Origin of the sequence: Lysinibacillus sp. OL1 (assembly GCF_004332175.1) — a bacterium.
Lineage (GTDB): Bacteria > Bacillota > Bacilli > Bacillales_A > Planococcaceae > Lysinibacillus > Lysinibacillus capsici.
In genome coordinates, this window is sequence record NZ_SJDS01000003.1 from 230,687 (window position 1) to 288,357 (window position 57,671).

56 protein-coding genes and 1 riboswitch (2 of these 57 running past the window's edge) are annotated in these 57,671 nt (G+C 37.5%); of the genes, 41 read left to right on the top strand and 15 right to left on the bottom strand.

The window, feature by feature from the left end; translation table 11 throughout:
• From EW028_RS08325 to EW028_RS08335, 3 genes are all read left to right on the top strand, one after another.
• Positions 1–486, top strand: the 3' portion of a protein-coding gene (locus EW028_RS08325; protein ID WP_131520548.1) for a CsxC family protein. Its footprint begins 315 nt before the window's first position; the window shows 486 of its 801 coding nt (coding positions 316–801); the start codon falls outside the window, past its left edge; its stop codon occupies positions 484–486.
• A 320-nt stretch (positions 487–806) separates the two neighbouring features.
• Complete coding sequence (locus EW028_RS08330) at positions 807–2,288, top strand: BC_2427 family protein (protein ID WP_227744901.1); 1,482 nt, start codon at positions 807–809, stop codon at positions 2,286–2,288.
• Between the two features lie 124 nt (positions 2,289–2,412).
• Positions 2,413–3,180 carry a CsxC family protein gene (locus EW028_RS08335; RefSeq protein WP_131520549.1) on the top strand — a complete coding sequence of 256 codons (768 nt, stop codon included), beginning with the start codon at positions 2,413–2,415 and terminating at the stop codon, positions 3,178–3,180.
• A gap of 216 nt (positions 3,181–3,396) precedes the next feature.
• Here EW028_RS08335 and mtaB read toward each other — a convergent pair whose 3' ends face one another.
• Positions 3,397–4,746: a tRNA (N(6)-L-threonylcarbamoyladenosine(37)-C(2))-methylthiotransferase MtaB gene (gene mtaB / locus EW028_RS08340; protein WP_048392185.1), complete on the bottom strand. Its 1,350-nt coding sequence runs from the start codon at positions 4,744–4,746 to the stop codon at positions 3,397–3,399.
• Positions 4,747–5,059: 313 nt separating this feature from the next.
• Between mtaB and deoC the strand changes: the two genes are divergently transcribed.
• The 4 genes from deoC to EW028_RS08360 all read left to right on the top strand — a co-directional run bounded on the left by deoC (position 5,060) and on the right by EW028_RS08360 (position 6,944).
• Positions 5,060–5,731 carry a deoxyribose-phosphate aldolase gene (deoC, locus tag EW028_RS08345; RefSeq protein ID WP_131520550.1) on the top strand — a complete coding sequence of 224 codons (672 nt, stop codon included), beginning with the start codon at positions 5,060–5,062 and terminating at the stop codon, positions 5,729–5,731.
• 135 nt (positions 5,732–5,866) lie between these two features.
• A complete protein-coding gene (locus EW028_RS08350) occupies positions 5,867–6,094 on the top strand; it encodes a spore coat associated protein CotJA (RefSeq protein WP_004227061.1) in 228 nt (75 codons plus the stop codon).
• On the top strand, positions 6,087–6,350 hold the full coding sequence (locus EW028_RS08355) for a spore coat protein CotJB (RefSeq protein ID WP_131520551.1): 264 nt from the start codon (positions 6,087–6,089) through the stop codon (positions 6,348–6,350). The genes EW028_RS08350 and EW028_RS08355 overlap by 8 nt, the downstream gene beginning before the upstream one ends.
• Before the next feature lie 24 nt (positions 6,351–6,374).
• Positions 6,375–6,944, top strand: a complete 570-nt coding sequence (locus tag EW028_RS08360) for a manganese catalase family protein (protein ID WP_004227065.1) — start codon at positions 6,375–6,377, stop codon at positions 6,942–6,944.
• Between the two features lie 46 nt (positions 6,945–6,990).
• Here the strand turns inward: EW028_RS08360 and EW028_RS08365 are convergent, their stop codons facing one another.
• A complete protein-coding gene (locus tag EW028_RS08365; protein WP_004227067.1) occupies positions 6,991–7,647 on the bottom strand; it encodes a potassium channel family protein in 657 nt (218 codons plus the stop codon).
• A gap of 25 nt (positions 7,648–7,672) precedes the next feature.
• Positions 7,673–9,010, bottom strand: coding sequence for a TrkH family potassium uptake protein (locus EW028_RS08370; RefSeq protein ID WP_131520552.1), 1,338 nt, complete (start codon positions 9,008–9,010; stop codon positions 7,673–7,675).
• Between the two features lie 116 nt (positions 9,011–9,126).
• A riboswitch (cyclic di-AMP (ydaO/yuaA leader) is annotated at positions 9,127–9,268 on the bottom strand.
• 253 nt (positions 9,269–9,521) lie between these two features.
• Between EW028_RS08370 and rpsU the strand changes: the two genes are divergently transcribed.
• From rpsU to recO, 13 genes are all read left to right on the top strand, one after another.
• Complete coding sequence (gene rpsU / locus EW028_RS08375) at positions 9,522–9,695, top strand: 30S ribosomal protein S21 (RefSeq protein WP_004227078.1); 174 nt, start codon at positions 9,522–9,524, stop codon at positions 9,693–9,695.
• 312 nt (positions 9,696–10,007) lie between these two features.
• Complete coding sequence (locus EW028_RS08380) at positions 10,008–11,336, top strand: NfeD family protein (protein ID WP_131520553.1); 1,329 nt, start codon at positions 10,008–10,010, stop codon at positions 11,334–11,336.
• Between the two features lie 3 nt (positions 11,337–11,339).
• The gene (gene floA, locus EW028_RS08385) at positions 11,340–12,344 is read left to right on the top strand and encodes a flotillin-like protein FloA (protein WP_004227087.1); all 1,005 of its coding nucleotides are present in this window, start codon (positions 11,340–11,342) and stop codon (positions 12,342–12,344) included.
• 26 nt (positions 12,345–12,370) lie between these two features.
• Complete coding sequence (locus tag EW028_RS08390) at positions 12,371–12,847, top strand: hypothetical protein (RefSeq protein WP_131520554.1); 477 nt, start codon at positions 12,371–12,373, stop codon at positions 12,845–12,847.
• A gap of 55 nt (positions 12,848–12,902) precedes the next feature.
• Positions 12,903–13,163: a hypothetical protein gene (locus tag EW028_RS08395; RefSeq protein WP_048392190.1), complete on the top strand. Its 261-nt coding sequence runs from the start codon at positions 12,903–12,905 to the stop codon at positions 13,161–13,163.
• Positions 13,153–14,265 carry a sporulation protein YqfD gene (locus tag EW028_RS08400; RefSeq protein ID WP_131520555.1) on the top strand — a complete coding sequence of 371 codons (1,113 nt, stop codon included), beginning with the start codon at positions 13,153–13,155 and terminating at the stop codon, positions 14,263–14,265. The genes EW028_RS08395 and EW028_RS08400 overlap by 11 nt, the downstream gene beginning before the upstream one ends.
• Positions 14,266–14,267: 2 nt before the next feature.
• Entirely contained in the window at positions 14,268–15,224 is a 957-nt protein-coding gene (locus EW028_RS08405) for a PhoH family protein (RefSeq protein ID WP_016994096.1), read from the top strand.
• Positions 15,225–15,656: 432 nt separating this feature from the next.
• Complete coding sequence (locus EW028_RS08410; protein WP_131520556.1) at positions 15,657–17,777, top strand: HD family phosphohydrolase; 2,121 nt, start codon at positions 15,657–15,659, stop codon at positions 17,775–17,777.
• An 8-nt stretch (positions 17,778–17,785) separates the two neighbouring features.
• On the top strand, positions 17,786–18,259 hold the full coding sequence (gene ybeY / locus EW028_RS08415; protein WP_048392192.1) for an rRNA maturation RNase YbeY: 474 nt from the start codon (positions 17,786–17,788) through the stop codon (positions 18,257–18,259).
• Positions 18,260–18,610 (top strand): diacylglycerol kinase family protein, encoded by a 351-nt coding sequence (locus EW028_RS08420; RefSeq protein WP_131520557.1) that lies wholly within the window; start codon positions 18,260–18,262, stop codon positions 18,608–18,610.
• 59 nt (positions 18,611–18,669) lie between these two features.
• Positions 18,670–19,083 carry a cytidine deaminase gene (locus tag EW028_RS08425; protein WP_131520558.1) on the top strand — a complete coding sequence of 138 codons (414 nt, stop codon included), beginning with the start codon at positions 18,670–18,672 and terminating at the stop codon, positions 19,081–19,083.
• Positions 19,070–19,987, top strand: a complete 918-nt coding sequence (gene era / locus EW028_RS08430; protein WP_131520559.1) for a GTPase Era — start codon at positions 19,070–19,072, stop codon at positions 19,985–19,987. Before EW028_RS08425 ends, era begins: the two co-directional genes overlap by 14 nt.
• A 271-nt stretch (positions 19,988–20,258) precedes the next feature.
• Positions 20,259–21,044 (top strand): DNA repair protein RecO, encoded by a 786-nt coding sequence (gene recO / locus EW028_RS08435; RefSeq protein ID WP_048392194.1) that lies wholly within the window; start codon positions 20,259–20,261, stop codon positions 21,042–21,044.
• A gap of 24 nt (positions 21,045–21,068) precedes the next feature.
• Here recO and EW028_RS08440 read toward each other — a convergent pair whose 3' ends face one another.
• Positions 21,069–22,469, bottom strand: coding sequence for an S-layer homology domain-containing protein (locus EW028_RS08440; protein WP_131520560.1), 1,401 nt, complete (start codon positions 22,467–22,469; stop codon positions 21,069–21,071).
• Positions 22,470–23,294: 825 nt separating this feature from the next.
• Between EW028_RS08440 and EW028_RS08445 the strand changes: the two genes are divergently transcribed.
• Positions 23,295–25,025, top strand: coding sequence for an HD-GYP domain-containing protein (locus EW028_RS08445; RefSeq protein ID WP_227744902.1), 1,731 nt, complete (start codon positions 23,295–23,297; stop codon positions 25,023–25,025).
• A 52-nt stretch (positions 25,026–25,077) separates the two neighbouring features.
• On the opposite strand, the gene EW028_RS08450 is transcribed toward EW028_RS08445, so the two are convergent.
• A complete protein-coding gene (locus EW028_RS08450) occupies positions 25,078–26,463 on the bottom strand; it encodes a glycine--tRNA ligase (protein ID WP_004227145.1) in 1,386 nt (461 codons plus the stop codon).
• Between the two features lie 427 nt (positions 26,464–26,890).
• Between EW028_RS08450 and ccpN the strand changes: the two genes are divergently transcribed.
• From ccpN to EW028_RS08505, 11 genes are all read left to right on the top strand, one after another.
• Positions 26,891–27,523, top strand: a complete 633-nt coding sequence (gene ccpN / locus EW028_RS08455; RefSeq protein ID WP_004227151.1) for a transcriptional regulator CcpN — start codon at positions 26,891–26,893, stop codon at positions 27,521–27,523.
• Positions 27,524–27,538: 15 nt separating this feature from the next.
• A complete protein-coding gene (locus EW028_RS08460) occupies positions 27,539–28,351 on the top strand; it encodes a pyruvate, water dikinase regulatory protein (RefSeq protein WP_004227157.1) in 813 nt (270 codons plus the stop codon).
• Positions 28,352–28,557: 206 nt separating this feature from the next.
• Positions 28,558–30,390, top strand: a complete 1,833-nt coding sequence (gene dnaG / locus EW028_RS08465; protein ID WP_081011013.1) for a DNA primase — start codon at positions 28,558–28,560, stop codon at positions 30,388–30,390.
• Positions 30,391–30,422: 32 nt separating this feature from the next.
• Positions 30,423–31,550 (top strand): RNA polymerase sigma factor RpoD, encoded by a 1,128-nt coding sequence (rpoD, locus tag EW028_RS08470; protein WP_004227165.1) that lies wholly within the window; start codon positions 30,423–30,425, stop codon positions 31,548–31,550.
• Positions 31,551–31,795: 245 nt separating this feature from the next.
• The gene (locus EW028_RS08475; protein ID WP_131520562.1) at positions 31,796–32,362 is read left to right on the top strand and encodes a hypothetical protein; all 567 of its coding nucleotides are present in this window, start codon (positions 31,796–31,798) and stop codon (positions 32,360–32,362) included.
• A 462-nt stretch (positions 32,363–32,824) separates the two neighbouring features.
• On the top strand, positions 32,825–33,187 hold the full coding sequence (gene cccA / locus EW028_RS08480) for a cytochrome c550 (RefSeq protein ID WP_016993532.1): 363 nt from the start codon (positions 32,825–32,827) through the stop codon (positions 33,185–33,187).
• 164 nt (positions 33,188–33,351) lie between these two features.
• On the top strand, positions 33,352–34,044 hold the full coding sequence (locus EW028_RS08485) for a tRNA (adenine(22)-N(1))-methyltransferase (protein WP_131520563.1): 693 nt from the start codon (positions 33,352–33,354) through the stop codon (positions 34,042–34,044).
• A 1-nt stretch (position 34,045) separates the two neighbouring features.
• Positions 34,046–35,167 carry a Nif3-like dinuclear metal center hexameric protein gene (locus EW028_RS08490; protein WP_131520564.1) on the top strand — a complete coding sequence of 374 codons (1,122 nt, stop codon included), beginning with the start codon at positions 34,046–34,048 and terminating at the stop codon, positions 35,165–35,167.
• A 14-nt stretch (positions 35,168–35,181) separates the two neighbouring features.
• Positions 35,182–35,406 (top strand): hypothetical protein, encoded by a 225-nt coding sequence (locus EW028_RS08495; protein WP_048392200.1) that lies wholly within the window; start codon positions 35,182–35,184, stop codon positions 35,404–35,406.
• A 111-nt stretch (positions 35,407–35,517) separates the two neighbouring features.
• A complete protein-coding gene (locus tag EW028_RS08500; RefSeq protein ID WP_048392201.1) occupies positions 35,518–35,766 on the top strand; it encodes a DUF2164 domain-containing protein in 249 nt (82 codons plus the stop codon).
• Between the two features lie 214 nt (positions 35,767–35,980).
• On the top strand, positions 35,981–36,520 hold the full coding sequence (locus EW028_RS08505) for an NADPH-dependent FMN reductase (protein ID WP_048392202.1): 540 nt from the start codon (positions 35,981–35,983) through the stop codon (positions 36,518–36,520).
• Between the two features lie 65 nt (positions 36,521–36,585).
• Here the strand turns inward: EW028_RS08505 and EW028_RS08510 are convergent, their stop codons facing one another.
• Positions 36,586–36,765, bottom strand: a complete 180-nt coding sequence (locus EW028_RS08510) for a hypothetical protein (protein WP_054550103.1) — start codon at positions 36,763–36,765, stop codon at positions 36,586–36,588.
• Between the two features lie 261 nt (positions 36,766–37,026).
• On the opposite strand from EW028_RS08510, the gene EW028_RS08515 reads away from it, so the two are divergent.
• Positions 37,027–37,653: a hypothetical protein gene (locus EW028_RS08515; protein ID WP_131520565.1), complete on the top strand. Its 627-nt coding sequence runs from the start codon at positions 37,027–37,029 to the stop codon at positions 37,651–37,653.
• 73 nt (positions 37,654–37,726) lie between these two features.
• On the opposite strand, the gene EW028_RS08520 is transcribed toward EW028_RS08515, so the two are convergent.
• From EW028_RS08520 to EW028_RS08530, 3 genes are all read right to left on the bottom strand, one after another.
• Entirely contained in the window at positions 37,727–38,263 is a 537-nt protein-coding gene (locus EW028_RS08520; RefSeq protein ID WP_131520566.1) for a tubby C-terminal domain-like protein, read from the bottom strand.
• A gap of 153 nt (positions 38,264–38,416) precedes the next feature.
• Positions 38,417–39,676, bottom strand: coding sequence for a dicarboxylate/amino acid:cation symporter (locus EW028_RS08525; RefSeq protein ID WP_131520567.1), 1,260 nt, complete (start codon positions 39,674–39,676; stop codon positions 38,417–38,419).
• Positions 39,677–39,939: 263 nt separating this feature from the next.
• On the bottom strand, positions 39,940–40,989 hold the full coding sequence (locus tag EW028_RS08530) for a TRAP transporter substrate-binding protein (RefSeq protein ID WP_131520568.1): 1,050 nt from the start codon (positions 40,987–40,989) through the stop codon (positions 39,940–39,942).
• 111 nt (positions 40,990–41,100) lie between these two features.
• Between EW028_RS08530 and EW028_RS08535 the strand changes: the two genes are divergently transcribed.
• Both EW028_RS08535 and EW028_RS08540 read left to right on the top strand, forming a co-directional pair.
• A complete protein-coding gene (locus EW028_RS08535) occupies positions 41,101–42,681 on the top strand; it encodes an ATP-binding protein (protein ID WP_481817329.1) in 1,581 nt (526 codons plus the stop codon).
• Between the two features lie 18 nt (positions 42,682–42,699).
• Complete coding sequence (locus EW028_RS08540; protein ID WP_016993520.1) at positions 42,700–43,401, top strand: response regulator; 702 nt, start codon at positions 42,700–42,702, stop codon at positions 43,399–43,401.
• Between the two features lie 47 nt (positions 43,402–43,448).
• Here the strand turns inward: EW028_RS08540 and EW028_RS08545 are convergent, their stop codons facing one another.
• From EW028_RS08545 to EW028_RS08560, 4 genes are all read right to left on the bottom strand, one after another.
• Positions 43,449–44,417, bottom strand: coding sequence for a 4-hydroxy-3-methylbut-2-enyl diphosphate reductase (locus EW028_RS08545; RefSeq protein ID WP_048392210.1), 969 nt, complete (start codon positions 44,415–44,417; stop codon positions 43,449–43,451).
• A gap of 76 nt (positions 44,418–44,493) precedes the next feature.
• Positions 44,494–44,988, bottom strand: a complete 495-nt coding sequence (vrrA, locus tag EW028_RS08550; protein ID WP_004227219.1) for a VrrA/YqfQ family protein — start codon at positions 44,986–44,988, stop codon at positions 44,494–44,496.
• A 161-nt stretch (positions 44,989–45,149) separates the two neighbouring features.
• Complete coding sequence (locus EW028_RS08555) at positions 45,150–45,857, bottom strand: response regulator transcription factor (protein ID WP_004227221.1); 708 nt, start codon at positions 45,855–45,857, stop codon at positions 45,150–45,152.
• A complete protein-coding gene (locus EW028_RS08560) occupies positions 45,850–48,555 on the bottom strand; it encodes a sensor histidine kinase (protein WP_131520570.1) in 2,706 nt (901 codons plus the stop codon). Before EW028_RS08560 ends, EW028_RS08555 begins: the two co-directional genes overlap by 8 nt.
• A gap of 373 nt (positions 48,556–48,928) precedes the next feature.
• Between EW028_RS08560 and kdpA the strand changes: the two genes are divergently transcribed.
• Genes kdpA through kdpC form a run of 3 tightly spaced genes read left to right on the top strand, consistent with a single transcriptional unit; the run spans position 48,929 to position 53,358 of the window.
• The gene (gene kdpA / locus EW028_RS08565; protein WP_131520571.1) at positions 48,929–50,623 is read left to right on the top strand and encodes a potassium-transporting ATPase subunit KdpA; all 1,695 of its coding nucleotides are present in this window, start codon (positions 48,929–48,931) and stop codon (positions 50,621–50,623) included.
• Between the two features lie 15 nt (positions 50,624–50,638).
• Complete coding sequence (gene kdpB, locus EW028_RS08570) at positions 50,639–52,702, top strand: potassium-transporting ATPase subunit KdpB (RefSeq protein ID WP_131520572.1); 2,064 nt, start codon at positions 50,639–50,641, stop codon at positions 52,700–52,702.
• 11 nt (positions 52,703–52,713) lie between these two features.
• Positions 52,714–53,358, top strand: coding sequence for a potassium-transporting ATPase subunit KdpC (gene kdpC, locus EW028_RS08575; protein WP_115674097.1), 645 nt, complete (start codon positions 52,714–52,716; stop codon positions 53,356–53,358).
• 50 nt (positions 53,359–53,408) lie between these two features.
• Here kdpC and EW028_RS08580 read toward each other — a convergent pair whose 3' ends face one another.
• Entirely contained in the window at positions 53,409–54,464 is a 1,056-nt protein-coding gene (locus EW028_RS08580; protein ID WP_131520573.1) for a 2,3-butanediol dehydrogenase, read from the bottom strand.
• A gap of 293 nt (positions 54,465–54,757) precedes the next feature.
• Between EW028_RS08580 and EW028_RS08585 the strand changes: the two genes are divergently transcribed.
• Together EW028_RS08585 and EW028_RS08590 are read left to right on the top strand one after the other, a co-directional pair.
• On the top strand, positions 54,758–56,059 hold the full coding sequence (locus EW028_RS08585; RefSeq protein ID WP_048392216.1) for a DEAD/DEAH box helicase: 1,302 nt from the start codon (positions 54,758–54,760) through the stop codon (positions 56,057–56,059).
• Positions 56,060–56,071: 12 nt separating this feature from the next.
• Entirely contained in the window at positions 56,072–56,965 is an 894-nt protein-coding gene (locus EW028_RS08590; protein ID WP_131520574.1) for a deoxyribonuclease IV, read from the top strand.
• Positions 56,966–57,009: 44 nt separating this feature from the next.
• On the opposite strand, the gene EW028_RS08595 is transcribed toward EW028_RS08590, so the two are convergent.
• Positions 57,010–57,246 carry a Nif11 family protein gene (locus tag EW028_RS08595; protein WP_004227236.1) on the bottom strand — a complete coding sequence of 79 codons (237 nt, stop codon included), beginning with the start codon at positions 57,244–57,246 and terminating at the stop codon, positions 57,010–57,012.
• 165 nt (positions 57,247–57,411) lie between these two features.
• On the opposite strand from EW028_RS08595, the gene EW028_RS08600 reads away from it, so the two are divergent.
• Positions 57,412–57,671, top strand: the beginning of a protein-coding gene (locus EW028_RS08600) for a metal ABC transporter ATP-binding protein (RefSeq protein ID WP_131520575.1). 487 nt of this gene lie beyond the right edge of the window; only the first 260 of its 747 coding nucleotides appear in the window; the start codon lies at positions 57,412–57,414; its stop codon lies off the right edge, out of view.

Sequence of the window (57,671 nt, forward strand, 5' to 3'; positions counted from 1 at the left end):
CATATTCGGAAAAATATCGAATATGCTTCATCATCATGTAATGGGGCACTTCAGGATAGAATTGCTGATGTTCCGTTTTCTGGTTTTACAGATCTTATTTTCCCACAAACACCTGGAGGCGCAACACCAATCTTAGGCATTTCCGAGTTTGCTGAAGCGAACTTCCTTAACGAAAGAACACAAATGGATGCTCGATTAGATAAGGCTTTTTTCCAAAATCTCGTTAAATACAATGAACAACCATTTGGTGAATTAGTAGCAGCCAATTTCTTTGAACTTGATTTTTCACCGATTATGGCAGCTCCTGAAGAAGCATTCAGCACATTACGTGAAAAAATTGTATTAGAACTTACTGTAAAAGTATTGCAAGTTCAACAAATCCGTTTGGGCGCTGGAAGTAGTGTAGTAACACCTGTTCTACCAGGGCTTACTCCACCAGCAACACCAATTGTTCCTGATATGATTCCGCCTACTGAGCCTTGTTAATTTTTTTATGTAGTGGAGCAAAAATGGTAACAATAATACTGATATAAAATCAAATATGTTGTTGGGCAGTTGAAAGTTCACTTTTACTCGAACTTTTAACTGCTTTTTTTGGCAAGATAAGGACATGCGTCTTCCAATTGTATCTCATGGTGGGACTGTGACAAAAGTAAAAATATTGCATAATATGGATTGTAATTAGTATTGTAGATTTTCAATTGTCCTAACATAATCGTATCAGAAGAATTAGCTAATGGATTAAAACTTAATTAAAAATTGATGGTTATGCTTTTTTTGTCAAATCATTATTTGGGAGTGAATGAATGGCAACTCCATGGATTAATTTTAGAGAGATGAAAAAAATATCCTCTAAACAAAATAAATACACTGAGTGGAGGTATCAAACTAAAATAGATGACGAATCTCCATTAGAACAGACTTTTAATGGAAATAATAATCTGCTTGATGAAAAAGAATATAAACCAATTACAGAGGAATCAACTTTAACAGACCATATAATCTCTAATGAAGAGCTCTCCGAACCTATGGAGCCGACTATTGAGGAAGAAAACGAACATCACCCAAATTTTGAGAACTTCAGGGAGGATGCTAGCCTAGCAGAGCTATTACCATCTAATGAAGATCTACCTATATCTAAAGAAACAAATGTTGAGCAAGAAAACGAACATCACATAGATATCGATGAGAGTCACACAAAAGTGACCTTAATAGAGCAATTAGCGTCCATACCCATACCTATAGAAGCGAATGTTAAGGAGAACGAAGAAAATTTCCGACATATGGATGAGAACCATGTAGAGGAATTCACTTTAGACCAGATAGCATGCAATCAAATCGTACCCAGTCCAACAAAGGTAGAAATTGACCATCTACTAGATAGTGATGAGAACTCCCTTGAAGAACAAAATTCAACAGCCCAATCAGACAATAATCCAAAATCTTTCAATAGAGCTCTGTCAGAGGCTGAAAATAATATGCATTTGGATGATATAGCAGAAAAGGAGAAAAACAATCCTCCAAATCGTAATAAAGAGATTGCAAAGTCTTTACAAGGAGAAGTATGCACCATTATCCAAAAAAGTCCCTTTTCTACTTATGTAGAAATTAACGATTTTCTTCATGCTCCTATTTATGGTGATAATGTTCAAAATACAATATTTGATTTTCTTGATTTAAATGATAACCTATCTCCCCAACTTCAGACGAAGCTACTCCAAACGATTTCGATTTACCCTGAACAACCATATTGTCGTTTGGTTAGCTCCAACATTAATCAAATGATTTCTTTAATGAGAACGGATACTAATAAAAAAAATGGTAGTGAGCAGCATCCGTTTAAATCAGTAGTAGTTCCCTTACATAACTCACAAGCAATTAAAAAAGGAGAGATTAACTCCTCTGAGCCTTTTATACATATACGAGTTCCTGTTGTGCTAGGGGAATACAAAATAGAAATATGTATGGAGGAAAAAATTGCTTTTGATAAAGGAATTGAAGAGGTTAAAGAGATCACAAATGAGGTAGTACTATCCGATTGTAGATTTGTACCTATTCATAGATCCCAGTCATTGGGAAATGGAACAAGAACTGTATTAAAGGGGAATTTATTTATAGAAGGCTACATACAGCATAATATTGAATATAGGGTATCTAATACGCAAAATAAGTCAGCCATTCATCCCAATCGATTGTGTCAAAATATAGTATTAGAATTAATTATCCAAATGTTACAAGTACAAAAAATTAAAGTACTGTTTGACTGGCAAGGTAATGGAGGGTTATAGAAATTTATCCCTTAATTCAAATAAAAAATAAAACTAATATATACGTCCATGTATAGATTTAAATGCTACATATTCTAGCGATAGGAGAGCTCTCTAATACTAAAAAATGAAATGAGGGAATTTTTTGAGCGATCAATTAGAAAGCCAATTTCAACCTTGTCCTGTAACATCAACTGAACAAATTCCATTAACGAATGAGATTACACCAGTAGTCACTACACCAGTTACAACGCCAACTATCAAAGTTCCAGTTGTATTGGCAGAACCAACACTGCAAATCGTTGTTGAGTCGGATATTACACTTAGCCCTGCTGCTACAGAAATCAAACGAGTGAAAAAGAATGTCTTCCTAAATCAAGTGAAACTGGTACCAGTTAGCTTTGCACGTATTGGTGGTACTGATTTCTTTAGAGTAACAAGAGCTAAATTATTTGTAGCAGGACATATTCGGAAAAATATTGAATATGCTTCATCAGCATGTAATGGGGCACTTCGAGATAGAATTGCTGACGTTCCGTTTTCTGGTTTTACAGATCTTATTTTCCCACAAACACCTGGAGGCGCAACACCAATCTTAGGCATTTCCGAGTTTGCTGAAGCGAACTTCCTTAACGAAAGAACACAAATGGATGCTCGATTAGATAAGGCTTTCTTCCAAAATCTTGTTAAATACAATGAACAACCATTTGGTGAATTAGTAGCAGCCAACTTCTTTGAACTTGATTTTTCACCGATTATGGCGGCTCCTGAAGGGACATTCAGCACATTACGTGAAAAAATTGTCTTAGAACTTACTGTAAAAGTATTGCAAATTCAACAAATCCGCCTTGGTGCTGGCAGTAGCGTAATAACGCCTGTTCTTTTAGGACTTACACCTCCTCCTAGTCCTTGATAAATGCTAGTTTAGAGGACAGTAGAAGATTATAATATATTAACAAAGCTGGTAGTACAGATGGATATTTTGTTTGTACTACTAATTTTCTTATAGGAGCTGTCAATCTTTAAAAGCATTTATCAATATTATGAAAAATCAAATACAAGTGAATGATTAGCTTCATTAAAAGGAAAAAGGGTTGCCATATATAATGGGCAACCCTTTTTTCACTATTTATTTCACTGTTTCTAAAACGCGTACAAATTGTCCTTTTGAGTGAGGGTAGCCTGCTTGTGTAATTTTTACTTTTACAAGTTGTCCGATTAGACTTTCTGGACCCTCAAAAACTACTTTTAAGTAATTGTCTGTATAGCCTGTTAGAAGGCCTTCTTCTTCACTGTCATCATGCACAAATTCTTCAGGGATAACTTCTAGCACTTGATCTTCAAAACGAGAAGCATACTCTTTTGCTAGCTGATCGTTTAAAGAGATGAGTCGATGCACACGCTCATTTTTAATGTCTTCATCAATTTGATCTTCCATACGTGCAGCAGGGGTTCCTGTACGAGGAGAGAATGGGAAAACGTGTAGCTCAGAAAATTTATGATCGCGAATAAAGTTATATGTGTCCATAAACTCTTCCTCTGTCTCACCTGGAAAACCAACGATTACATCAGAAGTAACAGCTAAATCAGGTAAAGCCTCATGTAATTTTGTTAAACGTTCACCGAAGAACTCCATTGTATATTTACGACGCATACGTTTTAATACCGTATCAGAACCAGATTGAATAGGGATGTGTAAATGATTCACGACAATCTTTGATTCACGTAGTACTTCAATTACTTCATCTGTTAATTGACTAGCCTCAATGGATGAAATACGAAGACGCTTTAAGCCTGTTACATTGGCCTCTAAATCACGTAGTAATTGAGCAAGATTATAATCTTTTAAATCCTGACCATAGCCACCTGTATGAATACCAGTTAAGACAATTTCAAGATAACCAGCATCTACTAATTGCTGTGCTTGATGTAATACTTCTTGTGGGTCACGAGAACGCATTAAACCACGTGCCCATGGAATAATACAAAATGTACAGAAATTGTTACAGCCTTCTTGGATTTTTAACGAAGCACGTGTACGGTCTGTAAATGCTGGTACATCTAATTCTTCGTATACTCGGTTTTTCATAATGTTACGTACAGCATTAATCGGTTGTCGTTCCGCACGATATTGTTCAATATAACCAAGTAATTTCGTACGATCTTGTGTTCCAACAACAATATCAACACCAGGGATTGCCATAATTTCTGCAGGGGATGTTTGTGCATAGCATCCTGTTACACAAATAACTGCATCCGGATTTTGGCGAATTGCTCGACGAATAACCTGACGTGATTTTTTATCTCCAGTATTCGTAACTGTGCATGTATTAATGACGTAAACGTCTGCTTGTTGATCAAATTCTGTTCGATCATAGCCTTCTTCTTTAAACAGCTGCCAAATTGCTTCTGTTTCGTAATGATTTACTTTACAACCTAGAGTATGAAAACTCACGATTTTTGATCGCTCGTTACTCATGATATATATCATCCTTTCAATTCACATTACCTTGTGTTTCCAAACATTTAATAAGTTTTTCGTTGTACATATTTTAGATACGTGATTTATGATAACATAATCCTTATAAAATCAGTACATATAAGATTTTTTTGTGAAATAATTAAGTTATCACTTTCTATACAATCTTTTGAGGACTTCAGATAAACATGACTCGTTCTGTAATGTTTATATTTGGGTGTTCATTATATAGAAAGAAATTAGACGCCATCGCGAAAAAATGATATGATTCGAAGAGGTACGTACATCTTGTTTAATGAAGGAGCGTTCAACAATGGAAAAAAATTTTGCACGTATGATTGATCATACATTATTAAAGGCTGAGGCAACAAAAGAACAAATTGAAAAATTATGTGCAGAAGCTAAACAATTTAACTTTGCTTCTGTTTGTGTAAATCCAACTTGGGTAAAACGTAGTAGTGAATTATTACAGGGTACAGACGTGTTAGTTTGTACGGTTATCGGCTTCCCACTTGGTGCCAATACGCCAGCAGTCAAAGCATTTGAAGCAAAAGACGCCATTGCTAACGGTGCAAAAGAAGTAGATATGGTTATTAATATCGGTGCGTTGAAAGATAAAAACTATGAGCTTGTACAGGCAGATATCGCAGCTGTGGTAGAAGCAGCTAAAGATAGCGCACTTGTAAAAGTCATTATTGAATCATGCTTACTAACAGACGAAGAAAAAGTGAAAGCATGTGAGTTAGCTTTAGCAGCGGGTGCTGACTATGTGAAAACATCTACAGGTTTTTCTACTGGTGGAGCAACAGCAGAGGATATCGCGCTGATGCGTAAAACTGTAGGTCCAGAACTTGGTGTAAAAGCATCAGGTGGTGTTCGTAGCTTAGAGGACATGAAAAAAATGGTAGAAGCAGGTGCGACTCGTATTGGGGCTAGCTCTGGTGTAGCTATTATGAATGGTTTAATTGCCGACTCCAACTATTAATATTATCTTTTTATAGCGCCATAAGCTCATGTGTACATTGACATGAGCTTATGGCTTCTTTGTGTTTAATCAGCATAATAATTTTCTATGCACATATACTCCACTGATGAATGTAAATACAGAAAGGAGGATGTCATGTTTACACAGTATAAGTCTTGGAGGCCCTATATTAGCCCCTTTGATCCTTGTAAGCCTATAGAAGTTAAATATTATGCAACACCCCCACAATTATATATGGGTTTTCAACCACCTGGACTTCCACAATTTCCAACCGCAAGAGAAGCGCTAATGGCGGGTACACTATGGCCACAGTTGTTTAGCCCATATCCATTTCCCCTAAAAGGAGGGAGGAAGCATGACTAAAAAGATGCCGCCCGAATTTTATAAGCAATTAGAAGAAATACAAGCAATTGATTTCGTCATTGTTGAATTAAACCTCTATTTAGACACTCATCCGCACGATTATGACGCTATTCAGCAATTTAATGAAAATACAGAGAAAAGTATGAAACTTAAAATTGATTTTGAGCAAAAGTATGGACCACTCATGAATTTTGGGAGAAGCTATTCGAATTTTCCTTTTAACTGGATTGATACACCATGGCCATGGCAAGTCTAAACAAAAGACTAGGAGGAAAAATCTTTGTGGTATTATGAAAAGAAACTCCAGTATCCGGTAAAAGTTAGTACATGTAACCCAATGCTTGCAAAGTTTTTAATTGAACAATATGGAGGAGCGGATGGGGAACTGGCAGCAGCTCTACGCTACATGAATCAGCGCTATACGATTCCTGACAAAGTAGTAGGGTTATTGACCGATATAGCAACAGAGGAATTTTCACATTTAGAAATGATTGCCACGATGATTTATAAGCTAACAAAAGATGCAACACCAGAAATGCTGAAAGAAGCTGGTTTGGGTGATCATTATGTAAATCACGATCGGGCTCTGTTTTATCAAAATGCCTCAGGTGTACCATTCACAGCAACCTATATTCAAGCAAAGGGCGACCCTATCGCGGACTTGTATGAGGATATTGCAGCTGAAGAAAAGGCACGTGCCACATATCAATGGATTATTGACTTATCAGATGACACGGATTTAAATGATAGTTTGAAGTTTTTACGTGAACGGGAAATTGTTCATTCCCAACGCTTCAGAGAGGCTGTTGAAATTTTAAAAGATGATAGAGATCAAAAGAAAGTTTTCTAAGACAAAAAGGCTGTATCAAGTTGAGCTTGAAACAGCCTTTTTGTGGTTACTGAATATTTGAGAATAAGCTAAGATCTTTTCGATGACCAATCATTACTAATAAATCTTCCTTTTCAATAATTTGCTCAGGAGAAGGGGAGATAATAATTTCTCCCTCGCGCACAATTGCAATTACACTGACGTTATATTTTGCGCGCAAGTCTAAATCACGAAGGTTTTGTCCAGCCATTTTGGAAGGAATCATAATTTCTTCAATGCTGTATTCCTTTGATAATTCGATATAATTCAACATATTTGGTGATAGGAGTTGATTAGCCACACGTTCACCCATATCTCTTTCTGGGTAAATAATCCAATCAGCTCCTACTTTATCTAACACTTGCCCATGTCTTTTACCAAGTGCCTTTGCAATCACTTTTTTGATCCCTAGCTCTTTTAATAAAGAGACGGTTAAAATACTAGATTGCATATCATTACCGATCGCCACGATAACACAATCGAAGTTACCAATACCAATCGATTTTAAGGCTTTTTCTTCTGTTGTATCTGCTACCACAGCGTGAGTCACATAGGGTTCGGCATCCTCTACTCTTTCTTCATTTATATCAATTCCTAATATTTCCTGTCCAGCTTCATGCAATCTGCGAGCGACGCTTGTTCCGAATCTACCTAAGCCAATCACAGCGTATTGTTTAATGGTCATAGCGTTCTGTCTTCCTCTCATTTGGTTATCCAATCATAATATTTCCTTTTGGGTGGCGGAAACTCTCTTTTTTTCTTCGTTTTGCAATGGCAAAAGCAATGGTTAGTGGTCCTACTCTTCCTGCGAACATTGTAATAATCAGAAGAAGACGACCAGCAGGTGTTAGCTCTGGAGTTAGGCCCATCGAAAGACCAACAGTACCAAACGCAGAGGTAGCCTCAAATAAGTACATCATAAAGCTATGATGCTGTTCCGTGATACTGAGAAGAATCGTCACGACTACAACAATTAATCCTCCACACATTGTAACCGTCAAAGCCTTTAAGATAGTTTCAGTAACAATTCTACGTTTAAAGAGAACGACATCTTCTTTTCCTCGAATTTGTGACCACATAGTAGCTACTAAAACAGCAAAGGTTGTGATTTTAATACCTCCAGCAGTCGACCCAGAGCCTGCCCCAATAAACATGAAAAGAATCATTAAAAATAATGTAGAATGCGTTAAGTCCCCAATAGCCAGTGTATTGGAGCCAGCAGTTCGTGGTGTAACCGCTTGGTAAAGGGAACCTAACACTTTACCCCATTCGGATAATGGTCCCAGTGTCTTTTGGTTGCCATACTCAAACAAAAATATCAAAATGGTTCCACTAACAGTGAGCAAAAGTGTCGTTACTAAGACTATTTTTGAATGGACAGAAAGCCTTTTAGTCACACGATATTCATATAATTCATTCATCACAATAAAGCCTAATCCGCCGATTGTAATAAGAGTACAGATGGTGAAAACAACAAAGGGATCATCAACATAGGCAGTCATTCCGTTAAAGCCACCCATTAAATCGAAGCCAGCGTTGTTGAAGTTGGATATGGCATGAAAAAATCCAAAATAAAGGGCCTTTCCAATAGGCATATCAAAAGAAAAACGAATGGATAGAATAAGACCACCGATTATTTCAATACATGCTGTAAAGAGTAATATTCTTTTCACTAATCGAACAAGACCAGCAATGGAGATATTATTAAATGCTTCTTTTAGCAGCAGTCTTTCTTTTAATGAAATTTTCTTTCCAAGCAGTAAAAATAATAATGTGGCAAATGTCATAAATCCTAAACCGCCAATTTGGATTAAGAATAAAAGAACCACTTCGCCAAAAGTAGAGAAGGTATCACCTGTATCGACTACAATTAAACCTGTGACACAAGTAGCTGATGTAGCAGTGAATAAAGCATCTAAAAAGGGCAAACCCTTCCCATCCTCAGTAGAAAATGGCATTGTTAAAAGAAACGTACCTATGGCAATGATGAGGGCAAAGCCCAATACAAGAACTTTGGGAGGATTTAATGCTCTTTTAAAATTGTTCATTTAATTTTTCCTCAATTCTGAATAGTAAACAACTGTTTGTTAGATGGCATAATAAAAAGACCTACGATTAGAGCATGAAAAGGGTAGAAAGCATGCTAATAATGGTGGTCAATAACGACCTCCTTCGCTTTAGCCGACGAAGTTAGCTGACGGGTAGGATGGCGAAAGAGCTTTCTCATCCCTTCTGCTAAAGCAGAATTAACCCCAAAAGATTGGTTCCTCCGTTCTCAAATAGTTGAGATTTGGCCGATATGAAATTGAATGTGATTTATTCTACGCCCTTATTCTATTTTTTGTAAACCCCTTAATTGTTAAGAAAATGTAATTATTTTTATTGTGGGCGAATTGTGTATGAATAATTCGAGCAAAAATAAAACCAAAAATTCACTTGATAATTTCGCATACTTTCTATTGACCATTATTAGACAATACGATATAATTTTTTAGTACACAACAGAAGGTGATTTGCCTAATTGTGTATTGACGTGTGTTCGGAGGGAGGGAAAGAGAGATGTCAAAAACTGTCGTTCGCAAAAACGAATCGCTTGAAGATGCTCTTCGCCGCTTCAAACGTACTGTATCAAAAAGTGGTACAATTCAAGAAGTTAGAAAGCGCGAGTTCTACGAAAAACCTAGCGTAAAACGTAAAAAGAAATCAGAAGCTGCACGTAAACGTAAGTGGTAATTTAATTTCCCATTAAAAATCCCTACGTTCATAACACGCAATTGTATGATTCACTGAGCAGACAAAGTTATACCTGAAATTAATCACATTTTTGATTAATTTCAGGTATTTTACATTGCTCAACTTTACGTACATATGAAAAAGCCGAATGAATCAAAATGATTTCATTCGGCTTTTTTTCGCATACTAAGTGTTGATAATTGGGATTAGATCTAGTGATAAATAAGTGAATAAATTTTTAAGATTTGTGAAACTTTTCGCATGATTGACCGTATATACAGAGGAGAGGCATGTTAGAAGGGAGGGGAAAAGATGCGAAAACGGAGAATCCTCAGCTATTTACTAGTGATATGGATGACTTTTTTGTTAGCGTTTCCATTAACTTCGGCTTTTGCCAGTAATAAGGTTTATCATGTTCCGATTCGTAATGAAGTAGAGCGAGGACTTCATGCATTTTTAGAACGAGCTTTTAAAGAGGCTGAAGAAAACAATGCAGAGGCAATTATCTTAGAAATACATACGCCTGGCGGTTTTGTGAATGCAGCAAGCGATATCGCCATGCTTATGGATGCAACGCAAATAAAAACGATTGCTTATATTAATAAGGATGCGCACTCAGCAGGAGCGTTTTTAGCCTTACATGCGGATAAGATCTACATGGTTCCAAATGGAACAATTGGTGCAGCAGCAGTTATCGATTCAGCAGGTAATGCAGCCGACCTAAAGGCCAATAGCGCTTGGCTTGCTCAAATGAAAGCAGCAGCAGAAACGTCAGGGCGCGACCCTAAATATGCATTAGCAATGGCAGATACCAACTATGAACTACCAGAATACCGTGCTGGCGGAAAGAATTTGTTAACCCTATCAGCCTCAGAGGCAGCAAAGGTTAAATATTCTGAAGGGACGGTTAAAGATTTTCAGGAGCTTTTAGAAGTAACCAACTTGAATGGTAGTGATGTTGTTCCCATTGAACCAACCTTTTCTGAAAAGTTAGCTCGTTTTATTACAAATCCCATCATTGTACCTATTCTATTGTCTATCGCTAGCTTAGGACTTGTGATGGAGCTTTATTCGCCAGGATTTGGTGTTCCAGGTATAATGGGCTTATCAGCACTTGGTTTATTTTTCTTTGGACATATGGTGGCCGGCTTTGCGGGATATGAAACATTATTGTTATTTATTGTTGGCTTAGCCCTTTTAATTGCAGAGTTTTTTGTCCCCGGTGGAATTATTGGTATTTTAGGTGGTGTCTTAATAGTACTAAGTCTGATACTGGCAGGTGCAAATATGATGCAAATGATAGTAGCAATTCTCATTGCGCTTGTGATAGCGATGATAGGAATGGTGATTCTGATGAAATTTTTCGGAAAAAAACTGCATGTCTTAAACAGGCTTGTGTTAATGGATGCAACCACGACAGAAGAAGGGTATGTATCCAATGTGAATCGCACAGAACTGTTAGGAAAAATTGGGAAAACGCTTACGCCACTTCGTCCATCTGGAACAATGGTACTTGGTAGTGAACGCATTGATATTGTATCAGAAGGTGGCTATATCGATGTTAATCAACATGTAGAAATTATTAAAGTTGAAGGCTCACGCATTGTTGTGAGACAAACAGATAAAGAGATGGAGGAATAGAAAATGGGTTTTGATTTAGCTTTGATTGGTCCTATTGCTGGACTAGTTATTTTATTCATTGTGCTTGCGGTATTCTTTACCTTTGTACCCGTAGCATTGTGGATTTCTGCATTAGCAGCAGGTGTACGTGTGAGTATTTTCACATTAATTGGGATGCGCTTACGTCGTGTTATCCCGTCTCGAATTGTTAATCCGTTGATTAAAGCACATAAAGCTGGTTTACCTGTAACGATTAATCAGTTAGAGAGTCACTATTTAGCAGGTGGTAATGTTGACCGTGTAGTGAATGCCTTAATTGCGGCTCACCGTGCCAATATAGAGCTGTCATTTGAACGTTGTGCAGCAATTGATTTAGCTGGGCGTGATGTATTAGAAGCTGTTCAAATGTCTGTTAATCCAAAAGTTATTGAAACACCGTTCATTTCAGGTGTAGCAATGAACGGGATTGAAGTAAAAGCAAAGGCTCGTATTACCGTGCGTGCCAACATCGAGCGTTTAGTCGGTGGTGCTGGTGAAGAAACAGTTATTGCTCGTGTTGGTGAGGGTATTGTTTCAACTATCGGTTCAGCGACACATCATACAGAAGTTTTAGAAAATCCAGATATGATTTCGCAAACAGTATTATCTAAAGGGTTAGATTCAGGAACAGCCTTTGAAATCTTGTCCATTGATATTGCCGATGTAGATATCGGTAAAAATATCGGTGCAGAATTACAGATTGAACAAGCACAAGCAGATAAAAACATTGCACAAGCAAAAGCCGAGGAACGTCGTGCTATGGCTGTTGCAAATGAGCAAGAAATGATTGCACGTGTTCAAGAGATGAAGGCGAAAGTAGTAGAAGCAGAGGCAGAAGTACCACAAGCGATGGCTGAAGCCTTACGTTCTGGTAATCTTGGTATTATGGATTATATGAACTATCGTAATATCCAAGCGGATACAGCGATGCGCGATTCGATTTCAAAAGTGAGCACAGATAAACCTGAAACAAATGAACCTAATGCTTAATAACGGAAAGGAGCAGAACTAATAATATGGAACAATTAATACTCTTTGCCATAATTGCCATAGTCAGCTCTATTTTCGGAAAATCAAAAAATAAAAAGCCTCAGAAGCAGATGCCTCCTTTTAATAAAGATACCGTGGTAGAGCCTCCAGTTACGGAGAAAGCGCCACATCGGACTGGGAAAGCACAGAGTTTTGAAGATTTTGCACGAGAATTTATAGGAGATTGGATTCCAGAAAATGAGAAAGTCGAGGAACCTAAAAAGTTTGTTGAAGCACAAGTGAAAAAAGAAATGCCAAGCTATGTTGCCCCAACTGTCATTCCCGCAGATATCCCTAGCCGTTCTTCTAATCGAGAAGGTCGAGGACGATTAGCTGCTGGAAAAAAGGAAGTGCAATCAGTTGGCACAAATTCGACTTTACAACTACCTCAATCTAAAAATGATCTTATGCAAGCAATCGTGATGGCTGAAATATTAGGTCCACCGAAATCAAAAAGAAAATAACTAGCATGTCCTCCTTTTTCGATGCATATATTGCCGAAGAAGGAGGCATTTTTTTATGAAAAAATTATTTCAATTAACGCCACTACTTGAGTTGTTAGAATACGAATCATTAAAAATTATTGGACCCTACCGTTTTATTCATGCAGATGCGACGACCTGTTCGTTTGTCTATGCAGATTATCATATTACTGTCAATGCGGATTCAGTGACAATCAATGCGCTCAAAGAAGAAATGCTACATCTCACTGTTGACAATCTACAGGAGCTTCATATGAAAATGACAAAGAATATGGGTGTGAGCAAAAATGTGGAATAATCGGCCAATTATTATACGTATAAAGCGCCATGAAAATGTTCATCCTTTTATTCAAGCATTGCACGCTCAACATGTCCCATTAAAGCGTGTTGTCTTTCGTGAGCAGGAAGTTTCCTTTGAAACGACGATGCATTATCTACCAAAAATTCGCCGTGTACGAAGACGTTTTCGCTTAAAAATGGCTGTATTTTATGCAGATGAGCTTCAAGTTTTTCGAGCGCAAATTTGGACTTTATTGGGCTTAGCCTTTATGATTGCTATTCCAATTCTTTGTGCACAAGTCATATGGCGAGTGGACATAGAAGCCGCAACACCAGAACTAGAGCAGCGTTTAGGTAAGACCTTTCATGAAACCTTTCAATTAGAAACCCCTTTATCTCAAAAAAGGTTACCTTCCAATACGGTTATACGACAAAAACTGTTAGAGCAACACCGAGAGCTATCATGGGTTCATATTGATAAACATGGCGGACGAGTAATTTTGAGACCACAAGAATCACCTAAACAAACAGAGCAAACAACTGATAAATTAGCCTCCCATATAGTAGCAACGAAAAGTGGTGTCATTACACATTTTAATATACAGCATGGCGAGCGAAAAATTTCAGTAAATGATACAGCCTACGAGGGTGACGTCCTCGTAAGTGGGGTATTAGAAAGTGGTACAGATCAAGTTTTTGTAGGGGCGAAGGGAGAGGTTTATGCAGACTATTGGCTTGAATGTTCATTTAAAATTCCAACAAAAATTACTGTGGAAACCTTGCAGCAAAAGCAATGGCGAGTGTTGATAAAGGGTATACATCAGGAAAAGGTGGATTATGTACAAAGAAAAGATTTACCGAATTGGCTATCCCCCTATGTTTCAATTGTAGAGGAGCAACAGACGAAAACGATGCAAGTAGAGTTAGATGAATCGAAAATTGAGTCATTGCTGATTCCTTTATTGCATGAAAAAGTATTACGTTCGTTACCTGCAAAAACAATCATCAAGAAAGAAAACCTTTTACAGGCAAAGTGGGGGAATGGTACAGTTGAAGGGAAAGTTCTATTTTTAGTCAATGAAAACATTGCAAGTCCAATACAAGGCCTACAAGGAGAATGATTATGTCAGAACAGTTAACTGTATTACAGGTGGATAATCCAAATGAAGCGGTTATGCTACTAGGTATTTCCGATGCAAATATGAAATTAGTTGAAGAAGCACTTAATGTTCATATCATTACGCGTGGTGAACAAATTCAACTTGCGGGTGAAGAAAATGCTAAGGAACAGGCAACATTTCTTCTGCATGCTTTATTGAAGGTCATTCGCAAAGGAATTAATATTGATCAACGTGATGTCACAACAGCTATTGAAATGACACAAAAAGGAACAATCGAGTATTTTGCAGAACTATATGATGAAGAAATAGCACGCACGACGAAAGGTAAGTCAATTCGTGCAAAAACAATTGGTCAACGAGAATACATACAAGCAATCCGTCATAAAGACGTTGTTTTCGGTATTGGTCCAGCCGGTACTGGGAAAACGTATTTAGCGGTAGTCATGGCAACACAGGCACTTAAAAACGGCCATGTTAAGAGAATTATTTTAACTCGTCCTGCTGTTGAAGCTGGAGAATCTCTAGGCTTTCTTCCAGGGGATTTAAAGGAAAAGGTCGATCCATATTTACGACCTCTCTACGACGCTTTAAACGACATCTACGGCTCGGAACAGACACAGCGGCTAATTGAACGCGGAACAATTGAAATCGCCCCTTTAGCCTATATGCGTGGCCGTACATTAGATGATGCCTTTGTTATTTTAGATGAAGCACAAAATACAACACATCAACAAATGAAAATGTTCCTAACTCGTCTAGGCTTCGGCTCTAAAATGGTCATCACAGGTGATAAAACACAAATCGACTTACCCAAAAATACAGAATCTGGCTTGATTGTAGCAGAACGTACATTAAAGTATGTTAAATCTATTCATTTCCAAGTACTAGAACAAGGCGATGTCGTACGTCACCCAATCGTAGCCAAAATCATTCAAGCCTACGAAGAACAGCAACTTTAGAATTGCCTAGCAATTCTAAAGTCTGCCCCGAAAGCGAAGCGACAGGGGCAACGAGGTTTAAAGTCTGCCCCGAAAGCGAAGCGACAGGGGCAACGAGGTTTAAAGTCTGCCCTGAAAGCGAAGCGACAGGGGCAACGAGGTTTAAAGTCAGCCCCGAAAGCGAAGCGACAGGGGCAACGAGGTTTAAAGTCTGCCCGAAAGCGAAGCGACAGGGGCAACGAGGTTTAAAGTCTGCCCGAAAGCGAAGCGACAGGGGTAACGAGGTTTAAAACATCCGTATAGTTAAAACCTAAACCACGAATTTAATCAAAATATGGAAAAAAATGTGACAGCTATGCGAAGATGCATAGCTGTTTTTTGCTTTCTTATACATTTTTCGAGAAAAATGTATGCTGAATTGGTATGATAGTAGGTAGATAGAGGAGGTGCCAGATGGAGAAACAACTTCGAAAATTTACAGAGCTTATCGGTTTTCGCTACTTTCTTATCATCATTCTCATTTTAACAGGTGGCCTACAATTTGGGTTCATGTATGGCGATGTTAAAGGGGTTACATATGATTTCAAACCATTACAGCTTGCGCCTGAAACCGTACGATCTACTAAAACGATTGAAGACACTTATAAAACACAGCTAGAGCGAGAAAAAGCTGCCAATGCAGTGGATTCAGTCTATCAATTTTCGGAGGATGTCGCCAAGCAAAGAGCAGCGATTGTAACATCATTATTTGATTATGTTTTGGAAGTGAAAAAAGATGTTGCTAATAGTAAGGAACCTATTCCTATTGCAGATCAAGTTACACAGCTTCGAAAAAAATTTGAATCCATTGACGAAGACCAGATGCCGTTAATTTTTACAGATTCTCAGCTCGAAGGTCTGTTAGTGCAAAGTGAAGATGATTTAACTAGAACAAGTACGCAATTATCTAAATTTGTAGAGGAATATTTACAAAAATCCATCCGACCCGAGAACGTCTTTGTTGCACAAAATGATTTTGAGACAAAGATTCGTGGACAACGAGGATATCCTGATAAAATATTCAATACAGTCGTGTTAATAGGACGTACAAGCATTATTGAAAATGAAACAATTAATGAAGAACAAACAAAGATCCGAAAACAGCAGGCCAAAGAAAGTGTAGAGCCAACACGAATTTTACAAGGTCAGATTATTGTTCAGGAAGGCCAAGTTATTGACAATGAGGCTTATAGACAATTAGAGCTATTAGGGATGGTTAGTAATAAAGCCTCCTTGAAGCCTATTGCAGGGCTTATTATTTTAACGCTACTGCAAATGATGTTTTTGTATATTTTATTTGAGCGTTGGGAGACGAACGAACGAAAAAAACGTAATGCACTGTTAGTGACAGTGATTGTTTATAGCTTGTCTATTTTGCTAATGAAATTTATTAGCTTAGTTTCTAGTGGCTTTGATGTGACGATTGCCTTTTTATTCCCGACAGCACTTGCTACGATGCTTGTACGATTGCTAGCAGATGAGCGAGCTGCTGTATTAATTACAGTTATGACGGCTGCTTCAGCAGGAGTAATTTTTCAAGAAGGCTATTCTTCAGTTATGCAAATGGAAATTACGCTGTATATTATATTCGGAGGGTTTGCAAGCCTATTCTTTTTGCGTAGTGTGGAAAAACGCTCACATATTTTACACGCGGTTGGTGTGATTTCGCTTGTAAATATGGCATTTATCGCGTTTTATTTGTTAATGACACAATCATCCTATGGCTTACCAGAGTTAGCATTTTACTTAATAGCAGCGATGTTATCTGCCTTACTTTCAGGGGCATTAACGATGGGACTTTTACCATTCTTTGAATCGGCGTTTAGCTTGCTTTCGTCTTTGCGCTTAATTGAGCTATCCAATCCCAACCATCCATTATTAAAAAAATTATTAATGGAAACCCCAGGGACATATCATCATAGTGTGATGGTAGCGAACTTAGCGGAAGCTGCGTGTGAAGAGATTGGTGCTGACGGTTTATTAGCACGTGTGGGTTGTTATTATCATGATATTGGTAAAACTAAACGACCTTCCTTTTTCATCGAAAATCAGATGTCGGGCATCAATCCGCATGATTCGTTACCACCTGAAACAAGTGCAGAGATTATTATCGCCCATACGACAGATGGTGCCAATATGTTAAAACGTTATAAAATGCCCCAAGAAATTATCGATATCGCTTTACAACATCATGGCACAAGTTTGTTAAAATTCTTCTTGTTTAAAGCAAAGGAAGAAGGAAAAAATATTGATGAGGCAAAGTTCCGATACCCAGGGCCCAAACCACAAACAAAAGAAGCAGCTGTTATAAGTGTTGCGGATAGTGTCGAGGCAGCAGTACGTTCTATGAAAGAGCCAAATGCAGAGAAAATTCAGAAGCTAGTACGAGCGATTATCGATGATCGCGTCCAAGATAATCAGTTTGATGAATGCGATATTTCAATAAAAGAGTTAAAATGTATAGAGAGAGTTCTTTGTGAAACGTTGAATGGGATATTCCATTCACGTATTGAATATCCAAAGGCAGATAAGTAGGAGGATCTATGATTTTAACAATTGATTTTACGGATGAAACAAATGAAGTGGGAGCACAACATATCGAACTTGTTGAAAAGCTATTACAGCATGCTGCAAGTGTAGAAAATATTGAGCCAGAAACAGAGGTTTCAGTGACGTTTGTTACAAACAAGGCAATACAAGATATTAATCGTGAATATCGTGGCAAAGATCAGCCAACAGATGTCATTTCCTTTGCACTAGAGGAGCTAGGGGAAGGAGAAATGGAAGTTACTTTTGAAGGTATGCCACGTGTATTAGGTGATATCATTATTTCGACTGATCGTGCAAAAGAGCAGGCTGAGGAATACAATCATTCCTTTGAACGAGAATTAGGCTTTTTAGCTGTACATGGTTTTTTACATTTACTTGGTTATGACCATATGGAGCCAGAAGAAGAGAAAGTGATGTTTGCAAAGCAAGATGAGATTCTCCAAACTTTTGGCTTAGGTCGAGACTAGATGAATTTGCGAAAATACTTGCGATCTTTTGGCTATGCTTTTGAAGGCATCATAACTGCAAGTAAAGAACAAAATTTTAAATCACATATAGTAAGTGCAATCATTGTTATACTGGCTAGTTATTTGACAGGTTTATCTCGTATGGAGTGGTATATTGTGCTACTATTAATAGCACTAATGTTTGCACTGGAAATGATGAATACAGCTATCGAACGGGTAGTCGATTTAGCTTCCCCGGAGATACATCCGCTTGCTAAGCAAGCAAAAGATATTGCAGCAGGTGCAGTGCTTGTATTTGCGCTATTCAGTGCTATAATCGGATTACTCATCTTTCTGCCAAAATGGTTTTAATGGAAATGAGTGTCTTCTAATTGAAAATAAACCATAAATGTGAGGGAGAATTAGTATAGATGACAATGGATATGCATGCATTATTAGAAGAATCAAAAAAGGCACGTGAAAAAGCCTATGTTCCTTATTCAAAATTTAAAGTAGGGGCAGCTCTACTAACAAAAGATGGAGAGGTTATTCACGGCTGTAATATTGAAAATGCAGGCTATAGTATGACAAATTGTGCTGAGCGTACAGCGTTTTTTAAGGCAGTATCGGAGGGGATTTACGAATTCGACGCCATTGCCATTGTAGCTGATACGGATGGGCCATGCGCCCCATGTGGAGCATGTCGCCAGGTCATGATGGAGTTTTGTGCTCCAACTATGCCTGTCTATTTAACGAACTTAAAAGGTGATGTGACGGTAACATCAGTAGGCGAATTACTACCGTTTGCATTTACGACGGAGGATTTAGAGAATGCAGGAAACTAAAAATGGCTATAAATCAGGCTTTATCTCCATCATTGGTCGTCCAAACGTTGGCAAATCGACATTTTTAAATCGTGTCATTGGCCAAAAAATTGCGATCATGAGTGATAAGCCGCAAACAACACGAAATAAAGTACAAGGCGTACTGACAACAGATGATAGCCAAATGATTTTTATTGATACACCAGGTATTCACAAGCCAAAGCATAAACTAGGCGATTTCATGCTGAAGGTTTCTAAAAACACATTGCGTGAAGTGGACGTTATTATGTTTATGGTTAATGCTGAGCAAAAACTCGGTAAAGGTGATGAATTTATTTTAGAAATGCTAGCAGGAAATCCAACACCTGTCTTTTTGGTCATCAATAAAATTGATGCCATTCATCCAGATGAACTAATGGGAATTATTGAAAGCTATAAAGAGCGTTATGACTTTGCGGAGATTGTACCGATTTCTGCGCTACAAGGCAATAATGTTGAAAATTTATTAGTGACCTTGGCGAAGTATTTACCAGAAGGACCACAGTATTACCCAGCAGATCAAGTGACAGATCATCCTGAACGATTTATTATCTCTGAACTTATTCGTGAAAAAGTCCTACATTTAACGCGTGAAGAAATTCCCCATTCTATCGCAGTGGTAATTGATAAAATTCGTCGTGATGAAGAAAATGATGATAAAATTCATGTAGCGGCTACGATTATTGTGGAGCGCGATTCTCAAAAAGGGATTGTTATCGGAAAACGTGGAGCCCTGCTAAAAGAAGTAGGGACACGTGCGCGAAAGGATATCGAAATGCTTTTAGGGTCTAAAGTTTATTTAGAGCTATGGGTAAAGGTGCAAAAAGATTGGCGTAATAAAGCTACACATTTACGCGATTTTGGATTCCGTGATGATGAATATTAAGTTTTTTCCTGGCTTATCAAATGAGTTGTACCGTTCGTGAAGTGAAGAATTCCACTTTTTGTGGACATGAACATATGTTTTTCCGTCAGTGTTCATTGCAAGTTGAATCAGGAATAGACGCCAAATTTTGACGTGACGGTTTCAGGTTCACTTCTTCTTGTAGGCACAAAAGGATCTAGCAGTATTTGATCATTTTTATTTTTGAGCTGTCCAAAATTATTTTGGGCAGCTTTCTTTTCATGGATTGTTCTTTTAAGAAAGGAGGGGGATTATGCTTCATAAATGGGAGGGGATTGTATTAAAGGTTCGCGCTTATGGGGAATCGAATAAGATTGTTATTTTGCTAACTCGGGAAGCTGGTAAAGTGGCTACGATGGCTAGAGGGGCAAAAAAGCCTTCTAGTAGATTGGCTTCCATCACGCAACCCTTTACCTATGGGATGTTTATGGTACAACATCATACAGGCATGGGAACTTTGCAACAGGGAGAACATTTAAATTCCATGCGCCATATTCGTGAGGATATTATGGCTACTGCTTATGCTAGCTATATTATGGAATTAGTGGAGCGAGTTGTGGAAGAAGGAAAGCCAGAGCCATTTGCGTTCGATGTTTTACTACATGCACTACAAGCAATTGAGGATGGCTATGATCCTGAAGCTATTACGCTATTTGTTGAATGGAAAATGTTGCCCTATACAGGTGTACAACCTATTTTACATGCCTGTGCTGCGTGTGGCGCAGTAGATGGGGAATTCGCTTTTTCCTTTGCTCAAGGAGGATTCTTATGCCATCGCTGTTATCAGCATGACCCCTATATCATTCGCTTAACGCCAACACAGCTGAAACTTATCAGGATGTTCTACACTGTTCCTATCGACCAAATTGGGAAAATAGAACTAAAAAAAGAAACAAAATATTTCATTAAAAAAATTATAACAACCATTTATGAAGAACAAACCGGTATTCGGTTTAAGACGAGAAAATTTATAGAGCAACTAGAACGTACCCCTGAACTGCAAATACGCTCGAAAGACAAAATGCCAGATGAATCATAATGTTCATCTGGCATTTCACGTTATTTAAAATTCATCCTCATCCTCTGTCACTAAAAAGGCCCAGTGTCCAGCAATTTTTTTACTTTCAATATAAAGGTATGCTGTTTCATTGTTTTTACCTGTTAAATGGAGAATCGCTAGACCTTCAGCTTTTGGCGTAATATGTAGTTGCCCGTCAAGAATGGTCGCTTTTACAGGCACTGGCTCAAAACCAAAGCTTTCGAGTGCTACATGTGTTGGTTCGAAAGGTAATTCTTGCGCTGTCAGTATTAATTCATCTGTCAAATGATATAAATCAATGCTGCGAACAAAATCATAGGAATACACATCTGCGGCCATCTTTTGTTGTTGCGTCCCATCTGAAAATGTAACAATGTATTGTCCATTTTGCGAGATGGACAGTGTTTGATCTTGTTGATTAAAGTTATAGAAATTTGAAGCGAGTGGCTGTCCATTCGCATTTTGAACCGTCACCTCTGTTGGCATGAATGGTAATTTGCTCTCAGACAAATCGAGTGGTAAATTTTCGATATAATCATCTTCTTTTACTTCTTCAAGTGTTACCTTCAGCTTACCATTTACATTTTTGACATGTACTAAATAAAAAATGTCAATAAAGTCCTCTGAATCATCAGTCAATCCAGTAATCACTAATTTACCCGTACCTTCTTTTATAGGGGTAATCGTGATAGACTCTGTCATATCTTCCTCTTCATTCCATGTGAAAATATCCTCTGCTGGCTCAAGACCACCATAAGAAGCAAAAATATAGTCCTGTTTAAATTGACTTGCATAGACGGTTGCATTGCCTAGCAACTTTTCAGCTCGTACAACAAAAGCAGCCAGCTGAGAGCGCTTTACATTGCTTTTTGGGCCGAAAGTCGTTGCAGATGTTCCTTTGGTAATCCCATTTACAAACAATGCTTTAATATGAGGCTCAAATTCATTCCCCTTTTTAACGTCTGTAAATGGTAATTGCGTGTTACTCGTACTTGTTAATCCAAAGCCCTTCGCAATCATTTTAGACATTTGCTCGCGAGTTATATTTTGAGTAGGGTAGAAATAACCATTTGCACCATTAATAATGCCAGCATTTGCTAATGCTGCAATGGCTCCGTAGTTTTCATCGCCAGGTTTGATGTCTTTGAATTGGGGGTTTTTTACGTGAACTGTATCTAACTTTAAAATACCTGCTAAAATCTTCGCAGCCTGTGTACGTGTAATAGGATTAGCGGGTTTAAATGTCCCATCCATATAGCCTGAAATAATGCCACGCTCTGCTAATTGAATAATAGCCTTACCTTCTTCATTGGTTGGGTTGATATCAGGAAAAAATGATGCTGCGTGTGCGGGTGGTGCGATAATAATCGCACTTGTTGCTAAAGCAGAAGCCATAGCTAGTTGAAATAAACGTTGAGACTGCAATTAAATTCCTCCAAAAAGTACAATAGAAAATTTTATAGTATATATGTTTCTGGTCAGACCTTCCTATGTATCAGTTCAAACTTCCGGACGAATGAATGTTAAAAGGTGATATGTCTTTAGCCTGTTAATTATTCTTTATTTAACAGCTAATACTAACTATAATAACTTATTTATACCAAATAGATGGAACAACGCATAGAGGGAATTTCATCCATATCATGACGTGTTTGGTAATCACCAATACCTTAAGTAAAAGGGTGAGCTAAAACTAATTAACTTGCGTAGCGCAGAACTTGCTTCATTTTATCCTTTAAATAAAAAGAAATACCTTTGATGTTATAGGAGGAAGCAACTATATTACCTTTCTTTTCAATGAATAAATTTCAATTTTTACAAAATAAAATTATTGCATAAATTTAATTTTATTTATTATTTTTCTTCTATGAAATGAAAAGAATGGAGGTTTATTTATCTATATTTTTATTTATCTATATATTTATAAGTGTTTTAATAGGTAAAAAGATTTGTATTTTTGTTTAGTTTTCATTATATAAGTGGTAGAAACTGTTCATACGAGACCCATATACTAGTTGAAAAGGCATTTTAACCTATGATATTGTAAATGGTATAGATAATGGTAATTATATTTTTTAAATATAATTAAGTCGTTTAATCTCCATCGAAACTGATGTACCTAGATCACTTTAGACATGCCTATGAAATATAAAAGCCTCTATCAGCAAAACGTATTGTTATACGTTTATCAGAATAGCGCAGTCCTATGGAAGAAGGAGGGAGTCACATAGTGCTTAGTACATTGCTTATGTGGCAAAATATATGCTACGAAAAGTAACCTTAAGTATTCATGAAGTTGAAGCAAATGATATATTAGCAGAAGATATTTTTTCAGAGTATCGTTTATTGGCTAAAAAGGATCTAGTTTTAACGGAGCGAATTATTGCCTTACTTAAACTTCGTAAAGTAGATGAATTATCTGTCTATTTGCCATCTGATTCAGTTCGAATTGTCCATGATTTAAGTGCTCAACGAACAAGAGAATATGAAGATCTATTTGCCCCATTAATTGAAAAAAGAGATCCTGTGGATGATTATAAAGAGACAGTTAGTCAGCTTTTTATGACAACGCTGGAGAATGTCGTGCACGAATTACGCTATGGACAAATTCTTAAAAGCATACAGGATACGGCTTATGTAAGAGGTGTTTTTGAAAAGATTTTGGAGAAAAAACATCGCTATGAGCTACTTATGCGTTTAAAGGAATGGGACGAGTATTCATTTGTCCATTCATTTGATGTGTTTGTATTAGGTACGATTTTTGCTAGATACCTAGGTTTAACAGATATTGAAACATTAGCTAGGGGCTACCTGTTCCATGATATCGGGAAGGTTTTTATACCCCAAGAAATATTAAATCTGAAACGTAAACTCTCTGAAGATGAGTTCGATATTGTAAAGACGCACACAACAAAAGGCTACGAGCTACTCATGGAACATAACGAGAAAGACATTGCCTACTTGGCACGAGATCATCATGAACGTTTTGCGGGAAAGGGCTATCCAAATCAACTTTGTGCGGATGATATGAGTGAGGGTGTACAATTATTACAAATTGTTGATGTATATTCAGCGATGACATCCAAGAGAGTCTATCATGTTGGCTATGGTGCTACAGATGCCTTAGCTGTCTTATACAGAGATCGACATTTATATAATGAGAGCTTTATGCATAAATTTGTAGAATGTTTAGGGATTTACCCAGTAAACTCTGTTGTTATGTTATCCGATAATCGCAGTGCACAAGTAGAGCTTGTTTATGATTTATTTCCTACATTACCAAAAGTAAGATTGTTAGATGAGCAAAAATCAATGAACTTACCTTTGAACTATAGTGTGAAAATTACGAAAATGATCGACTATCGAGCGAATAGCTTTGAAGAGATATTCAACTTATTTGTAGAGCAATTAATCCGCTGTGACGAAAATAATCTGAGAATTCATTTTAATAAATTAATTGACCATTTACATCCTAAAGAAATTGTCTTAAAAATTTTTCTGCCAGCCTTTCGTATTTTACGTTTACTAACAAGGGAAATCCAAACGGATATGACAAAGTATCGCAATTCTATTGGTATTTTAAAAACGCTACTAGAGGAGCAATTAAACGTTTTATATATGGATTATCAACATGAGCAAACGACCATATTAGTTGTGGAGACATCGTTGCGTGAAAATTTCTTCATTAAGCTTGTTCAAAGTATTTTGTATATTGATAAAATTGTGCCATTCTTTATAAACCCAGGTGATGATCAACGTATTACACAATTGATGGAACATTGTGATGTTAATGTCGCTTACTTTATTGAAGATGAACTAACTTTTGACAAACGGGTTCGTCCAATGCGAGAAGGTACATTCCTTTATTACTCACTAGCGGATATTGAGGAGCTATTAGTGAGCTTAATAGGTTTGAGCATGAAAAAGTTTTCATTCGAGGAAAAAATGCAAGAGCGCTTATTTTCAACATTTAAAGCATAAGAAAGAGGGAGTTGCCTGCTGGCTACCCCCTCTTTTTTGAGCATTTAAGTGATTAGAATTGTAGGTGTTTTTCAATATATGCTTTTACTTCAGCAATAGGCATACGAACTTGTGTCATAGAGTCACGATGACGTACTGTTACTTGGCCATCCTCTTTTGAATCAAAATCATATGTGATACAGAATGGTGTACCAATTTCATCTTGACGACGGTAACGTTTACCAATTGATTGTGATTCATCAAAATCAACAGGGAAGGCTTTACGCAGTTCAGCCCAAACATCTGTAGCTTCATCAGATAATTTTTTAGAAAGTGGTAGTACAGCAGCTTTAAATGGAGCCAGAGCAGGGTGGAAACGTAAAACCGTACGTTTATCATCACCTTCTAGTTCCTCTTCATCATAGGCATCACACAGGAAAGCTAATGTTACACGATCAGCTCCTAATGATGGTTCAATACAATAAGGAACATAACGTTCATTTGATACAGGATCAATGTAAGTGAAATCTTCACCAGAGTGTTCCATATGTTGTTTTAAGTCGTAATCTGTACGATCTGCAACACCCCAAAGCTCTCCCCAGCCAAATGGGAATTTGAATTCGATATCTGTTGTAGCGTTAGAGTAGTGAGATAGCTCATCATCCTCATGGTCACGAAGGCGCATCGAATCTTCTTTCATGCCTAGGTTTAGTAACCAATTTTTACAGAATTCTTTCCAATATGCATGCCATTCAAGGTCTTCGCCAGGTTTACAGAAGAATTCAAGCTCCATTTGTTCGAATTCACGTGTACGGAATGTGAAGTTACCCGGTGTAATTTCGTTACGGAAAGATTTACCGATTTGTGCGATACCAAATGGTGTACGTTTACGCATAGAACGTTGAACGTTTTTAAAGTTCACGAAAATACCTTGTGCCGTTTCTGGGCGTAAATAAATTTCATTTGTAGAGGATTCCGTTACACCTTGGAATGTTTTAAACATGAGGTTGAATTGGCGAATATCTGTGAAATCAGCCTTTCCGCAATCAGGGCATACTACGTCATATTTAATCATTGTTTCTTTCATTTGGTCGAATGTCATACCATCAACAATGATTTCATCGCCTTTCGCTAATGCAGCGTCTTCGATAATTTTATCTGCACGGTGGCGGGCCTTACATGATTTACAGTCGATCATTGGGTCATTGAAGTTTCCTACGTGACCAGAAGCAACCCAAGCTTTTGGATTCATCAAAATAGCAGCATCAATACCTACATTGTATTCAGATTCCTGAACAAACTTTTGCCACCATGCTTTTTTAATATTATTTTTTAATTCGACACCTAGTGGACCATAATCCCACGTGTTTGCTAAACCTCCGTAGATTTCAGAACCAGGGAAGACAAAGCCTCGATGCTTCGCTAAAGATACGATGGTTTCCATTGATTTGTTAGCCATAAAATAGCCTCCTTTAAATTTTTAATACGTTGTTTTAGCGGTAAAAACGCCATAGTTTTTTCATTCAGTTGCAACTAAATGAAAATAGCACCCGTCTCCGGGCACATTGTATGCCCAGGGACGAGTGCTAATACCCGCGGTTCCACCCTGATTGTTTTAAACGAGTAGTTTAAAACCTCTTTTCAAAAAGTTAGCTCAGGGAGTGCCTTTTCTCTGTTGCTGTGTAGACTTTCACCATCTTCTACTCGCTATAGAATGGAACAGATACTTTTTTCCCATCATCGCCTGTATAACGCAATTTGCTCGAAAATACAGATAGAGCAAGCGTATGTGTCAATATTGTAGCATGTAGTTCTTTAATTCGCAATAATTATTAAAATAGTATATAATAATTGAGCATAAGTATAACACTATTAGATTTGAGGCGGTGAGTCCAATCGAACTCAATAAACGTCAGGAAGACATATTACAAATTGTGAAAGAAAATGGCCCTATTACGGGGGAACATATTGCCGAACGTCTCAATCTGACAAGAGCAACTCTAAGACCGGATTTAGCAATCCTAACAATGGCAGGATTTCTGGATGCAAGACCAAGGGTTGGTTATTTTTATTCAGGTAAGAAGGCATCTGTTACATTAATAGATAGTATTCACAATTTAAAAGTGAAGGATTTTCATTCAGGGCCAGTAGTTGTCCCTGAAACAATGACGGTTTATGATGCAATTTGCTTTATGTTTTCAGAAGATGTTGGTACACTCTTTGTCGTAGATAAGAATGAGTTTTTGACAGGCGTACTATCTCGCAAAGATTTACTGCGTACAAGTATTGGCACGCAGGATTTGAATAAAATTCCAGTACATATTATTATGACGCGTATGCCAAATATTTCGTACTGTGAAAGATCAGATTCTTTAATTGTTGCAGCGAACAAACTTATTGAACGTGAGGTTGATTCACTACCAGTAGTTGAACCGCAAGAGGGTGGTTTAACGATTGTTGGTCGTCTTACAAAAACAACGATTACACGGGCTTTCTTATCTCTTGCACAAAATGTCTAAATGAAGGAGAGCTGCATGAAAAGACTACGCGTATTTGTTGTATCTGATTCTGTCGGTGAAACTGGTGATCAAGTTGCAAAAGCGGTTATTAGCCAGTTCCGACCGGGTCTTGAAAATACTGTGATTCGTCGATTTCCACATATTCAATCAGAGGAGCTTATCCGTAAAATTGTTTTTCTTGCTTCGCAACAGCGAGCGTTTATTGTTTATACACTTGTTCGCCAAGAAATGCGTAAATTATTACATGATTTATGTGAACAAGAAAAAATTCAGGCTGTGGATATTTTAGGGCCAGCCTTACAATCAATGGCAGCTTTTATGGAAGAAAATCCATTGGAAACGCCTGGTATTGTTCATCTGCTGGATGATGATTATTTCAAAAAAATTGAAGCGATTGAATTTGCGGTAAAATATGATGATGGTAGAGATCCAAGAGGATTATTACAGGCTGATATTGTACTAGTTGGTGTATCACGAACTTCTAAAACACCACTATCACAATATTTAGCCCATAAAAAATATAAAGTGGCGAATGTACCTTTAGTGCCAGAGGTAGAACCACCAGAAGAGCTATTACAGATAGACCCTAAAAAATGCTTTGGATTGATTATTTCCCCTGAGAAGTTAAACTCAATTCGGAAAGAAAGATTAATGTCTCTCGGCTTGAATGATGATGCTATCTATGCACAGCATGAAAGAATTCTTGATGAGATTCAGCATTTTGAAAAAATTGTCGGTAGAATAGGTTGTCAAGTTATCGATGTGACAAATAAAGCTGTTGAAGAGACAGCAAATACTATTATCGAACATATTTTGACCTGTAAATAAGGATAGAATTTTAAACCACCTCGGTTAGCAGAGGCGGTTTTTTTGAGTGGATTTTGAAAATGGTATAGATAAAAACTAATTTTTGTTTTATAATAATAAAATTGTGGTAAAAATATTTATAAGAGAAAAATCCTAATTTTTTGTCGAGAAATAAAGGAATTTTAAAACGAATAGCGAATTGTGTTTCTAGAACGCAAATATTAAAGATGGTGATGGATTTGGCAGGGAAGATTCCAGAAGAAGTAATTGAGCAGATTCGCACACAATCAGATATCGTTGATGTTATTAGTGAATACATGCAGCTTACTAAGCGTGGGCGAAATTGGTTTGGTCTCTGTCCATTTCATGGAGAGCAAACACCGTCTTTTTCTGTATCTACAGACAAGCAAATTTTTCATTGCTTTGGTTGTGGTGCAGGGGGCAATGCCATTACTTTTGTAATGGATATTGAAGGCATTTCTTTTCCTGATGCAGTTGTGAAACTTGGGGAACGTGTTGGCATACACTTAGATGTTGAGCCAAGTTTCCCTGGAGGAACGAAAAAGATATCTAAAGCGGAAGAAAGGATGAAAGAAGCACACGCTTTTGCAGCAGATTTTTTTCATCATTTACTGTTGAATACAGAAGATGGTGAAGAACCTTTAAATTATTTGCTAGAAAGAGGATTTACAAGGGAACTTATCGAATCTAATAACATTGGTTGGTCTCTCCCAAGCTTTGATGCATTAACAATATTGCTTGAAAGAAAAGGTTATAACTTACAAGAAATTGCCGAAAGTGGCTTAATCATCAAAAGAGAGGGAGAAGAGCGTTATTTTGATCGTTTTAGAGGACGTATCATGTTTCCTATTCGAGATGAGAATGGTAAAATTATTGCCTTCTCAGGACGTATCCTTTCATCCAATGGTGAGGAAGCAAAATATTTAAATAGTCCAGAATCACCAATTTTCCAAAAAAGTGAAGTGCTGTATAACCTAGATAAAGCACGAACTTCTATCAGAAAAAATCGTCAAGTAGTATTGATGGAAGGATTTATGGACGTTTTAGCAGCCAACTCTGTAGGTGTCATGAATGTTGTTGCGACAATGGGTACTTCGTTAACAAATCAGCATATCACAAAGCTAAAGCGCTTAGTAGAGCAAATTACGATTTGCTATGATGGTGATAATGCTGGATTTGATGCAGCGAAACGAGCGGCGCAGCTACTGCATACAGAGCGAATGAAAGTTGATATTGCCGTGTTGCCAGAAAAATTAGATCCTGATGAATACATTCACACTTTAGGTGGACAAGCATTTAAGGAACAAATTTTGGAAAAACCTCATGCGTATATTGCTTTTATGATGATGCATGCTAGACGCAATAAGAACTTTCAATTTGAAAATGATACGCTTCAATATATTCAAGAAGTTCTTGAGCAGCTAGTGGGAAGATCTTCACCAGTTGAACGAGATTTGTATATACGACAGCTATCAAATGAAACAAACATCTCGGAAGAAGCCATTTATGCCCAATTCCGAAAACTGGAGGCTAATCAGGTACGTTCTGCTAAAGTAGAAATGCCTACACAGATACCTTCAATGCCAGTCACGCAACAACAAAAGCCTATGGACGCAGCCGAACGTGCCGAACGTTTATTACTGGCTCATATGCTTCATAATATAGATGTAGTGGACAGGGTATTACGTAGTGAGCAAAAAGAGCCATTTGTACGAGATGCCTATATGGCAGTTTTTGTTCGCTTAGTTGGATTTTATGAGGAGTATGGTCATCCTGATTATCAACGTTTTGTGGAAATTTTGGATGACGCTGAATTACGAAAAATTGTCATGGAAGCGGCTTTAGTTGAGCGAGATCCTGATCAAGCAGAGGCAGAGGTTATGGACTCTATCCGTCAGCTTCAAAAATATAGAATTGAGCAAGAAATTTATCAAAAGATGCATGAGTCAAAGGAAGCGGAGAAGATGCATGAGTATGCACGTGCACTTGAAATCGCCCAACAGATTATTCATTTAAGAAAATCGTTATCGGCGATTTAACCCGATTCGGTTGTTTAGAAGGAGGAAGGTTTATGGCGGACAAGTCAGAACGTTCAAAAGAGATAGAAGTAGAAATTACATTAGATGATGCAAAAAAATTCCTACAAGAAAAAGCAAAAACAGAGGGTGAAATTTCAATGAAAGAAATTTCAGAGAAACTAACACCTTATGAATTGGAAAACGAAGAAATTTTCCATTTTGCTGAGGATCTTGAAAAGCATAAAGATATTCAAATCATTGGAAAAGAAGAATTTGAAGAAGAAAGTCTAATGAAAGAAGAAGCGAACGAAGAAACTTTCGACTTAAATGATTTGAGTGTGCCACCAGGTGTTAAAATCAATGACCCTGTACGTATGTATTTAAAAGAAATCGGCCGAGTAGATTTATTATCTGCTGAGCAAGAAATTGCACTTGCTGAACGTATTGAGCAAGGGGACGAGGAAGCACGTAAACGCCTTGCGGAAGCGAACTTACGTCTAGTAGTATCGATTGCAAAACGCTATGTTGGTCGTGGAATGCTATTCCTTGACTTAATTCAAGAAGGAAATATGGGTCTTATTAAGGCTGTTGAAAAATTCGATTACCGTAAAGGATTTAAGTTCTCGACTTACGCTACATGGTGGATTCGTCAGGCGATTACACGTGCCATCGCTGACCAAGCGCGTACGATTCGTATTCCTGTCCATATGGTCGAAACCATTAATAAATTAATACGTGTACAACGTCAACTTTTACAAGATTTAGGTCGTGAGCCTTCTCCAGAGGAAATTGGAGAGGAAATGGATTTAACACCTGAAAAAGTACGTGAAATTTTAAAAATTGCACAAGAACCAGTATCTCTTGAAACACCAATTGGAGAAGAAGATGATTCCCATTTAGGAGACTTTATCGAGGACTCAGAAGCACAATCTCCTTCCGACCATGCAGCCTATGAACTGTTAAAAGAACAATTAGAAGATGTACTAGATACGTTAACAGACCGTGAGGAAAACGTACTTCGTTTACGTTTTGGGTTAGACGATGGTCGCACACGTACATTAGAAGAGGTTGGGAAAGTCTTTGGCGTAACGCGTGAACGTATCCGTCAGATCGAGGCGAAAGCTCTAAGAAAATTACGCCATCCTTCTCGTAGTAAACGTTTAAAAGATTTCTTAGAATAAAATTTAAAATAGCTGGAGCTATCCAAGTAGTGAGAAAATGACTAATTGGTATAGCTCCTTTTTTATAGAATTGAAAAGTCAACAAAAAGAAATTAGCCCTGCTATTCACCTATCGATGTTAGGCAATCATAGATAATTAGAATGAGGGAAATGCTAGATTTGCGACTTTATACAGATGTGTTTTCAAATAGTGTGAGATAAAATTGTAATACAACCATTATTAAGCAATGTTTGGAGCTAACACTATGACAAATCCTCGAAAAAAAATAATCCTTAATGAAATTTTGTTTTGGAAGCAAAATAAACTTTTACCTGAGCACTATTGTGACTTTTTAGCAGCTCTTTATACAGAGGGGGCTGACATAGAGGAGTTAGAACCAGTGCAACATCCTAAACAAGCGGTCTTGCCATCAGAAAAAAGAAAAATGATCCTATTGGTAGTGGGTCTATGTATCGCCATAATGGCTGTTTTGGCACTCTATTTTACAATGCAATCTTTCACATTGATTTTTACAGTAATCGTGGGAGTAGGTGCATGCATCTTATTTATTGCTGCCTGGCAAATGGCTCGAAAAAAACATCTCCTAGCTCCCATTTTTCATGTACTAGCGGCCATCCTGTTATTTAGTATGTCGATCCGAATTTGTACTACATATTTTAGTGGAAATAATACGGTTTTATTTTGCTTGATTGCAGCAAATTGTGTCATTTGGCTTTTGTCAGGTATTAAAATGAAACTTCTATATTTCACAGTCTCAGGTGCTTTAGGATTAATAGCACTAGTTGGGTACTATATCATAAATTTATCCTGATTTAGCAAATGGTATTTCTATCGATGTACAAGGAACTCCATCTACTAAATCAGGTTAGAAACTTAATTGAACTTTAGTGTTTATATAAAACCATAATTTGTGACAATTTATCTATAATAGGGTCAGTATCATGTTAAAGTTTTTACCTCAGAAGATTCAAAATCTGTACGCTCATTAAAAACGTACAGATTTTTTAATTTTGGGTATATCAATGAGTGAAAAGGGTATGATAACAGCATAAATATAATGAAAAAGAAATTGTATAAAAGGATAAATTTGACCAATTTTGGATGTTGGCAAGACATATTTTATCCAATAGATACAGAAATGTCGAATTTGTTACAAACAAAGGAAAACTTAGCGAATAGGGCTTTTCGTTTCTTTGTTAATGAAGTACAATATTAGATGTTGACTGATTCTATATTATAATAGAAGTAGACTTAAAATGAGGAGGGGAAACTTATGAAAAACAATCCAGTCGTTCCTTACATCTTAATTCTGGCATTTGGTATTGGTCTTATTTTCTTCATGTCTTTACAAGGTGCAGATAACAAGAAAGAAATTGCTGCTGAACATGAGGGTGGTGGCGAAACTACTACAGAAACAACAGATGCAGAAGCTGATGGTTCAGCACTAGTACAATCTTGTATCGGTTGTCATGGTGGTGACTTAACTGGTAGTATGGGTCCAAATCTACATGGCTTAGATGAAGCACATATCGTAGAAGTTTTAACAAAGGGTATCGAAGGTACTCCAATGCAACCAAACATGAAAACTGAAGAGGAAGCAAAAGCAATCGCTGAATACATTTCTACTTTAGAATAGTAAAACTGACAAGTAGCTGTACTGAAATAGTACAGCTACTTTTTAGATTTAAGCATCATGAAGATGGGGTTGTCCACATAGAAATGTGAGACAACTCCATTTGTTTTTTTTCACGACATCATCCATACTATTAATGGACTCTATTGAAGATAGGCGGTATAAAAATGAACGCACAAAAACTTTCAAAGCGATTAGAAGCAGTAGCGAAATTTGTTCCTACAGGAGCAGTCATGGCGGATATTGGTAGTGACCATGCCTATCTACCATGCTATTTAATTCACAAAGGGACTGCCTCATATGCCATAGCAGGGGAAGTTGTAAAAGGACCCTATGAATCGGCGGTAGGACAAGTACAGAAGGAAAACTTAACTGAAAAAATTATAGTACGCCTTGCAGACGGTTTAGCAGCGATCGAAGAAGCTGACCATGTGGATACGGTGACAATAGCTGGCATGGGTGGACCATTAATTGTTTCCATTCTAGAGAAGCATCCAGAAAAGCTTCAAGGTGTCACACGTCTAATCCTACAACCGAATATTCACGCCAAGGTTATCCGTGAGTGGGCTTTAGCACATCAATGGGCGATTCTTGATGAAGAGATTTTAGAGGAAGATGATAAAATCTATGAAATCCTTGTGTTACAAAGAGGGCAAATGGAGCTCTCTACAGCCGAGATTTTGTTTGGACCTAAGCTAAGCCTGCGTAAATCACCAGCATTTACGAAAAAATGGTTGCGTGAAAAAGACAATTGGCAACGTGTACTACAATCCATTGAAGGAGCAGAACAAACACCTGAAATTGAAGAAAAACGTGCAGAGTTAACGGCTCTGATACATTTAGTAGAAGGAGTTTTGTAAGATGAAAACGGTAAATGGCCAAGAAGTTATTCAAGTGTTCGAAGCATGGTCACCCAAAAAACTAGCTTGTATGGACAATGATCCAATTGGACTAGCGATAGGGACCCTCAACAAACCTGTAAGTAAAGTTTTGGTGACGTTAGATGTCACTGAAGCCGTGGCAAATGAGGCAATAGAAAAAGGCTGTGAGCTGATTATCGCACATCATCCACCAATCTTTAGACGCCTAGCGAATATCCGCACAGATCATCCAGCAGGGCGCTTATATGAAAAGCTCATTAAACACGATATTGCTGTATATGCCGCTCATACAAATTTAGATGTAGCCGAAGGTGGGGTAAATGATTTATTAGCAGATGCCCTACAGCTAAAAAACCGTTCAATATTAGAAGAAACGTATGCTGAGAATTTGTTGAAGCTGGCAGTCTTTATACCAACTGCTAATGCCCAAGCATTACGTGAGGCGCTTGCAAAAGCTGGGGCGGGTCGTATTGGCGACTATGAAGCATGTAGTTATACAACGACTGGAGAAGGTCGGTTCCGTGCATTAGCAGGAGCTAATCCGTTCGTTGGCTCTGTTGGTGAATTACATGTGGAGGAAGAAGTAAAGGTAGAAGTTGTTTTTCCTGAATCCATTAAAGGCCGCGTGTTAAAGGCCATGCTTACTAGCCATCCTTATGAGGAGCCTGCCTATGATGTAATACGTCTTGAGCAGCAAACAAATGTGATGGGATTAGGGCGTGTAGGTTACTTAACAAAAGACATGACGTTACAACAATTTGCTGAATTCGTTAAACAGCAACTAGATGTGCCAGCTGTGCGTGTAGTGGGTGATTTACAATCGAAGGTCAGCAAGGTTGCGCTTGTTGGTGGAGATGGTAATAAATATATCTATGCGGCAAAACGTGCAGGAGCTGATGTTTTCTTAACAGGCGATATGTACTTCCATACAGCTCAGGACGCACAAGCCATTGATCTGCAAATAGTAGATCCTGGTCATCATGTAGAAAAGGTAATGATTGCAGGAGTAGCAAAAAAAATGGCTGAACTATGTGAGGATAAAAAATACTTGGTTGAATTCATCCAATCAACGATCCATACAGAACCATTTTTATTTGTATAAGTGAGGGAACTAATATGGCTAATGAAAGACCAGCTGGTAATAAAGCAGGCAAGCTATGGATCATGATTGGTTTATTCATCGTTGTTTTTGGTATTGGTATGACGGTGATGACCAATATGGTCAATGATAAGAAAATCGATGCAATGACACAGCAATGTGAAGATGATGGTGGACAAGCAATTGTAGCAAAGGAGAAAAACTTTTTATCCACTAGCTACTCATTTGAATGTAAACAATGAGATGGGGCTGAACGCTAGCAGTACTAGTGTTTCAGCCTTTTTGAATGCAAGGAATCTATGACAGTGATAAGATGTAGATAAAATTGATTAACAGAAGTGGAGAGAGTTGTCTTGTTTATTCGTTTATCTAAAGATCAGCAGGAAATGATTCTTGCTGATATTCAACGTTTTTTTTATAATCAGCGTGATGAAGACATTAGTGAATTTGAAGCTGAACGTATGTTAGATTTTATCAAGGAGCATATTGCCCCCTATATTTATAATGCTGCCTTGTCAGATGCCAAGTATGTTGTGGAAAGACAATACGCCTCTATTGAAGAGGAATTAGAGGCATTGGAGCAGCCCATTAAAACAAAATAATCCTCTTTATCCCTCTAGATTAAATATTTGACAGGAAAGAATGGTTGATGATACCTTAATCTTGAATTAGAGATAATTCAATTCTAACTATTCAGAGCTAATTAACGGGTGATGAATAAAGGGATATTTTTCTGACCAAAATGGTTACGAGTGGCGAACACGTACGATAAACCGTGATGGAGTCACAAGAATGGATGATAAGAGGAGGCGTCATATGTTAAAAATCGGTATTATTTTAGGAAGTACGCGAGAAGGTCGTGTAAGCCCACAAGTTGGAGCTTGGGTAAAGGAAGTTGCGGAAAAACGTCGTGATGCGGAATATGAAATTATTGATATCGCTGAATTTAAATTACCATTTTTAGGGGAACCAGGTGGAGATACTTCTGGGGTAGCTGCATGGTCAGAAAAAGTAGCAGCTTGTGACGGCTTTGTCTTTATTGTTGCTGAGTACAATCACTCCATTACAGGTGCATTAAAAAATGCATTAGATTATTTACGAGTTGAATGGAACAATAAAGCTGCTGGTATCGTCTCTTATGGTTCTGTTGGAGGTGCGCGTGCAGCAGAGCATCTACGAGGAATTCTCGGAGAATTGCTAGTTGCAGATGTTCGAGTACATCCAGCACTATCATTATTTACTGATTTTGAAAACGGCTCTGTCTTTAAACCAAAAGAGGTGCAAGCAGATTCAGTTCATCAAATGTTAGATCAGCTTGTGCCATGGTCAACTGCTTTGAAAACAATTCGATCCTAAACTTAAAGCTTTGATTCAGACGGCCGCTTTCAGAAAGCGGTCGTTTTTTGATGAGGTAAAATCCATTAATGTTTGATTTCTTCAAGGACTTTTTCCTTTAAATCATTCTCCATCGAAGATAGTTTTACTGTATTAGTGAGACGCTCTTTTAGTTCTTTATCTGTCATAATGCCACGTTCCTCTAAGATTTGTACAAGCAGATTTAATGTCAGTATATTTTTAATATCCGCTGCTTTTGATGCCATTTAAAACCCTCCATAATGATAGAATTACTACTTCTTAAGTGTACTCCTTTTTGAGAAGCATGACACAGAAAGGACAAAACAAAGCAAATTTATTTCGCGTCCCGGAATATATAGGGAAAAATAAGCGATACAAATTCAATTATAAAGAGTGGAGATACTGTATGGACACTGCATTTTAGTATGAAAAGTATGTGCTGTTTCAAGCTAGAAAAGCGAATATTGTAGTAAAAGGGGACATACCTTCCTATCAGGAGGGATTCAATGGGTAAACGGTTTGGGCTTGTCATCGGACTGTTGGTAGTCATTATATCTATGTTGGTCCTATTTGATAAATTTGCAGGAGAGAAAAGGTCAGAAGCAAATAAAGAGGCTCAATCGCTTATAACAAATGAAGAGTTGAGTCTGGCTCGATTGAAGGATAAGCTACTTGAAAAGTATGTCGGCATTGACGTTAAAACGACGGAAGAAAAGGAATTAGTAATCCAAGTTGTAGGCGGAGAAGACTATTTCCAGTCAATTAAAAAAGATATGGAATCCATAGCAAAAAATGCTTTAAAAACGTCGCCCTTAAAGGACTATCCCATAGTTTTTGAAAGATGGGAGTTTACCTCCTTGCTTGATAACAACAAGATAATGGGGGATGATATGAACCTTTTGATGGAAGATTTAATTGCGGGCTTAGAAGCTTTTGACGTATATGAATATTTAGTTATTGAAAATCGAACAACCATTACCATACAAACAACGATAAAGGGCGCTACGCATGAGGCACTTGAGTTAGCTTTAAGGATGGAAGAAGCCATCAAGAAGATTGTACAAGCAAAAGCATCACAAAATGCTTCCTATGTTATTAACATATTAAATGCCCAACGAGAAAAAATAAATTAGCTGTGTAGAAAAATAACATAGGATTAAGGCATCGAGATTTTAATGCTCGATGCCTTTGACATGTTTAAAGCAGCTATGTAGTTGTTGCAAAGAGAGCTTGATAAAGAGTTGCTAGGAGTGCAACAAAGCGCATATCATCTGCTTGGAAAAGCTTAAACTGTATACCTATCTTTATTAGCTCAGTCTCAATAAAGCTTGCACTCGCAATCTTTTCATCATTGCAATATAAATAAGCAGTAGAGGTAAGATCCTTTTCAAAACGAAATTCTAAATCGTCCATTGTAAATGAATAAGAGGATTCTAATAATTGCACTGTTTTCCGTTGAATGGGTATCAAGCTGCCATCAGGCATAACAATTTGATGGCTGACTCCTTTTGTTAACAGGGTAGATTGTACTTGAAAAAGTGGTGCACCTAATGTAGTTCGTGTCTCATAACGGTACGGTAATGTTTGCTGTGCAGCTACCAGCAAGACAGCATTCAGTACTTTACCAGCAGAGGTACGCTCCATTTTTTGAAGTACACATACTGTTTCGTTGTGTTCATTCACGATTGGAATATCAGTGAAGCTTTTAAAGCCCTTCGGATAGGTAAGTGTAAAAGTTGTCATAAAGAAACCTCCAGTCATTATTTATACGAGGAGGTAGTCGATGAGGTTTCAAGAAACTAGCTCTACGGTGTTTTTTATCTACTTGCCTCTTTATAAATAAAAGAACGGGCTGCTGAAGTAGCAAATACTTTACTTTCAGCAGCCCTTTTCATTTTAGGACATTTGGGTATGACCGGACAGAGCACGCTTTTCCTGCTCTGTATCAAATTCTTTTTCCATTTTTGACACGACCACTGTTGCTACACCATTACCAATTAGATTTGTAACTGCACGTGCTTCTGACATGAAGCGATCGACGCCGATTAAAAGGGCAATCCCCTCTACTGGGATCATCGGGAATGCTGCTAATGTTGCTGCAAGTGTAATAAAGCCAGAGCCTGTTACACCAGCTGCCCCTTTAGAAGTAAGCATTAAGATGGCTAATAACGTAATTTGATGCCAAACATCTAAATCCACACCATAGGCTTGCGCAATAAAGATAGCAGCCATTGATAAGTAAATGGATGTTCCATCTAAGTTAAATGAATAGCCTGTAGGAATCACTAGCCCTACCACTTGCTTTGAACAACCATAGTTTTCAAGCTTACGCATCATGGAAGGTAATGCAGATTCAGATGAAGATGTTCCGATAACGATAAAGATTTCATCTTTAATGTACTTGATAAATTTAAAAATACTAAAGCCGAAGTAATGGGTAATCAATCCAATGATCACAACAATAAAAATGAACATTGTCATGTAAACAGATAGCATTAAAAATCCTAAGTTTCCTAATGATTTAAGTCCAAAATTTCCGATTGTATAACTCATGGCACCAAACGCACCAATAGGAGAAATTTTCATCACCATGTTAACGATTTTAAAGAAAATATCTGCAACTTGCTCGAAAAATTTAATAACAGGTTTAGCTGGTTCTCCAATCGCCGCCGCAGCTAGTCCAAATAAAACAGCTGAGAACAAGACTGGTAATAATTCACCATTTGCTAAAGCACCAACTACATTTTCAGGAATAATTTGCATAACAAATGCACCTAAACCATGCTCTGCAGCCGCAGCGTCTGTATATTGTGAAACATCAGCACCGCTTGCTGCATCTGTATTAAAACCTTTACCTGGTTGAACAATATTGACAACGATTAAGCCAATTGCAAGGGCAAAAGTTGAAACAATTTCAAAATAAATTAAAGCTTTTCCACCAATTTTACCAACCTTTTTGACATCCCCCATGCTACCAATGCCGATTACGACTGTTAAGAAGATAATTGGTGCTATTAACATTTTAATAAGTTTAATAAATATATCCGCCAAGATTTTGAGCTTTGCCCCGAATTCTGGGAATGTTGCTCCGATGATAATCCCTAGTACAATGGCGATCAATACTTGTACTGTTAAGTTTTTAAAATTTATCCGCATATAGTTCTCCCCCTACAACATCTATGAATATTGTGTGAACGCTTTCATGTGGTTATCATAGCTGAAATTTTCCGACAATAGTGTTTATGACCGTAATGGTTGTATTGTTCATTTTGTTCATTCTGAGAGGAAAAGAAGTTAAGGCTAGTAATATCAAGGGTTTTAAGCTGTTTTATAGTAGTTGTAAGATTGGTGAATCTATTATAATACAAAAGAAAAAATCCTTACGTATTGTAAGGATTTTTCATTAATGAACAAAAGTATTAAGGAGCAACGATTTTTTTAATCTCTGCTAAGATTTGATCGTTTTGAAGATGGGCTCTATAAAAATCATAAACAGGTGCAAGTTGTTCCTTAAAGCGCTGTCTTTCTTGGGGACTCATTGTATACACATCAAAATCATCTAGCTGTTTCAGCTTGTCCATATCTTGTTCATTCATAAGTTCAGCCTGCTCAAATTGCCAATCGGTTGTTTCTTTCATAGCATCCAACAACTGATGCTGAATTTTGATAGGTAAAGAATTCCAAAAGGTTTCATTCATTAACACAGCATAGCCTAAAATTCCATGCTGGGTGATCGTCATATGCTTTTGTACTTTGTAAAAACCCTTTGAATAGATATTTGAAGCGGTATTTTCTTGTGCATCTATTGCATGCTTCTCTAAATCCGAAAAGACCTCACTAAAAGAAATAGGTATAGGTGTTGCTTTGACCACTTCAAATTGCTTTTCTAATGTTTTACTTGGCATCGTACGCACTCGTAAGCCCTGCAAATCTTCAAAAGTATGAATAGGCTGCTTAACAGAGGTTAGATGCTTAAACCCATTGTACCAAAAGCCAAGCCCTTTAATATGGAACGGCTCTAGCTCATTCACCAATTGTTCACCAATAGAACCCGTTAGGACTTCCTTTACTTGCTCATTTGTATTAAATAGAAAGGGTAAATCAAGCACCTGCCAATTAGGAACATAAGCTGTCATTTTAGAAAAAGTAGGAATGATCATTTCCACTTCTCCCTTTTGCAATGCCTGAAATTCATTTTCATCATTAAATAAAGAGGAGTTGGAGTAGACATGTACTTTGACCCTCCCATTTGTTTTTTCTTCTACTAGCTCAGCAAATTTGTTGGCAGCTTGACCTTTAGGGGTATTTTCAGCGACGACATGACTTAAGTGAATTGTTATCTGTGTGTCTAAACCCTTTTGCTCATCATCATAGGGAAGCGGCTTGGCGAATAGTAATCCTTGCTGAACACTGATAGTGAGGATTAACACAAACACAGTTATAATCGTTCCAATAATAAATTTTTTCATTGTATACACCCAATTAATTCGTATTTTCTGATGTTTTTGTTATTCTAACATATGGAGTAAGCTAAAATATAGTAGGAGGGAGGCGGTCAGTTGAAATTTCAGAAGTTATCCATGCAAAGAAAAATTATGTCTCTAACTTTTTTTATTCTCATGCTTTCCTTTAGCATTGGCGGTACCTTTTTGTTAGGTTTTGTCATGAATGAGCAAAAGACCAAACTAAGTGATCAAGCACTTCTTGTAGCAAAAACCGTCTCACAGCTTCCTGAAATAAAAACATATATTGCTAGTGAAAATTACTATGATGCCGTACAGCATATTAATCCTGTTGTAGAAGAAATCCGTGATATCAATGGGGCAAAATATATTGTTGTTCTTGATATGCAACGACGAAAATATTCTCATCCTAATAGCCAGGAACTTGGTCGAATATCACAATCTGGAGATTTAAACGCTGCTTTTTCAGAGCATTACTATACGTCGATTGCACGTGGGGAACATGGTAATATGGTTCGTGCGTTTGTTCCGATTATGAATCATGAAGGACAACAAATAGGTGTTACAGTAGTAGGGTACAGTGTTCTTACGGTAGTGGAGTTACTGCAAACAATGCAAACCGAACTAATGATTACTGTTCTATTATCGTTACTATTTAGTGCATGGGGAGCACGAACATTGGGGCTTCATATGAAAAAGCAAATGTTTGGATTAGAGCCGCATGAAATTGCCAAAATGTATGTAGAACGTACAGAAACGTTTAATGCCATGCACGAAGGCATCATTGCTATCGATAATGATTTGACCATAACGATTTTTAATGAAAAAGCCTGTGATATCTTAGGCGTTTATGAAAAACCCTCTACATTGATAGGACAGAAAATCTTTCATGTCTTGCCAGATACACGACTTCCTGAAATTTTAGAGCTGGATCAGCCGTTATTTAATCGTGAGCTGTATATTAATAATCATAGTATTATGAGTAATCGAATTCCAATACAGGTTAATGGCGAAACTGTTGGTGCAGTGGCCATGTTTAAAGACCGTACGGAAGTGAAAAAGCTTGCCGAAGAATTAACAGGCGTTAGAGCATTTGTCCAAGCCCTTCGTGTACAAACACATGAACATAAAAATAAACTGCATACGATAGCGGGTCTTTTACAGCTAGGTCATCATGAACAGGCACTTTCCTACTTAACACAAGTGAAGGAAGAGCATGATGAAATCACTAACTTTTTAAACGAACGAATAAAAAATGAAAATATTTCTGGGCTATTGCTCAGTAAAATTTCCTATGCGAAGGAACAAGGAATTCGTTTGGAAATTGACCGTGAAAGCCGATTAACATCATTTCCAGCTAATTTGGATCATCATGATTTCGTCATTCTCTTTGGTAATTTGATAGAAAATGCGTTTGATGCATTAAAGGATGTACAGGTCGAGGAGAAGGTGATTCATGTTTCTGTGGATGAAGATGATGACGTTTTAGCCATATTAGTAACCGATAATGGTGTTGGCATGACGGAAGAGGTCAAACAGCACATTTTTGATAATGGTTATTCTACAAAAGAGAAAAACTACCGTGGAATAGGATTATTTTTAATAAAGGAAATTGTCGAAAAAGGGCAGGGTGACATCGAAGTCATCAGTGAGCCGAACAAAGGAACAAGTTTTTTAATCACCTTTTATTATTCATAATGGGATGGAGGGCTAGCAGTGGCACAAATCAGGGTATTATTAATAGAGGATGATCCAATGGTACGAGAGGTAAATCGTCAATTTATTGAAAAGGTAGAGCATTTTCAAGTGGTTGGACAGGCACCTAATGGGTTAGAAGGCATTACGCAAATTTGCCAACTGAAGCCTGATTTAGTTTTTATGGATATTTTTATGCCAGAGCAAGATGGTATTACAAGCTTACGCAAAATACGTGAGCTCGATCTACCAGTAGATGTTATTACCGTGACAGCCGCAAATGATATGGAGACAGTGAAACAGATACTGCATCTAGGTGTTTTTGATTATATTATGAAGCCCTTTTCTTTTGAACGTGTTAAAGGGACACTTGACAATTATTTACGCTTTAACAAGCAAACTCAAACAGAACGAGAGCTCACACAGGGAGAATTAGATCAGTTATTTCATTATCGTGATGGACAAACCATGTTGGATCAATCTGTTACATTGAAATCCGAAAAAAATCTCCCAAAAGGTTTTAATCGTACAACACTTGAAAAAGTTGTGCACTTTTTACAATCGGTGGATGGTGCCTCAGCGGAAGAAGTAGCCAGTGGAATTGGCATTGCCCGCGTAACAGCTAGAAGATATTTAGATTACCTCGAAAAACAAGAGGAAATCACAATGGATGTCCATTATGGTGGCATTGGTCGTCCTATAAACTATTACTTTAGTAAATAAAGAAAATCCTGATTGTCAAAATGACCATCAGGATTTTTTGCGAGTAATTAATAAGGCATAATTTTATCAACAGGTGTTGGTGTCTTAATCTTTGGCAGAATTTTATCTAGTGTTACTGTACGCTTAATCTCGTGTGTAGATGGATCATTTTCATCAAATTGATCAAGGAAGTTAATAACCTCTTTTACAATTGGTGTTGGCGTAGAAGCACCTGCTGTTACAGCAACGATGTTGATACCTTTTAACCATTCTACTTTTAGCTCTGAAACATCTGCAATTCGATAGGATGGTGTTCCTGCAATTTCTACAGAAACTTGTGTTAAGCGGTTCGAGTTATTAGATTTAGGATCACCTACAACAATAAGTAAATCCGCTTCACCTGCTTGCTGTGCAACAGCCTCTTGACGGACTTGTGTAGCTAAACAGATCTCTTTGTGTACCTCAATATGTGGGAATTTTTCTTTTAAACTATCCATTAAATGGGCGACATCCCATTGGCTCATTGTCGTTTGATTTGTGACAAGTAATTTATCATTCGTTAATTGTAAAGCATCAATATCGTTAGAAGACTGTACTAAGTGGACATGATCTGGGGCAACGCCAATAGCACCCTCTGGTTCGGGATGTCCTTTTTTACCAATATAAATAATGTCATAGCCTTCTGCTGATTTTTCACGAATTAAATCGTGGGTAACTGTTACATCAGGACATGTAGCATCAATGGACACTAAGCCTTTTCGCTTCGCAATCTCACGAATTTCCGGTGAAACACCATGTGCTGTAAAAATGACAGTACCTGTTTCAACTTGTTCAATAATTTCTAGGCGGTTATCACCATCTAACGTGATGATCCCATCCTCTTCAAACGCATCTGTGACGTGTTTATTATGCACAATCATCCCTAAGATGTAGATAGGTCTTGGTAATGTTTTATCAAGTGCGGCGTTACGAGCGATCACCATCGCATCCACAACACCGTAGCAATAGCCACGTGGATTAATTTTTAATACTTGCATGGTGGTTGTGACTCCTTTCAAGCTTACCTATCTACATTATAACGGACAGTGACAGTGAATACAAAGAAACGTTCATTTACATTGGTGGTTGGAAAATACGTGGTTTAGATGGAAGTGGCTCGGGAGGCGTAAATGATGCACTTTGCCTAGATGACCGTCTACTTCCAGCAGCCTTACTATCGCTTCCTGCTGCTTCTGTTGCTCCACCGCCAGCGGAAGGAAGTCCTTGGAATCCTTTATACAATTTTAAAAGTGATGGAATATTTTTCACCATCGGCATAGCTTGTTGGATATAGGGGGTATAGGTTTTGGCTGTATTAAATAAACTGTTGGCTTGCTGTAAAAATGAACCGACTTTTGAAGCTTCTTGCACAGGTGGCATCGGCATTTGCCCTCCAAATGAACCTATTCCATTAGCCATTGGAAAGCCGCCTGGAATTCGTGGTTGAACAGGGAAGCCTCCAGGCGGGAAAAAGGACTGTGGTGACATCTGTGGAGGTGTTTGCATGGGCATGGGCATTCTCATGCCACCCGGATACATTGGGTATGGATAAGGTGGTCGAAATACCATAATGATCTCCTTTCTACTTGTTTTTCATTGATGACATACCTGACTATAGCTATGATATGCAAAGGCTAATAGGAGGGTTCAATAAAGCTACATAAAAGCAAAATGTAATATGGAATTTGTAAAGTAGAAGTCCAAATACAGCTAGACCTTAGGCTCCATATTCATTCATCCTCTTCATGATAGCGAAGCATTCGATAGCCTACCCGTACATGTGTCTGAATAAGTTTGGGCTGTGCTGGATTAACTTCTATTTTTTTTCGAAGTGTAGCCATAAATACTCGTAAACTTGGAACATCTGATTGAAGAGCGTTTTGCCAGATTTCCTTTAAAATATAATTATGTGTTAGAACTTTCCCAACATTTTTGGATAAAACAATTAAAAGTTTATATTCAATCGGCGTCACATGTATTTCTTTTCCATTTACAAATACTGTATGATCAACATAATTAATTTGAAGATAACCATTTGTGAAAATGGGATTCTCTTTTTCAAGTGGTTGTTCATAGGCCATTCTTCTTAAGGCAACCCGAATTCTTGCTAATAATTCTTCCACACTAAATGGCTTTGTTACATAATCATCTGCACCTGCATCCAAAGCATTAATTTTATCATGTTCTTCTCCACGAGCACTTACGACGATAATTGGTGTTTGATTCCAACTTCTAATTTTTGTGATTAGTTCTACGCCATCTATGTCTGGTAGACCTAAATCTAAAATAAAAACGTCAGGTTTTATGGTAAGAGCCTTTTGAAGGGCACTATTACCATCACGTGCAATGTCGAATTCATAATGGTTTGTCGCTAATGTCATTTTGATTAAATTGGCAATTGCTACATCGTCCTCAACTACTAGAATTCTTTTACTCATCAAATTTCATTACTCCTTTTTTCAGCGAAAAGTTAAAAATCGTTCCTTGTGGTTTATTATCTGAAACGTTTATGCTGCTACCATGTAATTTTAAAATTGTTTGACAGAGTGCTAAGCCTAAACCAAGACCACGTCTACTATCACTGCGTTGTACTTTTCCAGTTGTAAATGGCTCAAACAAGCTACTTTTTAAAGCGTCATCGATTCCAGGCCCATTGTCAGAAATACTAAAACTTACGAATCCATCTGATTCTTTCACTATGATCGTAATGGCACTACCTGGTGGGGTGTAAGTCAATGCATTATCGATGATATTAATGAAAACTTGTATGATGAGTCGAGCATCCATTAAAGCAAATAAAAACTCAGGTTTAATTTCATAAGATATTTTATGTGTATTGTTTTGACGAATAACATGGGAAAGTGCCTCTTGAATAATATCTTCTACTAGTTCAATTTGCATTTCTAACGCAAATTGCCCATCCTCTAACTTAGATACAGCTAGTAAATTTTCAACCATTTGTACAAGCCATTTTGAATTTTTATAAATATCTTCATACAATGTATTTTTTTCAATCTCTGGTATTAGTGGTGCATTGTTGAGTAAGATATCTGCATTTCCAGAGATAGCAGTGAGTGGTGTCCTAAGGTCATGAGAGATTGCACGTAAAAGGTTAGCTCGCATCTGTTCCATTTCAGCTTCTCGCGCTACTTCCTCATTAAGTTTCTGTAAATACCATTTATCCAAAGCGAATGAAAAATCATTAATAATGGCGTGCAAAATATTGCGCTCAAATGCAGGCAATGGGGAGACTTTAGATAGGGCAATACCTATAACACCCTTCACATCTCCATTAGAAATAACAGGTATATAATAAGCGTTCACTTCAGGAAAGATGTCTGTAGATACACCTGCTACATGCCTATTATTTGTAACCCAACTAACAACACCACATTCATTTGGATTATCGAAAAGTACAGCTATTTTTTGATTTTCACTACTAGACATTGTTTCAGTACGAAAGAAAGATGATTTCTCAATTACCTGGTTATTTATTTCGAAAAATTGTACAGGCTTTTCTACTAATTTAACAATTTGAGACATGCCTTCAACTATTATTTCTTCAATAGACTTAGCATGTTGAAGCCTACGATTTGTTTCAAGGAGCACCTCCATTCGATAAGATTTACGAATGGCTATAATGGTTTGCTCCTTTATCTTCTTTGTTAAGCTACTCGTAATTACGCCAGAGATAAACATGATAAAAAATGTCATTGGATAGTCACGATGATAAGCATCAAATGAAAATCGAGGCTCTGTAAAAAAGTAATTAAAAAGTAAGACAGCAATAATGGAGTTAATAATACTCATCATCGATCCAGTTGACCAAATAGCAAGGATGAGGACCCCTAAAATGTAAATTGTAATGATGTTTGACTCGCTTATACCTATTGAATATAGATATAAGCCGACAATTGATATGAAGCAAAATACGATAAACATTTTGAACAAATCAAGCCATTCAAATGATAATTTATTACTTATACTAGGAAAATAAAATGGTTCATTTTCTTGATCTGGTACTATGTGTAAGGCTAAGTTCGGAACAAATTCATTCAGGCGGTCACTTATTTTTGTGCTTGGTCGCCACCATTTTTTCCTCATACTTGTTCGTCCGATAACAAGTTTCGTGACCCCACTAATTTGAGCATAATTAGCAAGGGCTGCTGCTACGTCGTCTTCTTGAACGATGACGACATGGCCGCCAAGCTGTTCCACAAGTTTAATGTGTTGTTGTAATCGTTCTGAATTTGCACTACTTCCTTCTTGCTCCTGCAGGTTTTGTACATAAAGAGCAGTAAATTTACCGTGTAATGCTTGTGCAAGTCTTGCAGTGGTTCTAATAACTTTTGCATTTGTAGGAGAGCTACTGATACCAACTAGTAGGTGTTCTTCAATTTGTACAGGGTGTTTGACAGATTCATGGTTGTTTATTTGTTTATAGTTGATTGTATCCGCTGCTCTACGTAATGCGATTTCTCGTAATGATACTAAATTTTGTTTACGGAAAAAAGAATGCAGTGCTTTTTCCGCTTGTTGTTTTGCATAAACTTTACCTTCTTGTAGGCGTTGTATTAGTTCATCTGGTTCAATATCTACAACTTTTATTTGAGATGCTTGATCAATTAAGTAATCAGGGATACGCTCTCGTACTTTAATGTCAGTAATTTCTTCTACTAAGTCATGAAGGCTTTCAATATGTTGAATATTTACAGTTGTATAAACATGAATCCCCTTTGACAGTAGTTCTTCAACATCTCCAAAACGCTTCTTGTGCCGCATTGTTGGAACATTGGAATGTGCCAATTCATCGATAAGAACAATTTCTGGCTTGCGCTGCAATACGGCATCAATATCTAATTCATAAAAAGCTTTTCCTCTATAGCTTATTTTTTTCGTCGGAATTTGCTCAAGCCCTTCTAGTAAAGCTAACGTATCTGGACGAGGATGCGGTTCTACATAGCCAACCACCACATCTTTACCTAATTTTTGAGCTTGATGTGCTGCATCTAACATTGCGTAAGTTTTACCTACTCCAGCAGCATAACCGAGAAAGATTTTTAAATTCCCTAAAATTTGTTGCTCCTGTTGAAGTCTAGCTAAAAACATCTCAGGAGTTGGACGTGTATTTTCCATCCTCGTTCACCTCATTTGTATTATAGCGTTAACTCCCATTAAGAAAGTATAAAGATTTTGCCTCTTTATGCTTTCTTAATAGAAAAGTAGATTTCCTAACACTACATTAATTTGAAAGTCAGTATGATGAGAACAACCTAAATGAAGGAGGGGTATTTTATTGATGGACTTTTATATGGTTGTATTGTTACTGATAAGCTTCGGAAGTCTTTTGTCATTAACTACATGGTGCTTCAAGCTAGTGGATGAGCAATAAGGAGGAGATAGGAATGTGGATTTTTATCGGGATTGTACTTGTATTCTTGTTTGGTTATCTAGGGCATGCATTACTTTGTCCTGAAAATTATTAAAGGCTGTTAGGAGGTAATGCACTATGTGGCAAATAGCCATAGTATTAATTATTTATTTACCGCTCGTTATCTTAACTGGGCATTATCTATATCGAGTAACATTACATCAAAAAACATGGCTTGATCCTATTTTAGACAAAGTTGATGCAGTAATTTATAAATTGTGTGGCATTAAACAAGTAGATATGAATGGTAAAGAATATGTACTTTCATTAATACTTTCAAATGCAATTATGGTTTTTATTGGATATTTTTTGTTGCGCATTCAATCATTCCTGTTTTTAAATCCAAATAATATTAGCAATATGGAAGCTACACTTTCATTTAACACAATCATTTCTTTTATAACCAACACAAATCTTCAACATTATAGCGGTGAATCTGGACTCAGTTATTTATCACAGATGCTAGTCATTATCTTCATGATGTTTACATCTGCAGCTACTGGTTATGCAGCTTGTATGGCGTTCTGTCGTCGCCTTGTTGCGAAAACAGATACTATTGGGAATTTCTTTATTGATTTTGTTCGTGTTATTACGCGTATTTTAATGCCTATCTCCATCGTTGTTGCCATTATTTTAGTATCTCAAGGGACACCACAAACCTTAAGTGCAAATAAAACAGTACAAACAATCGAAGGAAAATTACAAGATATTGCACTTGGACCTGTTGCTTCTCTAGAATCGATTAAGCATATAGGTACGAATGGTGGGGGCTTTAACGGAGCCAATTCAACAACACCTTTTGAAAATCCAACCGTTCTCTCAAATATAGTGGAGATGTTATCGATGATGCTATTGCCGGGCGCTTGTGTAGTTGCCTTTAGTTTGATGATTGCTTATAGAAAAAAGAAAACTATTTTTGGAAAACAAGGTTTAGCTATTTTTGCAGCAATGAGTATATTGTTTCTACTCGGATTAGTGACTGTGTACATAGCAGAGAAGGCTGGTAATCCAATTATAAGTGAACTCGGTATAACACAGGAGCTAGGGAGCATGGAAGGAAAAGAAATGCGTTTTGGAGTAGTACAATCAGCATTATTTACCACTGTCACTACTGCGTTTACAACAGGATCTGTTAACAATATGCACGATACATTGACGCCTCTTGGGGGTCTAGTACCGATGTTTAATATGATGCTAAATGTTGTGTTTGGTGGTAAAGGGGTCGGCCTGATGAACATGATGATGTATGTTCTACTAACAATTTTTATTGCCTGTTTAATGATTGGGCGATCTCCTCAGTTTTTAGGTAAAAAGATTGAAGAGAAAGAAATGAAATTAATTGCTCTATGCATTTTGATTCATCCGGCTATTATTTTGCTATTTTCAGCACTAGCAGTTGTAACACCAACAGGAATAGCAGGGATAACGAATCCAGGTGCTCACGGATTATCACAGGTTTTATATGAATTTGCTTCAGCCTCTGCCAACAACGGCTCAGGGTTCGAAGGGTTAGCAGATAACTCCACATTTTGGAACGTGACAACAGGACTTGCAATGTTCTTTGGACGATATTTAACCATTATCATTCAACTTGCGATTGCGTCACTACTTGCCAAAAAATTTTGGCACAGTGATTCAAAAGGAACATTAAAAACGGATAATACTACTTTTACTTTTTTACTAGTGGCTATCGTTTTAATGATTGGTGCCCTAACATTTTTACCAGCTTTAGCACTTGGTCCAATTACAGAGCATTTACAACTTTATTCTTAATGGAGGAGAGAGCATATGGAAACAGTAAGAAAGAGTTTTTTGACAAGTAAGATGCTGAAAAATGCAATGATAGACGCTTTAAAAAAGTTTAGTCCCACTTATATGCTAAAAAATCCTGTTATGTTTGTTGTAGAAGTAGGATTTTTGTTTGTGGTGCTATTAGTTCTTTTTCCAAATATGTTTGGGAGTGTAGTTGAAGAACACGCTCGATTATACAATGGAATAGTTGCTATCCTACTTTTTGTTACAATTCTATTTGCTAATTTTGCAGAGTCAATTGCAGAAGGAAGAGGTAAAGCACAAGTTCAAACTTTAAAAAAAACAAAGACAGTGACACAGGCTCGTGTGTTGCTTCATGATGGTACGGAAATCCTTAAACAGGCCAATGACCTAAAAAAAGGAGATATTGTATTAGTTCAAGCTGGAGAGGTAATTCCAAATGATGGGGAAGTCATTGATGGCATTGCTACTGTGGATGAATCGGCAATAACAGGTGAATCTGCCCCTGTTGTAAAAGAACGAGGCGGCGATTTTTCATCCGTTACGGGTGGTACGACGGTTACGAGTGATTGGTTGATGATTGAAATTACTTCATTGCCTGGCGAATCATTTCTGGATAAAATGATTTCGCTTATTGAAGGGGCTAGCCGTAAGAAAACACCAAATGAAATAGCCCTTAATACACTTCTAGTAAGTTTAACAATTATCTTTCTGTTAGTGGTAGTGTCCCTCTATCCAATGACTATGTATTTGAATGTGCCAATTTCTATCGCAACATTAATAGCACTTACAGTTTGTTTAATTCCTACAACGATTGGTGGATTATTATCCGCAATTGGTATTGCAGGTATGGATAGGGTAACACAATTTAACGTCATCGCAATGTCTGGGAGAGCGGTGGAAGCCTGTGGAGATGTGGATACATTAATCTTAGATAAGACTGGCACGATAACATATGGCAATCGAATGGCAGCTGAGTTTCTACCAGTAAAAGGAGTTGCCAGGGAAGAGTTAATGCAAGCTGCATGGCTTAGTTCTCTAACAGATGATACACCTGAGGGAAAATCTATCTTATCGCTTGCTTGCGAATTAGGGGTGAATACGGACGGTGAAAAAAGCATTATCCAGACAAGTAAACATATTCCCTTTACTGCACAAACACGAATGAGTGGCTTGGATAGGGTGGATGGCACAAAAATTCGAAAAGGTGCCTATGATACGATAAAAAGAGAGAGTTTGAAGGCAGGGTACAGTATTCCTTCAAATCTAGAGTTGCTGGTTCAACAAGTATCTACAGTAGGGGGGACGCCTCTGGTCGTAGCACTGAATGATAAAATTTTAGGCGTTATTTATCTAAAGGATATTGTCAAGGCTGGGCTAAAGGAACGTTTTGAACAGCTTCGTGAAATGGGGATTAAAACCATTATGTGTACAGGAGATAATCCACTTACAGCAGCAGCCATTGCAAAGGAAGCTGGAGTAGATAGCTTTATCGCAGAAAGCAAACCTGAGGATAAGATTCAAGTCATTAAGGATGAACAGGCACAAGGGAAGGTAGTAGCAATGACTGGTGATGGTACAAATGATGCACCAGCGTTAGCGCAGGCCAATGTTGGTCTTGCAATGAATTCAGGTACAAATGCAGCAAAAGAAGCAGCTAATATGGTTGATTTAGATTCAAATCCAACTAAAATTATTGAAATTGTAGAGATAGGGAAGCAGCTTCTGATGACACGTGGCGCTTTAACAACATTTAGTATCGCTAACGATATAGCAAAATATTTTGCCATCATACCTGCTATGTTGATGGTGGCTGTACCTGAGATGAGCGCATTAAACATAATGAAACTTAATTCTTCAACAAGTGCGATTATTTCTGCCTTAATTTTTAATGCAGTCATTATTCCCTTGTTAATTCCAATTGCAATAAAGGGAGTAACGTATAAACCAATGAGTGCTACAAAACTTTTGAATAAAAATTTATTAGTCTATGGTATAGGTGGTATTATAGCTCCTTTTATTGGGATTAAGTTAATTGACATACTAGTTGGTCCACTATGCCGTAGTTTTGGGCTATAGGAGGAAGGTACATGCGAAAACTATTTATGAACTTAAAGCAAGCAATTCTTATTACAATAACAATGTTTATACTGTGTGGGCTAATCTACCCTTTTGCGGTGACTGCTTTAGCTCAAGGATTACTCCATCATCAAGCAAATGGTAGTTTACTAGAAATCAATGGTAAAGCTGTTGGTTCAGAACTGATCGGTCAATCCTTTTCAGCACCATCATATTTCTGGGGACGTGTTTCAGCCATTCATTATAATGTTTATACTGAGGATGATACGGTACCAGACAAAAATGGTCAGTTAAATTATAGTGGTGTGACTTCTGGAACTTTTAACTATGCACCATCTAATCCAGAATTGAAGAAGCGAATTGAAGCAGATATCAAGAAGTTTCTACTTGCAAACCCAACAGTAAAACGCCAAGATATACCTGCAGATTTAATGACAGCTTCTGGCTCAGGGCTGGATCCACATATTAGTGTGAAGGCTGCAAACATTCAAGTGAAGCGCATTGCCCTAGCAAGCGGTCTTTCAGAAGAAGAGATTGAAAAAATCATTGAAGAAAATACGGAGAAACGAACACTAGGAATCTTTGGAGAAAATAAAGTGAACGTTCTAATGGCGAATTTAACTATCATGAAAAAAATGGATAATAGACAAGAATAATAACTATAAAATCAGGTAGAGAAATGCTTTATTCTCTACCTGATCGTATTTTATGCTTGAGAATTTACAAGAATTTTAATATGATTACGTTCCTTCATTAATGCTTCAAAGCCTTCTGTTACCACTTCATCAAGAGCAATTCGTTTCGTAACAAGCTTGTCTGCAGGGAAGTAACCTTGTGTCATCAGCTCCATTACGGCTGGGAAAATATCGCGGTAGGCAATAATTCCTTTGACTGTACGTTCTGATAGAACGATATTGTTCGGTTGGATAGCAGCTGTAGACTCCCAAATCGACACGATGATTGTTTCACCTTCAAAAGTTGTTGAGTCAATAGCTTGTTGTAATACCACAGGAACGCCCGTTACTTCAAAGGCAACATCTACACCACCATTTGTTAATTCATGTAGACGCGCAACGGCATCTTCATCTTTAGGGTTAATAACGGCTGTTGCACCAAGTTCTAAAGCTTTTGCGGCACGCTCTGCTGAAAGCTCTACAGCATAGATTTCTGCTGCGCCTGCTGCACGTAATGCTTCAATGACAAGAAGCCCGATTGGTCCAGTTCCAAAGACGGCAGCTTTGTCACCGGCTTTTAATTTACTTTGACGCACGGCATGTAGAGCGACTGCTGCTGGTTCTACAAGTGCTCCTTGCTCATAAGAAAGCCCTTCTGGCATTTTGTGAACCATTTTCTCATCTACCATTGTATATTCGGAGAATCCTCCGCCACCGCCTGAAAGACCGTGGAAACCTAAATGTTTACAAATATTATATTTACCTTTTTTACAGGCAGCACATTCGCCACATGCAAGGATTGGTTCTACTACTACAGGATCACCGATTTTAACAGATGTAACACCATCGCCAATTTCAACTACTTCACCTGAAAATTCATGTCCCATTACAATAGGTGCTATGTCTTTACTTACATAGTGAGGTTGCTCCACTGGAATAAAGATTGGCCCAGCTGCGTATTCATGTAAATCACTACCACAAATCCCTGTCCAATGTACTTTGATTTTTACTTTTCCAGGTGCGATGACTGGTTCTTCAATGTTTTCTACACGGATGTCTTTTGCTTTATACCATCTTGCTGCTTTCATAATCTACCAACCTCCCATAATATCTTACAGCTCTATCATAACATGTGGGGAATCTGCTAATCATTAGTTCCCTATAAATTGACATAAAAATTACATATTACAAGCGTTTTCGAACATTGTTACAGCGCTTTTTTGATTGCATATTCTGCGTATTTCAAGTACCTTTGATAAGGGCTTTGTTACGGTGATAATAAAACATTAAAAATATGTTTATGCTAGTAAGAAATAGGACGTAAATATACCTTAAAGTTCGAATCATGGTACAATGAAAAAGATGTTAGGAGGAACGAATGATGTCAAAATATACTGATTATAATTTTCAGCCATTTTTGCAGGACGCCATTGCAAATCTTGGCTTTACAGAACCGACACCAATTCAAAAAGAAATTATTCCGCTTTTATTAAAAGGGAAAAGTGCTATTGGACAGGCACATACAGGAACAGGGAAAACACATAGTTTTTTAATTCCAATTGTTCAACGTATTGATGTAGAAAAACAGGAAGTACAGGCCGTTATTACTTCTCCTACACGAGAGTTAGCACAGCAAATTTTTGATGCATTAAATCAATTAATAGAAGGAACTGCTATTCAAGCAAAACTATTTATTGGGGGTACGGACAAACAACGCTCCATTGATAAATTAAAAACACAGCCACAAATTGTTGTTGGGACACCAGGTCGTATTCGTGACCTTGTTTCAGCACAAGCGTTATTTGTGCATACAGCACCAATTTTAGTTGTCGATGAAGCGGATCTAGCTTTTGATATGGGCTTCATTGAAGAGATTGATGGATTTGCTTCCCAGATGCCAGAAAAGCTTGAAATGTATGTTTTTTCTGCAACAATTCCAGAAAAACTTCAGCCATTTTTAAAGAAATATATGGAAGCGCCAGTGCATGTCCATATGAATGATAAACGACCAGTGGCAGAAGGCATCGATTTTGTACTTGTACCAGTGCGCTCAAAATCGCGTAATAAACGTTTATTAGAAGTCATTGAGGGCATTAATCCCTTTTTAGCTGTTATCTTTACCAACACACGTAAAACAGCAGAACATGTTGCTGGCTACTTAAATGAGCATGGTATCCGTTGTGGCCAAATTCACGGTGATTTAAGTCCACGTGATCGTAAAAAAATGATGAAGCAAATCCGTGATCTTGACTACCAATACATTGTAGCAACTGACTTAGCTGCTCGTGGTATTGATATCCAAGGCATTTCTCATGTTATTAACTACGAGATTCCAGAAGACTTAGAATTCTTTATTCACCGCGTTGGTCGAACAGCGCGTGCAGGCAATAAAGGGACAGCCATTACTTTATTTGAGCCATCAGACGAGGATGCAGTAGTGCGCGTAGAAAAAATGGGCATTCCTTTTGTGCAAAAAGATGTAAAAGATGGCGAATGGTCAGAGTTAAAAGAGCGTCATGCCCGTAAAAATCGTGTGAAGCAAGAGAATGAAATTGATGTGAAAGCAAAAGCGTTGGTACGTAAGCCTAAAAAGGTAAAACCTGGCTATAAACGTAATATGAAGTGGGAAATGGAAAAAATTAAAAAACGTGAACGTCGCTTAAAGGCACGCGGTAAAAAATAAGGGGGCTTTTACATGTTACTTGGCTCACATGTTTCGATGAGCGGGAAAGAAATGCTACTTGGCTCTAGTAAAGAGGCACTGTCATACGGAGCCAATACATTTATGATTTATACTGGAGCACCGCAAAATACACGTCGCAAAGCCATTGCTGACTTAAACATTATGAATGGACTCCTGCATATGAAAGAGCATGGGATGACCAATATTGTTGTACATGCACCTTACATTATTAATATTGGCAATACGGAAAAACCAGAAACATTCCGTCTCGGTGTAGATTTTCTACAATCGGAAATTGAACGTACTGCTGCACTGGAGGCAACGCAAATTGTTTTACACCCTGGTGCCCATGTAGGAGCTGGTGCTGATGCTGGTATTGCTAAAATTATTGAAGGTTTGAATGAGGTATTATCTCAGAACTATCCCGTTCAAATTGCATTAGAAACCATGGCAGGGAAGGGAACAGAATGTGGACGTTCCTTTGAAGAACTTGCTAAAATTATTGATGGTGTAACGAATAACGAGCGACTTTCTATATGCTTTGATACCTGTCATACACATGATGCTGGCTATAATATCGTGGAAGATTTTGATGGTGTATTAAACGAATTTGATAAAATGATAGGCGTGGAACGCATTAAAGTATTGCATATCAATGACTCCAAAAATGTGCGCGGTGCAGGTAAGGATCGTCACGAAAATATTGGCTTTGGTCATATTGGGTTTGATGCCCTTAACTATGTCGTACACCATCCACAATTAATGGATGTTCCTAAAATTTTAGAAACACCCTTTGTCCCTCTCAAGAGTGACGCTAAATCTAAGGTAGCTCCGTATAAAGTGGAAATCGATATGTTACGAAGCGGTACTTTTAAACCTGAGCATATTGAAGCTTTAAAAGGCTAACAGAAATAACCCGAAATCAGGCTAGTTCTGATTTCGGGCTTTTTTTATTTTGTAAACAAGGCGATGAGTTGACGAGAGCGCTTTCTTCCTAAAACGGCCTCCACTTCAACAAGAATATCTTTAGGAATCCCTAAAAATAGCCAAGAAAATGAGAATTGCTCCAAATAAGGTCGAAGTTTTTTTACTTCAGAAGTCGTAATGCTAAAGCCTTCTTCACGAGCAATCGCGACAATTTCCTTATCCGTGCTTTGTGCTAATTGCTGTAAAAATTGAATACTCAAAGTCAATCCTCCTTTATCTCATTAATTTTCACGAAATCATTTATACACTTGCAATCAGCTATTCGAAAAAGCATCCATCTTCTTTTCTTTACAAAAACTGCACTTTCCTTTATACTTACAATTTGTAAATCGTAATGATTTTGAATTAGAAAGAAGCGATCATGCATGAAAACAACACTTATTGACATTGAAAATGTGTCATTTCAATATGACTATACGCAAGTTTTAAAAAACATTTCTTTTCGTGTAGAAGAGGGAGATTTTTTAGCACTTCTCGGCCCAAATGGTTCGGGAAAATCAACATTATTAAAAATTATTTTAGGTTTGCTGAAACCTTTATCCGGAGACATAAAATTATTTGGTGAACCAAGTGCAAATTTTAAGCACCGTGAATGGATTGGCTATGTCTCGCAAAAATCCAATGC

What these genes read in the sequence shown, in the direction of transcription:
- EW028_RS08330 (WP_227744901.1), top strand. Translation starts at nt 807, where the DNA reads ATGGCAACTCCATGGATTAATTTTAGAGAGATGAAAAAAATATCCTCT.
- mtaB (WP_048392185.1), bottom strand. Translation starts at nt 4,746, where the DNA reads ATGAGTAACGAGCGATCAAAAATCGTGAGTTTTCATACTCTAGGTTGT.
- deoC (WP_131520550.1), top strand. Translation starts at nt 5,060, where the DNA reads ATGGAAAAAAATTTTGCACGTATGATTGATCATACATTATTAAAGGCT.
- EW028_RS08350 (WP_004227061.1), top strand. Translation starts at nt 5,867, where the DNA reads ATGTTTACACAGTATAAGTCTTGGAGGCCCTATATTAGCCCCTTTGAT.
- EW028_RS08355 (WP_131520551.1), top strand. Translation starts at nt 6,087, where the DNA reads ATGACTAAAAAGATGCCGCCCGAATTTTATAAGCAATTAGAAGAAATA.
- EW028_RS08365 (WP_004227067.1), bottom strand. Translation starts at nt 7,647, where the DNA reads ATGACCATTAAACAATACGCTGTGATTGGCTTAGGTAGATTCGGAACA.
- EW028_RS08370 (WP_131520552.1), bottom strand. Translation starts at nt 9,010, where the DNA reads ATGAACAATTTTAAAAGAGCATTAAATCCTCCCAAAGTTCTTGTATTG.
- rpsU (WP_004227078.1), top strand. Translation starts at nt 9,522, where the DNA reads ATGTCAAAAACTGTCGTTCGCAAAAACGAATCGCTTGAAGATGCTCTT.
- EW028_RS08380 (WP_131520553.1), top strand. Translation starts at nt 10,008, where the DNA reads ATGCGAAAACGGAGAATCCTCAGCTATTTACTAGTGATATGGATGACT.
- floA (WP_004227087.1), top strand. Translation starts at nt 11,340, where the DNA reads ATGGGTTTTGATTTAGCTTTGATTGGTCCTATTGCTGGACTAGTTATT.
- EW028_RS08390 (WP_131520554.1), top strand. Translation starts at nt 12,371, where the DNA reads ATGGAACAATTAATACTCTTTGCCATAATTGCCATAGTCAGCTCTATT.
- EW028_RS08395 (WP_048392190.1), top strand. Translation starts at nt 12,903, where the DNA reads ATGAAAAAATTATTTCAATTAACGCCACTACTTGAGTTGTTAGAATAC.
- EW028_RS08400 (WP_131520555.1), top strand. Translation starts at nt 13,153, where the DNA reads ATGTGGAATAATCGGCCAATTATTATACGTATAAAGCGCCATGAAAAT.
- EW028_RS08405 (WP_016994096.1), top strand. Translation starts at nt 14,268, where the DNA reads ATGTCAGAACAGTTAACTGTATTACAGGTGGATAATCCAAATGAAGCG.
- EW028_RS08410 (WP_131520556.1), top strand. Translation starts at nt 15,657, where the DNA reads ATGGAGAAACAACTTCGAAAATTTACAGAGCTTATCGGTTTTCGCTAC.
- ybeY (WP_048392192.1), top strand. Translation starts at nt 17,786, where the DNA reads ATGATTTTAACAATTGATTTTACGGATGAAACAAATGAAGTGGGAGCA.
- EW028_RS08420 (WP_131520557.1), top strand. Translation starts at nt 18,260, where the DNA reads ATGAATTTGCGAAAATACTTGCGATCTTTTGGCTATGCTTTTGAAGGC.
- EW028_RS08425 (WP_131520558.1), top strand. Translation starts at nt 18,670, where the DNA reads ATGACAATGGATATGCATGCATTATTAGAAGAATCAAAAAAGGCACGT.
- era (WP_131520559.1), top strand. Translation starts at nt 19,070, where the DNA reads ATGCAGGAAACTAAAAATGGCTATAAATCAGGCTTTATCTCCATCATT.
- recO (WP_048392194.1), top strand. Translation starts at nt 20,259, where the DNA reads ATGCTTCATAAATGGGAGGGGATTGTATTAAAGGTTCGCGCTTATGGG.
- EW028_RS08450 (WP_004227145.1), bottom strand. Translation starts at nt 26,463, where the DNA reads ATGGCTAACAAATCAATGGAAACCATCGTATCTTTAGCGAAGCATCGA.
- EW028_RS08460 (WP_004227157.1), top strand. Translation starts at nt 27,539, where the DNA reads ATGAAAAGACTACGCGTATTTGTTGTATCTGATTCTGTCGGTGAAACT.
- dnaG (WP_081011013.1), top strand. Translation starts at nt 28,558, where the DNA reads ATGGTGATGGATTTGGCAGGGAAGATTCCAGAAGAAGTAATTGAGCAG.
- rpoD (WP_004227165.1), top strand. Translation starts at nt 30,423, where the DNA reads ATGGCGGACAAGTCAGAACGTTCAAAAGAGATAGAAGTAGAAATTACA.
- EW028_RS08475 (WP_131520562.1), top strand. Translation starts at nt 31,796, where the DNA reads ATGACAAATCCTCGAAAAAAAATAATCCTTAATGAAATTTTGTTTTGG.
- cccA (WP_016993532.1), top strand. Translation starts at nt 32,825, where the DNA reads ATGAAAAACAATCCAGTCGTTCCTTACATCTTAATTCTGGCATTTGGT.
- EW028_RS08485 (WP_131520563.1), top strand. Translation starts at nt 33,352, where the DNA reads ATGAACGCACAAAAACTTTCAAAGCGATTAGAAGCAGTAGCGAAATTT.
- EW028_RS08490 (WP_131520564.1), top strand. Translation starts at nt 34,046, where the DNA reads ATGAAAACGGTAAATGGCCAAGAAGTTATTCAAGTGTTCGAAGCATGG.
- EW028_RS08495 (WP_048392200.1), top strand. Translation starts at nt 35,182, where the DNA reads ATGGCTAATGAAAGACCAGCTGGTAATAAAGCAGGCAAGCTATGGATC.
- EW028_RS08505 (WP_048392202.1), top strand. Translation starts at nt 35,981, where the DNA reads ATGTTAAAAATCGGTATTATTTTAGGAAGTACGCGAGAAGGTCGTGTA.
- EW028_RS08510 (WP_054550103.1), bottom strand. Translation starts at nt 36,765, where the DNA reads ATGGCATCAAAAGCAGCGGATATTAAAAATATACTGACATTAAATCTG.
- EW028_RS08515 (WP_131520565.1), top strand. Translation starts at nt 37,027, where the DNA reads ATGGGTAAACGGTTTGGGCTTGTCATCGGACTGTTGGTAGTCATTATA.
- EW028_RS08520 (WP_131520566.1), bottom strand. Translation starts at nt 38,263, where the DNA reads ATGACAACTTTTACACTTACCTATCCGAAGGGCTTTAAAAGCTTCACT.
- EW028_RS08525 (WP_131520567.1), bottom strand. Translation starts at nt 39,676, where the DNA reads ATGCGGATAAATTTTAAAAACTTAACAGTACAAGTATTGATCGCCATT.
- EW028_RS08530 (WP_131520568.1), bottom strand. Translation starts at nt 40,989, where the DNA reads ATGAAAAAATTTATTATTGGAACGATTATAACTGTGTTTGTGTTAATC.
- EW028_RS08535 (WP_481817329.1), top strand. Translation starts at nt 41,101, where the DNA reads ATGCAAAGAAAAATTATGTCTCTAACTTTTTTTATTCTCATGCTTTCC.
- EW028_RS08545 (WP_048392210.1), bottom strand. Translation starts at nt 44,417, where the DNA reads ATGCAAGTATTAAAAATTAATCCACGTGGCTATTGCTACGGTGTTGTG.
- vrrA (WP_004227219.1), bottom strand. Translation starts at nt 44,988, where the DNA reads ATGGTATTTCGACCACCTTATCCATACCCAATGTATCCGGGTGGCATG.
- EW028_RS08555 (WP_004227221.1), bottom strand. Translation starts at nt 45,857, where the DNA reads ATGAGTAAAAGAATTCTAGTAGTTGAGGACGATGTAGCAATTGCCAAT.
- EW028_RS08560 (WP_131520570.1), bottom strand. Translation starts at nt 48,555, where the DNA reads ATGGAAAATACACGTCCAACTCCTGAGATGTTTTTAGCTAGACTTCAA.
- kdpA (WP_131520571.1), top strand. Translation starts at nt 48,929, where the DNA reads ATGTGGCAAATAGCCATAGTATTAATTATTTATTTACCGCTCGTTATC.
- kdpB (WP_131520572.1), top strand. Translation starts at nt 50,639, where the DNA reads ATGGAAACAGTAAGAAAGAGTTTTTTGACAAGTAAGATGCTGAAAAAT.
- kdpC (WP_115674097.1), top strand. Translation starts at nt 52,714, where the DNA reads ATGCGAAAACTATTTATGAACTTAAAGCAAGCAATTCTTATTACAATA.
- EW028_RS08580 (WP_131520573.1), bottom strand. Translation starts at nt 54,464, where the DNA reads ATGAAAGCAGCAAGATGGTATAAAGCAAAAGACATCCGTGTAGAAAAC.
- EW028_RS08585 (WP_048392216.1), top strand. Translation starts at nt 54,758, where the DNA reads ATGTCAAAATATACTGATTATAATTTTCAGCCATTTTTGCAGGACGCC.
- EW028_RS08590 (WP_131520574.1), top strand. Translation starts at nt 56,072, where the DNA reads ATGTTACTTGGCTCACATGTTTCGATGAGCGGGAAAGAAATGCTACTT.